The sequence below is a fragment of the Dietzia sp. B32 genome (assembly GCF_024732245.1).
Lineage (GTDB): Bacteria > Actinomycetota > Actinomycetes > Mycobacteriales > Mycobacteriaceae > Dietzia.
The window spans coordinates 2,281,432-2,338,047 of sequence record NZ_CP093845.1; the positions used below are offsets into that span (position 1 = coordinate 2,281,432).

The following is a 56,616-nucleotide window of genomic DNA, read 5'->3' on the forward strand; positions in this document are numbered from 1 at the left end:
CGGCGGTCTGCTGTCCGGGGTGGCGGGCGACGAGTCCGCGGCCGTGATCGGGCCGTCGACGATCTTCCTCTACAGCGGGGGAGTGGGACTGCTCAACGTGCTCCTGCTGTCGATCCTGGCCACGCTCGCGGTGTTCATCTACAACCTCGCGGCGGGTCTGACCGGCGGCGGCGTGCAGGTGACACTCGGCGATCCCCGGTACTGAGTGGGCCCGCGACACCCGGCGGAGGACGCCGATTTGGGCGGCGGCGATGACGTCGGGTAGATTGACCTCTCGGTACGAGGGCCTATAGCTCAGGTGGTTAGAGCGCCAAACTGATAATTTGGAGGTCGGAGGTTCAAGTCCTCCTAGGCCCACTCCGCCAGGCAGACGCCGGATTCGCTGACGCGGTCCGGCGTTTATGCTTGGAGGTACGGGGCCTTAGCTCAGTTGGTAGAGCGCTGCCTTTGCAAGGCAGATGTCAGGGGTTCGAATCCCCTAGGCTCCACTCACCCGCCGGCCGGCGCGTCAGCACGGCAGGCGCCCTCCCAGTGGACACCGGAGACCGTGCACCCCACCCCTCGCGCGTCGTGGCCCCCGTTCGTGCTGATGGCCCTCGTGGTGACCGTGGCCCTCGCCTCGAGCGCCACGCCCTCACCCCTCTACGTCGACTACCAGCAGGTCTGGGGAGTCGGCGGCACCACCATCACGGTCGTCTACGCCGTGTACGCCCTCGCAGTCCTGGTTCCCCTGTTGTTCCTCGGGAGGGTCTCCGACGCGGTCGGACGTCGCCCGGTCATCCTGGCCGGCCTCGTCCTGCTCGCGGCGAGCATGGGCATGCTGGCGGCCGCCGGATCGGTGGCCTGGCTGATCGCGGCCCGCGTCATCCAGGGTCTGGCGGTGGGTCTCGTCACGGGGTCGGCCACGGCGGCGCTGATCGAACTCCATCCGACGAGGGATTCCCGGGTCGGTGCGCTGACCAGCAGCTCCACGAGCAACTTCGGCATCGCGGGTGGTGTGCTCCTCGCCGGGGTGGTGGCCGCCTCGTCGTCGTCGCCCCTCGTCCACCCCTACCTCGTGATCGGCGCCGTCACGGTCGCTCTCCTGGCCGGTGTGGCGACCCTCGTCCCCGAGACGGCGGGCGGGTCGGGAACCCTGCGGTCGGCCCTCCGGGTGCGTCCCCCGACGGTGCCCCCGCAGGTGCGGTCCACGTTCGCCCTCGCGGCGGTGTGCGTCATCGTGTCGTGGTCCGTGGGCGGTGTGTTCCTCGGCCTCGGTGGGGCGATCGCGCGTGACCTCACCGGTCGCTCCGACTATCTGGTCACGGGCCTGGTGGTGGCCGCCCTACAGGGAGCGGCGGGGGCCGCGCAGCTGCTGTGGAACCTGCGTGCCGGCCCGTCCCTGTGGCGGCGCGGGGTGGTCCTGGGTGTGCTGACGCTGGTCGGCGGGCTCGTGGCCGCCTCGATGTCCCTGGAGGCACGCTCGGTGGCCGGTTTCATCACCGCCGCGGGGTGTGCCGGCCTCGGGATGGGCCTGTTGTTCCTCATGGGCAACACCCTGGTCGCGCAGAGTGCACCGCAGGCGGTGCGGGGACAGGTGTTCTCGGCCCTGTTCGTGGTGGCGTACATCTCGCTCGGTGTACCGGCGGTCATCGCGGCGGTGATCGCCGAGGGTATCGGCCTGATCCCCGCGTACCACGTGCTGGCGCTCGCGGTCGGGGTGATCGCGGTGGCAGCCCTGGTGGCGGTGGCGCGGCCGCGCGCGGGAGGGTCCGACCGCCGGACGGAACCCCGGACCTAGTCGCGGCTGCTCAGGGCCTGCGCGGCGGCCGCCAGTCCCAGCGCGGCCAGCCCGGTGCGGAGCCGGTCCGTGGCGACGAGCGCCTTGATGCGGGGCCCGGTGACCTTCTCCTGGGCGATGCCCTTGTGCAGCGGGAGCACCCCGGCGGTGATGGCCGGAACCGCGACACCCGTGGCGCACGCGAGGAGAGTGGCCCCGAGGCCGCTGCGTTCGCGAGAGCGTACAGAGCCGTAGGTCGCCCACGCCGCCGCCCCCAGTCCCGTCGCGTACAGGGTGAGGGCGACGGGGGCGATCCGGCGGGCGTGATCGGCCTGGCGCTCGGCGATCCCGTGGGTGGGGCCGTCGAACAGCTGGGGGTAGACCACCGAGGTCACCATCGACTGGAAGCCCAGGTGGACCGCGGACGTGGTCAGTAGTGCGAGTCGACCCGCGCGCAGAGTCGGGTCCGGAGCGGGGCCCGGGGCCGCGGGGCGTCGGCGGTTCATACCGGCCACGCTACCTCTCGCGGGACCGTCCCAGCAGGGCCCGACCCTCGCCGTCGTCGGTCACGGCGCGAGCGGTACGCAGCACGACCCGCCAGCCGCGGTCCGGCGCGTCCACCCGGCCGCGCCGCTCCAGTTCCCACCGGCTCGCCGTCACGCGCAGCACCGTGTACCGACCCGGGCGGGACGAGCGCACGACGAGCTGGGTGTATCCGGTGGCCACGGCGTGGTCGCCGTCGAGCAGGACCACGGGCAGGCTCGGCACATGCCCGCATCCGTGGGCGATGAGCCCCTGGTGCGCGTCCCCGTGGACCATCTCCACCAGGCCGGCGTGCCCCTCGAGCACCCCGGTGTCCACGTCGTAGACGCCGTCTTCAGTCCACAACTCGGCCACGCCCTCGGCGTCGCCGGAGTCGACGCGGGGGGAGTAGGCGGCGAGGAGGCGCAGGATCGCGAGCTCGTCCTCGGCGGTGGCGAGGCGGGCGTGGGTGTCGTTCAGGCGGGTCTCGAGGGAGGTGAGCCGGGTCTCGAGGGAGTCGAGGCGGGAGGCCTCGGAGGAGGAAGTCATGGCTCCCACTTTAATGCGCCTTCTCAGGGGGAGGAACACGTTATAGTTCCGACTATGGCGGACACTACATCGGACACGAGTCCCTCGGTCGTCACGGCGGACGTCGTGGTCGTGGGCATGGGCATCGCGGGCGCGTGCGCGGCGATCGAGGCGGCCGAGGCCGGATCGTCGGTCGTCGCGCTCGAGGGCGCGTCCGGGCCGGGCGGCTCGTCGGCCCAGTCGGGAGGCGAGGTCTACCTGGGCGGCGGCACCGCCACGCAGGAGGCCCTGGGCGTCCGTGACACCGTCGAGGACATGCGCGCGTTCCTCACCGCGGCGCTCGGCCCCAATGCGGACGAGGCCAAGATCGCCGCCTACTGCGCCGGGGCCGTCGAGCACCACGACTGGTTGGTGGCCCACGGCGCGGTGTTCAACCACAAGCTGTGGGACACGCCCACCTGGATGCCGGGCGACGACTCGGGCCTGATGTGGATGGGGGAGCGGGCCGAGCCCTACGCGTCCCTCGCCACCCCGGCCGCGCGCGGTCACCGGCCGCCCGCGCCGAACTTCGCCGGCAACGTCCTCATGGACTCCCTCGTGACCACCGCGCAGCGGGCCGGCGTGGACCTGCAGTGCGACGTCAAGGCGCGCTCGCTGATCGTGGAGGACGGACGCGTGGTGGGCGTGCGGGCCACCCTGTTCGGCGAGGAGCGTGAGTACCGCGCCACCGGCGGGGTGGTGCTGGCCACCGGCGGATTCGTGGACAACGACCGCATGCTCGAGCAGTGGGCCCCGCAGCAGCTGGGCAAGGACAAGGTCTCCGACGGGCGCGACGACGGCTCCGGGATCGAGATGGGGATGGAGATCGGGGCCGCGGTACGCCGCATGCACCAGACCGAGACCGCGATGCTCGTCATCCCGCGCCTGGTCGTGGGCGCGATGCTCGTCGACGGCGACGGCCAACGCTTCATCAACGAGGAGGTCTACCCGGGCCTGTACTGCCACGCGGCCGTGTACCACCGCCGGCCGCCGGTGTGGGTGATCATCGACGAGAAGGGCATCGAGGACGTCCCGGAGTCCGAGCTGTGGGGCATGCAGCCCATGCACGCCGCCGAGACCATCGAGGAGCTCGCCGCCGACTGTGGGCTGCCCGCCGACGCGCTGGCCGACCAGCTGCGCCGCTACAACGCCGGCGCCGAGCGGGGCGAGGACCCACAGTTCGGCAAGAACGCCCGGTGGGTCCGGCCACTCGAGCCGCCGTTCGGCGCCTACCCGACGGGTGCCGGGGGGCCGGACAACTTCAACGGCCTGCCCCTCAAGGCGCAGGGCTTCACCCTCGGCGGGCTGCACACGGATCTGGACTCGCGGGTGCTCGACCGGACGGGCGAGGCGATCCCAGGCCTGTTCGCCGCCGGACGGTGTACGCACGGTCTGCACGGCGACGGGTACATCTCCGGGACGTCCCTGGGCGACGGGTCGTTCTTCGGGCGGCGTGCGGGCCGCGGTGCGGCCGGCGTCGCCGACGCGGTGGCGGCCGGCGACATGACGGAGTCGGCGCCGGTATGACTGAGCCGGTGACCATCGTGCGGCGTGACCGGCCGACGGTGGACCTGGGTCCGTTGGACCCGGCGCGCGGTGGTGGCCGGCCCGTCGACAGGGACGACGACGACGAGGCGGGGCTGTACTCCCTGGTCGAGCAGGTGCGCCGCATCCGCGCGCTGACCACGGGCGGCGAGTTCGACACGGACCTGGGCCCGCTGACCGATCGGCTCCGCAGCGTGGCCGACGAGCTCGAGGCCGCGTCAGCGACACCGGAGCAGCGGCAGGAGGTCAACTGGCGGGAGCGCCGGTACGTGCCCAACTGTCCCGTCATCGGCCGGTCCAACGTCCTGGCCCCACCGGCGGAGTTCGAGCTGCTGGACGACGGCACCCTCCGGGCCGAGGTGACCCTCGGACTCGAGTACCAGGGCCCTCCGGGATGTGTGCACGGCGGCATCGTCGCGCTGCTGTTCGACGCGGCGCTGGGGCGGGTCAACCACCATGCGGGGACCACCGGGATGACGATGTACCTGGATCTGGACTACCGCAGTCCCACGCCGATCCTCGAGCCGATCGTGGTGACCGCCCGTCAGGTGCGGGTGGACGGCCGGAAGGTGTGGTCACAGGGCGCGGTCCACGCGGGCGACCGGTTATGCGCCACCGCCGAGGGGCTGTTCGTCATGCCCGAGGAGTGGGTGGCGGCGTACCGGCAGCACCGCGATGAGAGCGCAGGCGAGGGCGCAGGCGAGGGCTGACCCCGGGGGCGGAGTAGATTCTGGTGCCGTGACCACCGACTCCCGCCCTTCCGACCCCGCCGCCCCGGACGATCGGCCCCTCGGCACCGCGGACCCCGCGCGAGCGAGCGACGAGGGAACCCCGTTCCTGCGCCAGGACGCCGATACCTCCGGCGCCACGGAGCTGGCCCGCGAACTGCGCCGACTACGCGGCCTGGTGGCCGGGTCCGTCTACGAGGACGTGCACGATGCCGTGGCCACCGTGCGCGGGCTGGTCGAGCACCTCGAGACCGTGGGCACCAGGGTGCGACCGTCGGAGTACGCCACCTGGGGTGTACCGGAGCACCTGGCGGCCAACCCGGCGATCGGCAGCCGGAACCCGGTGTCCCCGCCGCTGGAACCGGTGGTGTTCCCCGATGCGACCGTCCGCGCCGACCTGACCCTGGGCATCGAGTACCAGGGCCCTCCCGGCTGCGTGCACGGCGGGATCGTCGCGTTGATCTTCGACGAGATGCTGGGGTTGGCCAACGCCGCGTCCCTGAGTGTCGGCATGACCGCGGACCTGCGCATCTCGTACAAGTCGCCGACGCCCCTGTTCGCCCCGCTGCGGTTCGAGGCGCGGCAGGAGCGGGTGGAGGGCCGCAAGATCTGGGCGTCCGCGACCCTCCACGCCAGCGAGACCCTCTGCGCGACGGCGGAAGCGCTGTTCATCGAGCCGAGGGGCATCCGCGACGCCGACCGCGGCCGGCCCATCGAGGGCTGAGCGCCCCCTCCCGCAGCCGCGCCGCCCCGCCCGCCCTCCCGCAGCCGCGCGCTCCAGAGTCATCCGGACGGTATATATCCGTTGCGGATGACTCTGGAGCGCGCGGCTGTCGGCGTAGGCGTCTAGTTCCCGCGTAGTGCCTTCATCCGCTTGTGCGCCCCGGCCACGATCCGGCCGCGGTTCACACCGGACGAGAACTCGACGCCCTGGCGGTTGCCCTCCCCGCCACAGACGTGGACGGGCCCGTCGCCGATCGACGCCAGGACCTCCTCGGCCACCTCGGCGGGTTCGCTGACGGTCATGCCGGGCAGGTCCATGTCCAGGCCGGCGCGGACCATGGCGGGCGTGCGGGTGACGCCGAGGATCACTTCGACGACGTCCACCCCGTGCTCGCGCATCTCGAGCCACAACCCCTCCACGAAGACCCGGCTGAACGCCTTGGCCGCGGAGTACACGCTCATGTCGGCGTGTCCGAGATACCCGGCCATCGAGCCCATCACCACGATGCCGCCGCGGCCCCGGGCCTTGAGGGCGGGTCCGAAGTGTCGGATGATCTGCATCGGCGAGGTGACGTTGAGGTCGATGATCTTCTGGACCTGTGTCATGTCGGATTCGACAAACTCGGAGCCGTACGTGTTGGCCCCGGCGTTGAGCACGAGCAGCCCCAGGTCGAGACCCTCACAGGCCGCGGCGATGCCTTCGGTGGCGCCGCGCTCGGTGAGGTCGACGGACACGACCCGGCACTCGACGCCCCTGGCGCGCACGGCCTCGGCGGTCTCCTCGAGGGGCCCGGCCTTGCGGGCGACGAGCACGGAGGACACGCCCTGATCGGCGAGGCGGAACGCGATCTCGGCGCCCACGCCCTCACTTCCGCCCACGACGAGGGCCCACGGGCCATAGGTAACGGGATCGAACGGCTTCGGATTGACAGGTGTCGACATACTCTAAGAGTATGACCAAACAGAGCGATCGTCCCGGATTCGGTGGAGTACCCCTCCCGGGGTTGGATCCGGACCAGTTCTCCCTCGACGCCGCGCGGAGCCGTTTCGGGGACTCCTTCGACCCGATCCCCGTCCCGGAGCTTCCGCCGGCGGATCCCGAGCTCGATCGTGCAGTGGCTGAACTGCGCAGATTGCGGGAGGCCACGGCGGCGTTGGCGCACTCGGAGGTCGAACTGGGGGACATCGCCGACCGCCTCGCCGAGGTCGCGGATCTGCTTGAACCCCGCGTGCCGACCCCCGCCCGTCGACTGGAGGTCATGTGGACCGGGGCGGGGACTCGTCGCTCGAACCCGGTCGGCGGGCAGGAGAACCCGATCGCCCCGCCGGTGCAGTTCCACGGTTGCGACGACGGCTCGGTGATGGCGGAGGTCACCCTCGGTCCCGTCTATCAGGGCCCGCCCGGGTGCGTCCACGGCGGGATCAGCGCCCTCATCATCGACCACATGATGGGCTTCGCCAATCACTGGGGCGGCCGCTTCGGGATGACGGCGCACTACGAGATCGACTATCGATCGCCCACCCCGCTGCTCCAGCCGCTCACCTTCCGGGCCTGGGTGCAGGAGGTCGACGGCCGTAAGACGTGGACGCACGCCACCATCCACGCCGGTGACCGGCTGTGTGTGGAGGCGCGGGGGCTGTTCCTCGAGGCGAGCGTCCCGGTGCCGGGACAGCCGGGTGCGCGATCGACGATCGCCGACGGCGCGTAGGGCGCACCCCCGGCCCCGCCGGGCCGGGGTTCAGCCCTGCACGTCGACCTGGACGACCTTCTGAAGATAGGGGGCGATGACCTCGGTGAGGCCGGATGCCAGTTGGTCGGGGTCGTTCGGGGGGAGGGAGATGAAGCTGATGCCGATCCTGGCGATGATCGACGCCGCGAGCCGCGCCTGGGCTTCCTCGATGCGCATCCAGCTGTCGGACAGGGCGGGGGTGAGCACCTCGGTGGCCCGCTCGATGAGCGGCCCGGCCTCGGTCGTGATGAGGCGCAGGAGGTCCGGCTTGATGTCGCCGGTGAGCAGGGCGCGGACCAGTGGGTCACGCCGACTGGACAGGAGGAATCCGTTGATCCCCTCGTTCAACGCGACCTCGATCTGCCCCGGGTGGCGGATGATCGAGTCGCGGATCTCCCCGGCGAACGTCTCCGACAGCTGGAGGGCGTAGGCCTGCGCCAGGCCCTGCCGGTTGCCGAAGGTGCTGTACAGGGTCTGTCGGCTGAGTCCGGCGGCCTTGGCCACGTCGGACATGGTCACGGACGACCAGTCGTGTGAGACCAGCAGTTCGTGCATGGCCTCGAACACGGTGGAGCGCAGTGACCGACGCTCCCCGCGGGGGTCGCCGGGGGAGCGTCGGTCACTGGTGGGGCGGTGACGGGGCATGGTGTCCATTGTTCCTGATCCCACGTGCCGGGCGGCGGGGGACCGATCGGTGTCCCCGTGCACGGGGGTCACTTCACCGGTAGGAAGTCCACCTTGTCCCGCACACCGCAGTCCGAGCACCGCCACGTGTCGGGGATCGCCGACCACGGGGTCCCGGCCGGGAAGCCCTCGCGCGGCAGCCCCGCCGCCTCCGAGTAGTGGTTCCCGCAGTTGGGGCACACGTACTCGCCCGTGGGGGACGTCTGGTCGGTCGCGATGTCGGTGTCGGCGACGACCTGCTCGACGACCGCCGTCGACCCGGCGCCGTACCGGGCGAGGATCTTCTCCCGCTTGGACGGCTGGATGTTGGCGCGGGTGATGTCGCCGTCGTAGTGGGCCAGGACGCGCTTGTCCATGACCTTGCGCCACAGTGGCGGCACGTAGGCGAGGACCATCATCGTGGCGTAGCCCGACGGCAGCTGCGGGGCCTGCTCGAAGCTGCGCAGTACCTGGTAGCGACGCATCGGGTTGGCGTGGTGGTCGGAGTGACGCTGCAGGTGGTAGAGGAAGATGTTGGTCACCAGGTGGTCGGAGTTCCACGAGTGCTCCGGGCGGCAACGCTGGTAGCGGCCGGCGGAGGTCTTCTGGCGGAGCAGTCCGTAGTGCTCGAGGTAGTTGACGACCTCCAGCAGCGAGAAACCGAAGACGGCCTGGATGATGAGCCAGGGCGCGATCTCCCAGCCGAAGACCGCGATGAGCCCGCCGAACAGCACGACCGTCATGAGCCACGCGTTGAGGTTGTCGTTGCGGATGCTCCACGGGCTCTTGCCCAGCCGTCCCAGCCGCTCGGACTCCAGATGCCAGGCCGACTTCAGTGACCCGAACACGCTGCGCGGCAGGAAGGCCCAGAACGGCTCGCCGAAGCGCGAGCTGGCCGGGTCCTCCGGCGTGGCGACCCGGGCGTGGTGGCCGCGGTTGTGCTCGATGAAGAAGTGTCCGTAACCGGTGGTGGCGAGAGCGACCTTGGACAGCCACTTCTCGCTGCCGGCGATCTTGTGCCCGAGCTCGTGGGCGGTGTTGATCCCGATCCCGCCGGTGATCGCGACGGTCCAGGCGACGCCGATCGAGGCGGCGATGCCCAGCCCCCCGTCGTAACCCAGCCACGACAGGTCATCGGCCGACCACAGGTAGGCGGCCGTGATGAGGGACGCGTACTGGAAGGGGATGTACAGGTAGGTGCACCACCGGTAGAACGGGTCGGCCTCGAGCCTGTCCATCACCTCGTCGGGCGGGTTCTCGCCGTCGGCCCCGATCGCCAGGTCCCCGAGGGGGATCGCGACGTAGACGAGGAAGGGCAGGAGGAACCAGGCGACGGTGGCCGCCACGCCCCAGCCGAGGGCGTTGAAGCCGGCGACGATCGGCATCGAGAGGAACAGACCCATCGCGGGGATGAGTCCGAGCAGCCACAGGTACCGCTTGGCGTCGGTCCACGCGAACGGCTCGACGTTCTCGTGGTCATGGCCGTGATGCGCGTGGCCGTGGTGCGTGTGGTCCCGGTGTGCGTGATCGTCGTGTGCGTGCGGTGCCCCCTCGGCGGGGCGGATGTACTCGGTGCTGGACATCGAAGTCGACCTCCGGATCAACAAGATGTGGCGAATGCCACTGTGTTGCACCTGACATTAGACAAATTACCCCGCTGTGTCTAGACATAGCGCCAGTCTTTGTCCAGAGGCCAGAGGGGGACGACGACAACGAGGCGCGCCGTCGCAGAGCCGGGCCGGAATACACGGGGCCCCGCCCGGGTTGTACCGAACGGTCGTCGGGGCCCCTCTCCGGCGCGGGAGGAGTACCGCTACGTGACGATGCAGCAGGCCGCCATGCGCACGCTCATGCGGGCCGAGAACAACAACATCGCGCTGGACCGCAGTGTCTTCACCCGCGAGAACTTCCACCGGATCGGGCGGTTCGCCCGCCCGCACACCCGCCGGATCGTCTTCTTCCTGGTGCTCTCCGTCTTCGGTGCCACCCTCGCCGTGGCGACGCCGCTGCTCGCAGGCCGTGTGGTCACCGCGATCGTCGAGGCTTCGCCCGTCAGGATCGTGATCGGCCTCGCGCTCGCCATCGCCGCGATCGGGATCATCGAGGCGCTCGTCGCGATCGTCACCCGGCTGTGGTCCGCGCGGATCGGTGAGGGGCTCATCCTCGATCTGCGTCGCGCGGTGTTCGACCACGTGCAGACGATGCCGGTGGCATTCTTCATGCGCACCCGCACCGGGGCACTGGTCAGTCGTCTCAACAATGATGTGATGGGTGCCCAGCGGGCGTTCTCGGACACGCTGTCCGGGGTCGTGTCGAACCTCGTGCAACTCGTGCTCACGTTGGCCGTGATGGCCGGTATCAACTGGCAGCTCACCGTCCTGTCGGTCCTGCTGTTGCCGATCTTCCTGTTCCCGGCCCGGTACGTGGGCAAGCGGCTCGCGCGGCTCCGCCGTGAGGCCTCGGACCTCAACGCGTCGATGAACGACCAGATGACCGAGCGGTTCAACGCCGGTGGCGCGACGCTGGTCAAGCTCTTCGGGCGGCCCGAGACGGAGTCGGCGGAGTTCGCCGCCCGCGCGGGTCGGGTCCGGGGTATCGGCGTGCGCACCGCGCTGCTGATGAGCGTCTTCATGAACTCGCTGACGCTGGTCTCCACGCTGGCGCTGGCGCTGGTCTACGGCCTCGGCGGCTGGTTCGCACTGGGCGGGGCACTGGACGCGGGGTCGGTCGTGGCCCTCGCCCTGCTCCTCACCCGCCTGTACGGTCCGCTGACCTCCTTGGCCAACGCGCCGATGGACATCGTCACGGCCATCGTCAGCTTCGAGCGGGTCTTCGAGGTCCTCGACCTGGAACCGCTCATCTCCGACGCGCCCGACGCCGTCGACATCCCCGAGGGTCCGGCGACCATCGAGTTCGACGACGTCCGGTTCTCCTACCCCTCGGCGGACAAGGTCTCCCTCGCCTCACTCGAGGAGGTCGCCGTTCTCGACACCCGCGGCGGACAGGAGGTCCTGCACGGGGTCTCCTTCTGCGCCGAACCGGGGCAGATGATCGCTCTCGTGGGATCGTCGGGCGCAGGAAAGTCGACCATCGCCTCCCTGCTCCCGCGCCTGTACGACGTCGACTCGGGTGCGGTACGGGTCTCGGGACTCGACGTGCGGGAGGTCACCTCGTCGTCGTTGCGTCGCACGGTGGGAATGGTCACCCAGGACGGCCACCTCTTCCACGACACGATCCGCTCCAATCTCAGCTTCGCTCGGCCGGAGGTCTCGGATGATCTCGTCTGGGACGCGCTGCGCCGGGCCCGGCTCGAGGAGCTGGTGCGGTCGCTGCCTGACGGGTTGGACACCGTCATCGGCGATCGCGGGTACCGGCTCTCGGGCGGGGAGCGTCAGCGACTGACCATCGCGCGGCTGCTCATCGCCGCGCCGTCGGTGGTGGTGCTCGACGAGGCCACCAGTGCTCTGGATTCCACCAACGAGTCCGCGGTCCAGGAGGCGCTGACCGAGGCGATGGCGGACCGCACGTCGCTGGTGATCGCCCACCGGTTGTCGACGGTCCGGGCCGCCGACACGATCCTCGTGCTCGAGGCCGGACGGGTGGTCGAGTCGGGGACGCACGCCGAACTCCTCGCCGCCGGCGGTCGCTACGCGGAGCTCTACGAGACCCAGTTCGCCGACCAGGAGTGACCCCGCCCGGGGAGAGGACACCCGCGCCACCGTGGGTGCGCCCGGTCAGACCTTTCCCGCGGCGATCGCGGCGTGGACGCGGGCGGTGTCCTGGTCGGTCCAGTCGTCCGGGTTCAGGACGGCGGCCCACATCTGGGCTGCGTCCGGGCCGAAGGTGTGCCCGTGACCGGCCGGGACGTCCGCGGAGAACACCATGTCCAGGGTCACCTGCCAGAACGTCACGAAGGGCATCCACCGCACGCCCGGATCGAGGTCCGGGCCGAGGGGTTCACGCAGCCAGTCCGGCCGCGCCACCATGTCCCTCATCCCGCCGAACCCGCTCTGGCCACCGTAGGAGCCGAGGCTCTCGCCGAAGGCGACCAGGGCCGGACGTTCGTCGGGGGGCAGGTCCGCCACCGCGCGTTCGACGGCCTCGAACAGGGCCCGGCCCGCGATCGCAGGCGAGTCGCGGTCGGCGAGGAAGGACAGGGGGCTGGGCAGGAACGAATACTGCATGGCCGCGATCGCCGAGTCGCCGCCGGCGGTGTACTCGAGGCCCGCCGCGACGCGGGCATTGACCCATCCCCTCCCGGTGGTGGTCGCGACGGCCACCACCGAACGGTCGAAGGCCCCGGTGCGGCGGAGTTCGTCGACGACCAGTTCGGCGTCCTCCTCGATGGTCCCGCCCACGTCATGCCCTGCGTAGACACGGATCGGGGTGGCGGCGGGCCGCCCGGTCACCTCGGCGATCTGCTCGGGGGTGGGACCGCCCGCGACGAACGTCCGCCCTTCCCTGCCGAGGCTCTCCCAGGTTCTCGTGGACGCGGGGGAGCCGGAGCGCGCCGGGGAGCCGGGTCGTACGACGCCCTCGGCCGTGCCGTGGTCGGCGGCGGAGGCCATCCTGTCGGCCATCCGGAGCAGGCCACGGTAAGCCACCCCGTTCAGCGACAACACGACGATCAGGACCACCAGCACCAGTGCGGCCAGCCGGGCGGCCGGGGCGGGGAGATACCGTGCGGCCGCGCGGGTCAGTGCGGCGGTTCCCCGCCGGATCCCACGGGCTACCGCCAGGAGCAGTCCCGCGATCACCAGCGCCGCTACGAGGATGAGCAGGTAGTTGGCGCGGTCGATGCGTTCGATACCCGCCAGGTCGCGGGTGATCTGCTGCCACCACGACCCCAGCACGAGGAACGTCGGCACCACGATCGCGGCCGTCCCGGCGAGTGTCGCCCATCCGACCCGCCTCACTCGCGCGGAGTGATCCGGCGAGAACCCGCAGGTGCGGACGACCCAGGCTGTCACACACCCGAGCCCGTACCCGGTCGCGAGGCTGATCCCAGTGGCCGCGGCCTGTAGGTACCAGACCCGTGGCAGGAGCGACGGCGTCATGGACCAGACGAAGAACAGCAGGGCCACCGCCAGGCCGACGGGGTGGAGTGAGCGTGCTGGACCCCGGATCCGGTCGGACGACGACGAAGCGACCACGGTGAGTCCCGGTGAGAGGGGCCGTGGCGACGTGCACGGCGCGTGCGCGAAGCACAGCCTCCGCGCACGCGCCTGAAGGTCAGCTCTCCAGGTGCAGGCCCAGCTCGCGGGCGGCGAGCGCGGCGTACTTGGAGGTCTGCTCGAAGGCGCCCTCCAGGGTCTGGGCGTCGGTGAGGTCGGCGATCTCGTTCCAGCGCTCGGCGACGACCTCCGGGGTGCGGGCCTCGTCGGGCAGGTACACGCCGCGCGACTCGACCATCTGGGACACCGCGAACACACCGGCCCCGGCGCCGAGGATGGTCTTGGTGGGGGCCTCGTCGCTGACCATAAACAGGACGCCCGGGGCGATGGTCTCCGGGCCCATGATGTCGAGCACCCGCTGCGGGAGCAGGTCCTCGGTCATGCGGGTGGCGGCGGTGGGTGCGATCGCGTTGACCTTGATGTTCTTCTTGGCGCCCTCGATCGCCAGAACGTTCATCAGGCCCACCAGGCCGGACTTGGCGGCACCGTAGTTGGCCTGGCCGAAGTTGCCGTAGATGCCGGAGGTGGAGGCGGTCATGAGGATGCGCCCGTAGCCCGCCTCGGCCATGTGCGGCCAGACGGCCTTGGTGCAGTTGACCGATCCCATGAGGTGAACCTCGAGGACCTTGCGGAAATCGTCCGTCTCCATCTTCGCGAACGACTTGTCCCGCAGGATGCCGGCGTTGTTGATGAGGATGTCGATGCGGCCCCACTTCTCGATCACCGTCGACACGAGGGACGCGACGGCGGACTCGTCGGTGATGTCGTTGCCGTCGACGATGGCCTCCCCGCCGGCGGCGGTGATCTCGTCGACGACCTGCTGGGCCAGGGAGGGGGTGCCACCGTCACCGTGGACGTCGCCCCCGAGGTCGTTGACGACCACCTTGGCGCCGCGCTCTGCCAACGCGAGGGCGTAGGCGCGGCCGAGGCCGCCTCCGGCGCCGGTGATGATCGCGACGCGGTCGGTGAAGTCGATGGTCTTGGTCATAAGGGGACTCCTGTGTTCGAGGGTGTGGAACGGTCGGGGGGTCTTCGGAGGCGTCAGCCCAGTTCGCCGCGGACGAAGGACTCGTACGCCGGCAGGTCGAGGAAGCCGTGGCCGGAGAGGCCGATCACGATCGACGGGCCGGTGCCGGCCTCGCCGGTGTGCTCGCGGGCCTTGGCCATGGCTCCGGCGAGGGCGTGGGTCGACTCGGGGGCGGGAACGATGCCCTCCGCCTTGGCGAACTCGACGCCCGCCGTGAACGCGACGTTCTGCTCGACCGCCATGGAATCGAGCAGGCCCAGGTGCTTGACGTGGCTGACCAGCGGCGCCATCCCGTGGTAGCGAAGGCCGCCCGAATGGATGGGGTCCGGGACGAAGTCCTGACCGAGGGTGTACATCTTCATCAGCGGTGTCAGACCGGCGACGTCTCCGTGGTCATAACGGAACTCGCCCTCGGTCATCGACGGGCACGCCGTCGGCTCGACGGCGACGACCTGCGTCCGCGCGCCGGCGAGGTTCTCGCGGATGAACGGGAACGCCAGCCCGGCGAGGTTGGAGCCGCCGCCCGCACAGCCGTACACGTAGTCGGGGGCGCCCTCGCCGAACATCCCCAACTGCTTGATGGCCTCCTCGCCGATCACGGTCTGGTGCAGACACACGTGGTTGAGTACGGACCCCAGCGAGTACCGCGCCTCGGGGTCGCCGGCGGCGACCTCGACGGCCTCGGAGACCGCCATGCCGAGCGAACCGGGGGTCTCGGGGTCCTTGGCCAGGAACGAACGTCCCGCCTCGGTGAGGTCCGACGGGCTCGGATGGACCGACGCACCGAACGTCTCCATCAGCATCCGGCGGTACGGCTTGGACTCGAACGAGGCCTTGACCTGCCACACCTCGACCTCGATGCCGAACGCCTGCCCGGCGAATGCCAGGGACGCGCCCCACTGACCGGCACCGGTCTCGGTGGTGAGCTTGGCGATGCCCTCGGCGGCGTTGTAATACGCCTGCGCGACCGCGGTGTTGGGCTTGTGCGAACCGACCGGGCTGGTGCCCTCGTACTTGTAGTAGATCCGCGCCGACGTGCCGAGGGCCTTCTCCAGGCGGCGGGCCCGGATGAGCGGCGACGGACGCCAGAGGCGGTAGATCTCCTGCACCGCCTCGGGGATCGGGACGTAGCGCTCCGGCGTGACCTCCTGCTCGATGAGTGCCATCGGGAACAGGGGTGCGAGGTCCTCGGGGCCGAGCGGTTCCCGGGTACCCGGGTGCAGGTGCGGCGCCATGGGCTCGGGCAGATCGGCCTGGATGTTGTACCAGTGCGTCGGCATCTCACTCTCCGGGAGGAGAGCCTTGACCAGCGAGCCGGAGGGAGCGTCAGACGTCATGTGTGTCCTCGGAGGGAGTCGAAGGGGGTGAGCCGGGTCTCATCCTAGGAGGTCGCGCCGCATGGGCAGATGGGGGATCCGCCCATCGAGATAGTCGGGGCCGCATCGGCCGAACCCGAACTGCTCGTACCACCGCTCCAGGTAGGCCTGGGCCCCGATCTCGACCGGATGGTCACCGCACAGTTCGAGCCCCCGCCGGATCAACCGCGTCGCGATGCCCCGACCCCGCCACGCGGGCGCGGTGCACACACGACCGAGGTGCATCACCCCGTCGGGCTCGTCCGCTCCGAACACGCGCAGCGTCGCGGCGAGCTCACCACCGGGCGTGCGGGCCAGCAGATGGGTCGTACCGGGATCGGCGTCGACGTCGTCGATCTCGGCGTACGGGCAGTCCTGCTCCGCGACGAAGACGTCCACGCGCAGCTTGTACAGCGCGTGGACGTCCAGGGGACCCATCTCGGCGAGGGATGACGCGACGACCTCCAGTGCGGCGTCGTCGGGGGACGGGTCGCCGGGGATCACTTGTCGGTCGCGGTCCCGTCGGTGGTGGCGCCGCCGGCCGGCTGGTCATCCGACGGCTGCGGTGCGGAACCGGCCGCCGGTCCCGGTGCCGCACTGCCCGCGGCCGGGGAGGTGTCGGCGGGCTGGTCTGCGGGGCCCTCGGGATCAGCGGAGTCGATCGTGAGGTCCTCGCCGGTCTCCGAACCCGCCCCGCCCGTCACGCCGGGTCCGCTGGTGGGCGTGGGCGCCGCGCCCGTGGTCTGGTCGCGGCCGGCGGCATCCGCCTCCGCGGGGGTGGGGGTGCGCGGCGGGGCGGGGGTCGGGGTCGGCGCCGGCGGCGACGTGGGCGAACCCTGGTCACGCAGGAAGTACGCGGTGGCGCCGGCGACCGCCGCGCCGCCGGCGAGGCCGACGATCCACAGCGGGGCGAAGCGGCGCAGCGGGTTGCGCTTCTGCGGCGGTGTGGCCAGCGCCGAGGTCTGCTCGCGCAGAGCCGTCGCGTGCTGCCTGGCGTCCGCGGCGAGGTTGCCGAGGACCTCGGCCTGCTCGGCGCGACGCTCGCGGAGCACCTGGATGCCGCGGCTGGCGCCGAAGAGGGCCAGGCCGACCGGCCCACGAGTGGCGGCGACGGCGGCCTCGCCCAGGAAGCGGGGGTCCTTGAGGTCGAAAGCCTTGCGGGCTGCGGTGCCGGCCTTCTTCAGATCCTTTTCCGCCTGCTTGACGGCCTTACGCTCGGCGGCGCGATCGCTTCGTTTGCTCATGGGTAGATGGTGGCACAGCACCCCGACACCGACCACCACCTCGCCGACATCGGTCCACGCGGCGTGGCAGGATGGGTGGCGTGAGCATCGCAACGCAGAAGGCAACCATCCACACCAACCGTGGTGACATCGTCATCGAGCTGTACGGCAACCACGCCCCCGAGACGGTCTCGAACTTCGTCGGCCTCGCCGACGGCTCCAAGGACTACTCCCAGGCCAACGCCAAGGGCGAGAAGACCGGACCGTTCTACGACGGTTCGATCTTCCACCGCGTCATCTCCGGGTTCATGATCCAGGGCGGTGACCCCACCGGCACCGGACGCGGCGGCCCCGGCTACCAGTTCAAGGACGAGTTCCACCCGGAGCTGCAGTTCTCCGAGCCCTACCTGCTGGCCATGGCCAACGCCGGCCCCGGCACCAACGGTTCGCAGTTCTTCATCACCGTCGGCGCCACGCCGCACCTGAACAACCGCCACACCATCTTCGGCAAGGTCGCCGACGAGGAGTCGCGCAAGGTCGTCGACGCCATCGCGACCACCAAGACCGGTGCGATGGACCGGCCGACCGACGACGTCGTCATCGAGTCGATCGAGATCTCCTGACAGAGCGGTCCCGGTCGACCGGCGGCGCGGGTTCCGGATCCCCGGACCCGCGCCGCAGGTCTATCCGCAGCCCCAGCGACGCAGCATGAATTGCCGGGAGTCATGAGCACCCAGACCCATCGCGGCGGCGCGGTCGCGCGCTTCTTCCGCCTCCAGCCGGTGACGGCGTGGATCATCGCCGCGAACCTGGCCGTCTACTCCGCGACCGCGGTCCAGGCACGTAGCCTGCTGGCCAACAACGCCTCCCCGCTGTTCGAGGCGACGGCGCTCTTCCCGCCGTTGGTGGCGGCCCGGGACGAGTGGTGGCGACTGCTGACCTCGGCGTTCGAGCATTTCGGTCCGATGCACCTGCTGCTCAACATGTACATGTTGTGGATCCTCGGTCTCGGGATCGAGCGCAGCATCGGGCACGCACGTTTCCTCGCGCTGTACCTCGGCTCGGCGCTCGGCGGGTCCGTGGCGGTGATGTTCTACAGCCAGGACGCCCTCACGGCGGGCGCCTCGGGAGCGATCTTCGGCCTGATGGGCGCGTACGCCATCGTGGCGATGTCGATGCGACTCGACGTCAAGGGGATCGGGGTGTTGCTCGTCCTCAACGTCGGCGTCAGCTTCCTCGTGCCCGGCGTCTCGCTCGCGGCTCACCTGGGCGGGCTGGCCGCCGGCGCCGTGGCCGCGATCGCACTCGTGGTGCTGCCGCGCCGGATGCCGCGGCGCATGGGACGTGCGGGTCGGGAGGTCGTGTCGTGGGTCGGCTTCCTCGTGGTGGTGGGATCGGTCGCCGCCGCCGGCTGGTACGCCGCCGACACCATGACGTTCGGCTTCCTCGTCACCCGCTGATCCCCACGGTCGGCCGTCTCCCCGGGCAGCCGTCTCCCGGGTGGCCGTGCCCCCGGGCGGCCGTGCCTCACACCCCGCCGTCGACCGACCCGAAACCCAGACGGTGCAGGGTGTCGACCACGTCACGCGGATCGGTCCCCAGATCGAGTCGCGTGAACACGTCCAGCTCTTCGCGACCCCGCGAATCCGTGTACTCCAGCCGCATGAGGTGCTGACGCGCGCCCCACCGCGCGACCCCCAGCGCACGCGCCTCCACCACCTCGGCCCGCGGGACGAACAGAACGCGGCCGAGCTTCTTGATCGCCAGCTGCCCGTCCACCACCTCGAGCCGGGGACGTCGCACGAGCTGGGACACCCCCGCCGGGATGAGGAAGAGCGCCGCCAGGCCGGTGAGCAGCAGCGCGAGCGGGTCCTGCCGTTGCACCCCGATCGCCACCAGCGCCATCCCGAGGACGATCTGCACGCTCGGCCACACCGCCCCCGGCGACCATGACACCGCCCGTGGACCGGCTCCCGACACGGCGTCTCCACTCATGCCGCCCATCCTCCCCTATCCACAGGCGCTATCCACACTGTGGATGAATAACACGCGTGGAGTTCGACTGCCGTTCGAGTCGACGCGGGCCCGACCTGCGACGTCGTCCTCGTCGTCGTCCCACAGGGTTTATCCCCAGTGTGGAGGGAGTTGTCCACAGCGTGTGAGGGGTGTGGAAGGCGGAGGTCGACACTCCTCACGTCGTCATCGCGCCCCCGTGACCTGCACAGATGGGGTCATTGGGGAGAAAATGCAGGTCACCCCCCGCATCATGCGGGGGGTGACCTGTGGATAAACCTGTGGAACGAGCGATCCGGGCCTGTGGAAGACCGCCCGGAGGGGTATCTAGCGCCAGTTCATGGTCATGAGAAGTCCCACGACGGCGAGACCGAAGCCGATCGCGAAGTTCTGCCACGTCTCCAGCGAGGCCATGAACGGGATCCGCTCTCCGGCGATGTAGTACGTCACCAGCCAGAGCAGACCGACGATCATCAGCCCCAGCATCAGTACGAGGTACCAGCGGGCCGTCGGGGTCCCCTTGACCTTGACGGGGGTGCGGCTGACGGCCGCCTCGGTGTACTCGGTCTTGGACCGGACCTTCGACTTGGGCATGGAGTCCTCGAACTGGTGGGGGATGTTCGGGGCCACTCTACCAAGCCCGCCCTCGACACCCACTCGTGTGACCGCAGTACGCTGCGTCTATGCGCATTCTCGTCGTCGACAACTACGACAGCTTCGTCTACAACCTGGTCCAGTACCTGGGTCAGTTGGGGGCGACGTGCGACGTGTGGAGGAACGACGACGACAGGCTCGCCGGCCCGGACCGCAGCTACGACCCGGCCGGACTGCAACGGGTCGTCAGTGGGTACGACGGCGTCCTGCTGAGCCCGGGGCCCGGAACGCCGGACCGGGCGGGAGCGACGATCCCGCTGATCGGGGTCTGTGGACGCGCGGGCGTCCCGGTGCTCGGCGTGTGCCTCGGCCACCAGGCGATCGGGGAGGCGTTCGGCGCGACCGTCGACCGGGCCGCCGAACTCATGCACGGCAAGACCAGCCAGGTCACGCACGACGACTCGGGCGTCCTCGCCGGAATCCCCAGCCCGTTCACGGCCACGCGGTACCACTCGCTGACCGTGCTGCCGGAGACGATCCCGGACGACCTGGTTCCCACCGCGTGGACCGCGTCCGGCCTGGTCATGGCGATGCGGCACCGCGACATGCCCATCCACGGGGTGCAGTTCCACCCCGAGTCGGTGATGAGCGACGGTGGTCACCGGATGCTCGCCAACTGGCTGGGGATGTGTGGCGAACGGCCGTCGGAGACGCTGGTCACCCGGTTGGAGACCGAGCTCGACCGGGCGCGCGGCGCCGCCCTGGCCTGACCGGCCGGACCCGGCCCGACCGGGTTACTGCGCACGCGGCGATCGTGTCGGCGGAAGACGTACCGGGGTCAGCCCGGGCCGGGGACCAGTCCGAAGCGGATCACCCGGACGACCACCTGGTCGTTGACGCCGGCCTCGCCCACGGGCGGCTGGTGTGACCAGATCTGGCCGACCCGGCTGAGGTCGGGATCGTTCTGCGGGAGCTCCACCAGTTGTCCGCGGTCGCCACGCCAGCCGGCCCGCGCGAGTTTGCCGAGGGCCTCCTCCACGGTGTCTCCGACGAGGTTGGGCATCTCGAACCGGTTTCCGGCCGAGACCTGCAGCGTGATGGTGGCGCCCTTGAGCTGGGTCTGACCCGGAGCGGTGGACTGGCCCACCACCTGACCCTCCGGTGCGGTGCCGTCGACCCGTTGGGTGTCCACGCGGAAGCCCGCTGCCTCGAGGGTGGCGCGGGCCGGATCGGCCGACTGGCCCACCACGCCGGGTACCGCGACCTGCTCGGGGCCCGACCCCACCGTCAGCCGGACCGGCCGGTCGGAGGGCACCTGCGCACCCGGACCGGGGTCGGTGTCGACGACCTTGTCCTGGTCCTCGGGCGTCGACGGCCGGGCCTCGTTCTCCGGAACCACCTGGAATCCGGCCTCCTCGAGGGCCAGCCGGGCATCGGCGGGGGACATGCCCATGACATTGGGGACGGAGAGGATGGGCTTGCCCGTCGAGACCACCAGGCTGATCTCCGAACCCACGGCGAGGCGTTTACCCGCGATGGGGTCCGACGAGATCACGTGCCCCTCGGGGATCTGCGGGTGTGGCGCCGCGGTCTGCACGGGCTCGAGTCCGAGGGAGGTCAGCTCGTCGACCACCTCGCCCACCGGCCGCTGGGCGACCTCGGGGATGGTGACCTCCTGCCGCTGGGAGATGCCGCCGCCCCTGTCGGATGTGGCGATCATCGTCACCGCGGCGATGCCTCCCAGCACCAGGAGCGCAGCCAGCGCGATGGCCACCGCGCGGGGCCTGCGGCGCCCGGCCTCACGGTCCCGATCATCGCGACGGGGGGCGGGCCGGGATGCGGAGCGGGACGCGGTGGCGGCGTGCGCCCCCGTGGCGGCCGGGTCCCCGGTCAGCTCCGACAGAGCGTGGGCCTCGGTGGGCGCCTCGGTCGGCGACCAGGCGGATCGGCCGGTTCCGTATCCCGCGCCGGTGAATCCGTGGGGGGCGTCGGGCCTCTGGTCGTCGTCGAGCTCGTCGTCGGTCAGCACCAGGGGGGCCGCCGGGCGACCACCGGTGAGCACCGTGAGCAGGTCGGTGCGCATCTCCCCGGCGGAGGTGTAACGGTTCTCCGGGTTCTTGGCCATCGCCTGCATGACCACCGCGTCGACGTAGCGGCTGACCTCCGGGTTCACCACCGACGGCGGTGCAGGGGATTCGCGGACGTGCTGGTAGGCCACCGCGACCGGTGACTCACCGGTGAACGGCGGCGCCCCGGCGACCATCTCGTAGAGCACGCACCCCGCGGAGTACAGGTCCGAGCGTGCGTCGACGGACTCGCCGCGCGCCTGCTCGGGGCTGAGGTACTGGGCCGTCCCGAGGACCGATGAGGTGTTGGTGAGCGTGGAACTGGAGTCACTGATGGCCCGGGCGATACCGAAATCCATGACCTTGACCGCGCCGTCGCGCGAGATCATGATGTTCGCCGGCTTGACGTCGCGGTGGACGATGCCCTTCTTGTGGGAGAAGTCCAGCGCACCGCACACGTCGGCCATCACGCCGAGCGCGCGCTCGGCCTCCATCGGGCCGTCCATCCTCACGATGTCGCGGAGGGTGTCGCCCTCGACCAACTCCATCACGATGTAGGGCAGCGAACCGTCGGCGGTGTGCTCCTCGCCCTGGTCGTAGATCGCCACGATCGACGGGTGGTTGAGCGACGCGGAGTTCTGCGCCTCCCGGCGGAAACGCTGGTAGAAGGTCTCGTCCCGGGCCAGTTCCGGGCGCATGATCTTCACCGCCACGTCCCGCCCCAGGACGGTGTCGCGTCCACGGCGGACCTCGGACATGCCGCCGTAGCCGAGGGGATCGCCGATCTCGTACCGGCCGGCGAGGATCGAGGGCGTCGTCATCCGCGGTCACCCGCTTCGCGGGCGGGAACGGGCACGGTGTCGCCGGCCACGCCCCGCGCCTGGGGCTGAGCTTGCCCCTGGCCCTGCCCTTGCGCCTGCCCTTGCCCCTGGCCTTGGCCCTGGCTCTGGCCCGGCTGCCCCTCGGGCGGCAGGAACGAGCTGAACTCGGAGGTGAGCGAGTCCAACATGTCCTGCAGGTCGGTGGCCGGCGGCGCCTCGCTCGGCGACGGCTCGGGCCGGGGGCTCGGCGTCGGGGTGGGGGGCGGCTCCGGTGCGGGTGCGGGGGCCTGCGTCGTGACGGTCGTCGCCGGGGCGGCGGTCGTCGGGGTCGTGGGGGTGGTCCGGCCGAAGAGACCGCCCGAGCCGAAGACCCCGGCGTTGGACAGGGCGATGACGGCTGCCACCGTCAGCACCGCGACGAGGACGAACAGCACCAGGAACCAGCCCACGCAGCCGGAACCACGACGCCCGAGCTGCGGGGGCCTGGAGGTGACCGGTGGGGTGGACGGACGCCGTGGCGCGGCCTGCGTCGGCCGGGGCCGGGGCGGATGCGCTGCCGGTGCCGGCTGCTGTCCCCGGGTCCGGGGCTGCGCGGCGGTGCCGGGGTGCGCACGCGTGTAGGCCCGTGTCGGGTCGGGGATACTCCCCGTCCGGTACACGCCACCCGGGTCGCCTTCGGGCAGGACGGTGGTCGCCGCGGTTGCACCGGCGACGCCCGCCGCGGCGCCGGCGGCGGCGATGAACGCGGCCGGGGGGCGCGGGTCGCGGCCGGCCCGGAGGTCGGCGACGGCCTCGGCGAACGCCTCACCGTCCGGGTAGCGCCGGCCGGGGTCCTTGGCCATTGCCGCGGCGAGGACCCGACGGACCGGCTCGGGGACCGAGTCGGGCAGGGGCGGCGGGGCGTCGCGCACGTGCATCATCGCCACGGACACCGGTGAGTCGGCGACGAACGGCCGTCGGCCGGCCAGGCACTCGTAACCCACCACGCCGAGCGAGTACACGTCCCCCGCCGGGGAGGTCTCGTGGCCCATGGCCTGTTCGGGGGCGATGTACTGCGCGGTGCCCACGACCATCCCCGTCTGCGTGACGGCGGAGGCCCCCATGGACTTGGCGATGCCGAAGTCGGTGAGCTTCACCTGACCGGCGGGCGTGATGAGGATGTTGCCGGGCTTGACGTCGCGATGGACGAGTCCGATGGCGTGGGCGGCGTTGAGGGCCCGGCCGGTCTGCTCGAGCATGTCGAGGGTGTGCCGCATGGGCAGCGTGCCCTCACGGGCGAGGACGTCCGAGAGCGGCTCGCCCACCACGAGTTCCATGACCAGGTAGGACAGGGGGCTGCCGGAGGCGGGGTCGTCGATCTGTCCGTAGTCGTAGACGGTCGCGATCCCGGGGTGGGAGATCCTCGCGGTGACCTTCGCCTCGGAGCGGAAACGCTCGACGAACTCGGGGTCGGAGGAATACTCCGCCTTGAGCACCTTGACGGCGACGTGCCGGTCGAGGACACCGTCGTCGGCCTCCCACACCTGCCCCATGCCGCCGGTGGCGATGAGACGCAGGAGGCGGTAGCGATCGGACAGGATCGCGCCGGAGTTCAGACTCACGGCGCGCCTCCCAACAGTGCGCCCAGGACCTCGCGGCCGATGGGCGCGGCGTAGGTGGCGCCGACGGTGTCGCGGGAGACGCCGGGCCCGGACTCGATCGCCACGGCCACCGCGACGTCACGGCCGGGGACGAACGCGATGTACCAGGTGTAGGGGATGGACTCGGAGGAGTCGACGCCGTGCTCGGCGGTGCCTGTCTTGGAGGCCACGGTGACGCCCGGCAGACCGCCTCCGGCGCCTCGTTCGGCGCCGACCATCATCTCGGTGAGGGTGCCGGCCTGCTCGTCGGTGAGGGCGCGGGCGGCGTCGCGGGGGGTGAAACCCTGGACGACGGAGAGGTCGGGTGCCGACAGGGTCTTGATGAGTTGCGGTTCCATACGGACCCCGCCGTTGGAGACGGTCGCGGCCACCATGGCGTTCTGCAGGGTGGTCATTCGGACGTCGCTCTGCCCGATGGAGCTCATGGCCAGCTGGGCGTCGTCCTCCATCTGCCCCAGGCCCGACGGCGCGACCGGGATGCCGAAGTCGTCCGGGGCGGTGCCGTCGATGCCGAACTTCTCCGCCATCTCGGTGAACGCCTCGGCGCCGATCTCCTGGCTCAGCTCCACGAAGGGCACGTTGCAGGACTTCTCGAGGGCGGTGCGCAGGGTGACCGTGCTGCCGCCGCAGGTCTGACCCGCGTAGTTCTCCAGGTAGGTGGCCGTGCCCGGCAGGAGCGTACGGTCCGCACCGGAGACGGGGGTCTCGGGGCCCATGCCCTGTTCGAGGGCGGCGGCCGTGGTGATGATCTTCATCGTGGAGCCGGGCGGCAGGGACTGCTGGGTGGCGTGGTTGAGCAGCGGCCGGTCCGGGCTCTGCTCGATACGCGCCATCTCCTGCGCGCGCACGTCCGGGTCGGTGCTGGACAGGGCCCCCGGGTCGAAGGACGGGCTGGACGCCAGTGCCAGCACCTCCCCGGTCGAGGGGCGGACGGCGGCGACGGATCCGACGAACGGGCCCTGGCCGGCGCCCCGCTGCAGAGCCTCGAAGGCGACCTGCTGCCCCACCGGGTCCAGGGTGAGTTCGACCGAACCGCCCTGCGGGGTGCGGCCGGAGATCAGACCGGTGATCCGTTGGGACAACAGCCTGGGGTCGGAGCCGTTGAGGAAGGCGTCCTGGGTCTGCTCGACGCCGGCGGTGGCGAACTGCAGCGAGTAGTAGCCGACGGTCGGGCCGAAGACGGCCGGGTCGGTGGGGTAGGTCCGCTCGAACTCGAAGCGCCCGTCCGACGGCAGGGACAGGGCCAGTACGCGTCCGCCGGCCGTGATCTGTCCGCGCTGGCGGGAGTACTCGTCGAGGAGCATGCGGGTGTTGCGGGAGTCGGCGCGCAACTCGTCGGCGCGGAAGACCTGCACCCAGGTGAGCTGGAGGAGCAGGGCCACCACCATGACCATGGCGGCGACCGCGACCCTGCGGATGGCGGTGTTCACGCAGGGATCACCCGCTCTTCCGGCCCGGCGACAGGCGCGGGGTCCGCATCATGCCGGTGGCGGCGTCGGCCAGGGCGGGCGCCTGACGGGGGGTGGGGACCGGGCGGCGCGCATCGTGGGACAGCCGCAGCAGGATGGCCAGCAGCGCGTAGTTGGACAACAGGCTGGACCCGCCGTAGGCCATGAACGGCAGCGTCAACCCGGTGAGGGGGATGAGGGTGGACACGCCTCCGACCACCACGAACACCTGGATCGCCACGGTGAACGCCAGTCCCACCGCGACGAGCTTGCCGAAGCTGTCGCGGATGGTCAGCCCCACCCGGATGCCGCGCAGGATGAGGATCGCGTAGACCATCAGCACCGCGGCCAGGCCGATGAGGCCCAGCTCCTCGCCGATGGTGGAGGTGATGAAGTCGGTGTTGGCGAACGGCACCTGGTCGGGCCGGCCGTTGCCGAGCCCGGTGCCGCCCATGCCGCCGGAGGCGAGGCCGAACAGGGCCTGCGAGCTCTGGTAGCCGCCGGTGTCGAAGAAGGCGAAGGGGTCCTGCCAGATCTGGAACCGCACGCGCACGTGCCCGAACAGCGCGTACGCCAACACCCCGCCGATCGCGACCAGGACCACTCCGATGAGCAGCCAGCTGACCCGCTCGGTGGCCACGTACAGCATGGTCAGGACGGTGGCGAACAGCAGGAGGCACATGCCCAGGTCCGTGTTGAACACCAGTACGCCCAGCGAGAGGAACCAGGCCACGATGATGGGCCCGAGGTCGCGGGCACGCGGCAGGTCCACGCCCAGCACGCGCTTACCGGCGGTCGTGAACAATTCGCGCTTCTCCACCAGGATCGAGGCGAAGAAGATGATGAGCAGGATCTTGGCGAACTCGCCGGGCTGGATGGTGAACCCGGGCAGGATGATCCAGTTCTTGGCGCCGTTGATCTCGGAGAACCGGGAGGGCAGCACCGCCGGGATCGCGAGCAGGACGAGGCCGGCGAACCCCATCGTGTAGCCGTACCGGGCCAGGACGCGGTGGTCGCGCAGGAAGTACAGCACGACCGCCATCACGCTCAGCCCGAGGAACGTCCACAACAGCTGCCGGGTGACGTCCATCCCGGGTGGGTCGTTGCCGCTCGCGGCGGCGTTGGCCGCGTACGTCAGGTCGAGGCGGTAGATGAGGACCAGTCCCAGCCCGTTGAGCAGCGCGACGCCCGGCAGCAACACCGGGTCGGCGTAGGGGGCGAGCCAACGGATGAGCAGGTGCGCGCCGCCGGTGAGGCCGAGGAACGCCAGGGTGATCCACAGCGGCGCCAGCGACAGTTCCTGCTCCTGGGCGAGTTGGACCAGCAGCAGCGAGAAGCCGACGATCACCGCGGCGGCGATGAGCAGGACGAGTTCCTTGCCCCGGCGCGGACTGTCGGGCACCGCCTGTGCCCGGGGGTCGGATGCGGGTGAGGCCGACGACGGTGATGCTGACGCGGGTGCGGGCATGGGTCAGCTCACCGCCCGGCAGGTCTCCCCGGGCACCTGCGCGGGGGACGAGGGGGTGGGGGGAGTCGACGCATCGTCGGTGGGGGCGGCCCCACCGGACGGGGCGGGGGTCTCCGCCGGGGACGTGGGGCCGTCCGGTGACCCCGGGGCGGCGGGGGACGGCGACCCGTTGGGGGACGGGGAACCCGTGGGGGAGGGCGACGACGAGGACTGCCCGCCCCGGCGCTCCTGCTCCTCACGCGGCTCGCAGGGCGGCAGGAGGTTGTCCCGCGTGAGGCGGGAGACCTGGGCGCCGGCCTCGGCGAGACTGCCCGACGGCATCCCCGCCCGGACGGTCTCCCGGGCGGGCTCGCGGAGGTCCCCCAGGGTGAACACGTCGCACCCGGTGGGGATGGCGTCGGGGGAGTGCATGGTGAGGTCGCCCTCGCGGGTGAGGCACCCCACCTGGCTGACCGAGGCCAGCGAGATGCCGAAGACCTCCCCGGAGATGCCCCTCTTCACCACGACCTGGCTGTCCGATTCGGTGACGAAGTAGTTGCTGCGGACGAGCAGCGCGGACACGCCGATGATCCCGGCCACGACGACGAGTACCCCGACCACGCTCAGGGCGAACCGCCATCGGCTGCCACGGGGCGGGGCGGGGTCGCCCTCGTCGTCGTCGGATCCGTTCCCACGTCCGGCGCCCCCGGCGTCGGCGCCCGACGCACCGGCGGCGCCCCCGCGGGCGGCGACCTGCGCGCGGGAGAACGCGGCGGCCTTACCGGCCGCGGTGCCGGAGTACGGGTCGGCGGCGGGATCGATCTGGCCCGGTTCGTCGCCCGACGCCGCACCCACGACCACGGGGATGGCCGGCGCGTCGCGCGGCGAGTCCAGGACGTCGGCGAGGACCACGGTGATGTTGTCCGGCCCGCCCGACCGCAACGCCAGCTGCACCAACCGGTCCGCGGCCTCGTCGACGGTGCCGGTGCCGAGCGTCTCGGCGATGGTCTCGGTGCTCACCGGGTCGGACAGGCCGTCGGAGCACAGCAGGTAGCGGTCGCCGACCCGCGCCTCGCGGATGACGGCGGTCGGCTCCACCGGTTCCCCGGTCAGCGCCTTGAGGATGAGCGAACGGCGCGGATGGGTGTGCGCCTCGTCGGCGGACAGCTCCCCGCGGTCGACGAGGGACTGGACGAAGGTGTCGTCCTTGGTGATCTGGGTCAGCGTCCCGTCGCGCAGCAGGTAGGCCCGGGAGTCGCCCACGTGGATCAGGCCCATGCGACGGCCGTCGAACAGCAGCGCGGTGGCCGTGCAGCCCATGCCGTCGGTCTCCGGGTGCGCCTCGACGTGCGCGGAGATCGCGTCGTTGCCGACGGTCAGCGCGCGGGTGAGGGCCCCGGTGAGGTCCTGGCCCGGCTCGTCCTCGTCGAGTCTGGCGAGCGCCGCGACGACGAACTGGCTGGCGATCTCGCCCGCCGCGTGCCCGCCCATCCCGTCGGCGAGGGCGAGCAGGCGGGGACCGGCGTAGGCCGAGTCCTCGTTGTTCTCCCGCACCATGCCCAGGTGGGAGCGCGCGGTGTAGACGAGCGCCGGGGTCACGTGCGGAGCTCGATCACGGTCTTGCCGATCCGGATCGGCGTGCCGGCGTCCACCTTGACGGGGGTCGTCACCCGCGATCTGTCCAGATAGGTGCCGTTCGTCGAGCCGAGGTCCTCGAGGAACCAGTCCGGGCCGTGCGGGGACAGCCGCGCGTGCTGGTTGGACGCGTAGTCGTCGTCGATCACCAGGGTGCACGAGTCGGCGCGGCCCAGCAGTACCGGCTGTTCGGACAGGGTGATCCGGGTACCGGCGAGCGCGCCCTGGGTGACCACGAGATGGCGGATCGTCCTCGACCCCCGTCCGAAGACACCGCCCCGTCGCTCCCCGCGACCGGACGAGCGCATCCCCACGTTGCCGAAGACATCGGTCTTGAGCGCCCGCAGGGTGAGGTAGATGAACAGCCACAACAGGGCCAGCAACAGACCACGCGAGAGCTGCAGAACGAGTCCCTGCACTGGTGTCGCCCTCCCCTCGCCGGTCAGTTCTCCTCAGACAACGCGCGACCGCCCCCGGGGGTTCCGGGGGGCCGTCCGTGTCGAGGCTAGTCGAATCGGACGGTGATCTCCGAGTGTCCGACCCTGATGACGTCCCCGTCGGCGAGTTGCCAGTCCTGGATCGGCCCGTCGTTCACGGTGGTGCCGTTGGTCGAGCCGAGGTCGGTGAGAACCGCCTCGCGGCCGTCGAAGTGGATGTCCGCGTGCTGTCGCGACACCCCGGTGTCGGGAAGCCGGAACGCCGCGTCCTGCCCACGTCCCAGCAGGTTGGAGCCCCGCTGGAGCCGGAACGTGCGCCCCGAGCCGTCCTCGAGGTGCAGCGTCACCGTCAGGGAGGACCGGCCCTGGGTGATCTGGGTCGGAGCGTCGGACGGACCGCCCCACCCGGCGCCCCGGGAACCGGAACCGGTCGTGACGGGGTAGTTGGAAACGGGTGCCTGCATGTCGCTGTTCTCCTTGCTCGCATTCGTCCCGCCCGCACGCGGCCCGTCCTCACCCGGCGACGACGGTGCCGGGTGGTCCGGGGCCGGTGCCGGCGCGGCGGCCGAGATGTGGAACGGGACGGCGTCGGGGTCCACGACCCCGTCGATACGCATCTGTCCGGTGTGGAGGTCGTCACGCTCCACGAAGGTCACGGTGACCGGACCGTAGGTCTCCCAGCCCTGCTCGGTGATGTGATCCGACAGGTGGCGGGAGAAGGTCTTGACCGCCAGCGCCTCGTCCTCGGTGAACGATTCGTAGTCCGACCGCGCGAGGGTGATGGTGTAACTGTTGGACACCAACAGGTGTCCGTCGACCACCTTGAGGGAGGCCTCCGCCTGCTTGCGCAGCTGCGCCTCCACCTCGGCCGCCACGACCCGACCGCCGAAGAGGCGGGCGAACGCGTCGCCGACGGCGCCCTGGAGGGTGCGCTCGAACTTCCCGACGATCCCCATACCTCGCCTCCTTCCTCACGGTGGGCCGCGGCCATCGGCCGACTCGGCTCTTCTCATTCCGCCCACGGGGCGGCATCCGGTCGATCATAGAGGCGGTGGCGGCGGGAAGCACGTGTTGGCGATCCGACACCGGCGGCCCGGGGCGGACTCGGTCACCGGTGCCCGCCCGGGGTGGCCTATGGTGACAGATTGAGTGTTCGTCGTGCGACCCGGTCACGGGTTCGAGCGATGTCGGAGTACCCCGGAACCGGGCATGGCCTACGTGCCTCCCGGGCACGCGCAGATCCAACGGTGTGAGAAGGGCCAACACAACAGCATGGGCAGGGCCACCGATTCCCTCCGGAAGCAGTCCGTTCCGCACCGGTCCCCGAAAACGTCCGGGAGTACCAAGAAGGCGATTCTGGACAGCGCCGAGGCCCTGCTCGCCGACGACGATGTCAGCAATGTCACCATGCGCTCGATCGCCGAGGCCGCCGGGATCGACCCTGCGAGCGTCACCTACCACTTCGGGGGGAAGACGGAGCTGATCGCCGCAGTGATGCGGCGGAGGTACACGGCCCTCCGGGAGCTCCAGCTGGGTGCCCTGACCAGGCTGTTGGCGGAGTCCACCGAGATCCCGACCGTTCGTCAGCTCCTCGACACCGTCTATCGACCGTGGTTCGAGATGGTGGGTTCCGATGATCAGGGTTGGCGCAGCTACTCGCGACTGGTCGCCGGAACCTTGAACGACGGGATCCTCGCCGACCTCATCGAGGACCATGCCGGCCAGTGGCGGGAGGCCCTCGTCGCGGCGCTGTGCCGGGCCTGTCCCGGAGCGGACGAGAAGACTGTCATGCAGGCCCTCGCGCTGACCTTCGGGGCGGCGTTGCCCTTCGTCGCCCCGCCGGCGGCCTCGACGGCCGGTGGTCCGGACGCGCCGACCGTGTCGGATCGCGACTACGAGCGATTCCTCCACTTCGTCTCCTCCGGGTTCGAGAGCATGGCCTCCTGGCCGATCGGGTAGCCCCGGGGCGTCCCGCCCGCTGCCCCGTCCCGCCCGCTGCGCCGTCCCACGCTGCCCCGTCCCACGCTGCGCCGAGGATCCCCTCGGCGCCGCGGCGTCTCGTCCTAATGGGCAAACCCTTCAAAACGACCGGCCGAACGATGCCGATCTGAGATAAGAAATCTGTAACAACTTCAAGCGACTTTAAGATATGTTCATCAAGACCTGGGGGGATCAACTCGAACGAGGGGGCGCGCTATGAGCACCAACATCAACGGCAACGCACGGAGTATTCCGCTGCACAACGCCACACGAGCACCGAGAGTCAGCCTGGTCATACCGACTCTGAACGAGGCGGAGAACCTCGGCTGTCTCCTACCGACGATCGGGGACATCGTCGATGAGCTGGTCATCGTCGACGGGAGGTCGACCGACGGCACCATCGAGACCGCACTCTCGCTGCGTCCGGACGCACTGATCGTCAAGGAGCCGCGTGCCGGCAAGGGGTACGCGCTGCAGGCGGGCTTCAGTGCCTGTAGCGGCGACATCATCGTGATGATGGATGCGGACGGATCGATGGCACCAGCCGAGATCGACACGTTCGTCTCGGCGCTCCTCGCCGGCGCGGACGTCGTCAAGGGTTCCAGATTCCTCCAGGGCGGGGGCAGCGGAGACCTCACGGGGGTCCGCATGCTGGGGAACGCGGTCCTGACACGTACCGTCCGCTGGACGTTCGGCGGTCGGTTCTCGGATCTGTGCTACGGATACATGGCGTTCTGGCGCGACGTCCTGCCGTTCTTCGACGAGGAGGTCGGCGGGTTCGAGATCGAGACCTTCCTCAACGTCCGTTCACTGGCCGCCGGGCTCCGGGTGGTGGAGGTCGCGTCGTACGAGGAACACCGCATCAACGGCGAGAGCAATCTGAGCGCCATCAAGGACGGGTACCGGGTGTTGAGCACCATCGTCCGCGAACGCCGTCGCGTGCGCCGCTACCGCGCGAGCCTCGGGCTGCACCGCCCCGACCTGCACAGCGGGGCACCGATGCCCCATCCGGTGATCGCCCTCCGTGATCACCGGACGCACAGCGTGGTGACGGCCACGACGTTCCCGGCAGCGTCCGGATCGTCGGTCGCAGGGGTGGCCGTCGCCGCCGTGGTCGGCGAGGGGAACACCTGCCCGGCGCACGAGCAATGACCGCGGCGCGCACCACGGTGGTCGTGTGCGCGAACTCGTCGGACAGGTACCCGCAGCTGGTCGCAGCGGTCGGGTCCGTGCTCGAGCAGTCCCGCCCACCCGCCGAGGTCATCATGGTGATCGACCACAACCCCGACCTGCTGGGACGAGTGACGCGACGGTTCCCGGACCTGGTCGCGGTGGAGAACTCCGGGCCGCAGGGTCTGTCCGGGGCGCGCAACACGGGAACAGCTAGGGCCCGCGGCGATATCGTGGCCTTCCTCGATGACGACGCCGAGGCCGACCCCGGCTGGCTCGAGGCGATGACCGCGCATTTCGCCAGGCCCGAGGTGCTCGGGGTCAGCGGGTTCGCGGAACCGCAGTGGGCGGTCGGCCGGCCCGGATGGTGGCCGGACGAGTTCGACTGGGTGGTGGGCTGCAGCTATCGGGGCCTGCCGCTCCGGCCGGAACCGGTGCGGAACCTGATGGGTTGCGCGATGGCGCTCCGCCGGGACGTCGTCCGGGCGGCGGGGGGATTCGACACCGCGCTGGGCCGGACCCGCTCCGGTGCGGCCGGTTGCGAGGAGACCGAACTGTGTATCCGTGCCGCCGGGATCTTCCCCGGCGGTGTCTTCCTCCACGAGCCGGCTGCGCGGGTGCGCCACCACGTCCCGGCATCCCGGGGCACCCTCGGATACTTCCGCTCACGGTGCTTCGCCGAAGGTGTCTCCAAGCGTCTCGTCACACGTCGTACCGGCGCGGGCAATGGGCTCGCCTCGGAATACACCTACACGACGAGGACCCTGCCCGCCGGGGTGGTGCGCAATCTCGCGCGAGCCCTCCGCGGCGATCCGGCGGGGGTGTTGCGTGCGGCAGCGATCGGCTACGGGCTCGGGGCGACGATGGCGGGCTTCCTCACGGCCCCCGGCCGCCGGACGCGGACGCCCGGTGCGTCTGCCGTGCTCCCGACGGTGGATCCGGTGCTCCCCCTGGTCATCGACGTCTGTGAACCGCCCCGGCCGCTGCGCACCGGGTCGGACCATGGCCCGTACCAGCGGGCGTGGTGCCTTCTCCTCGACGACGGGATCCCGGTCAGCGAACACGAGATCCCCCTGGACGGAACCGAGGAGACCACCGCAGACCTGCTCGGACGCCTCGAGAGGACCGGGGCAGGAGGTGCGGGACGCCGCACCCGGTCGGCCGGGCGTGGGCGTACCCGAGACGACACGACGGTGGTGATCGCCACCCGCGGACGACCCGCACTGCTGGCGGAATGCCTGGAGTCGATCGCGGGCGGGACGACGGTGCCCAGCCGGGTGGTCGTGGTCGACAACGCACGACCCGACGACGAGACCGAACAGTTGGTCACCCGGTACCGGATGCCGGGGAGCGAGGTCGCGTACGTACGCGAGGACCGGCCCGGCCTGGCGCTCGCGCACAACGCTGCTCTCCCGCACGTCGCGACCGGACTCGTCGCGTTCACGGACGACGACGTGTGGGTCCACGACCGCTGGCTCGAGAACATCACGAGCGCATTCGACGCCGATCCCGACACCGTGTGTGTGACGGGGATGATCGCGCCCCGCGAACTGGACACCCTCGCCCAGCAGTGGGTGGAGGCCCAGGGGGTCTACAGCAAGGGCTTCCGGAGTCGCGTGTTCGACAACGCGGAGCACCGGGGCGACAACCCGATGTTCCCCTACGCCGCGGGCACCTTCGGCTCGGGGGCGAACATGGCGTTCCGTACGGACTTCCTGCGCACGATAGGTGGGTTCGACGGGGCGCTCGGCACGGGCACCGTCACGAAGGGCGGCGACGACCTCGCGGTCTTCTACGACGTCATCCGCCACGGGGGCCGTCTGACCTACGTGCCCTCGGCCATCGTGCTGCATCCGCATCACCGCGACTACGCGGCACTCCGACGTCAGGTGTACGGGTACGGCGCGGGGCTGGGCGCTCATCTGACGCGGTGCGTCCTCGACGAGCCCCGCGCGGTGGTGACGATGCTGCGCAACCACCGGGCCGCGACGGCCAGGCTCGCGACCATCCTGCACCCGCCCCGGTCGCGGGGACTGCCCGCCTACCCGCGCGACCTGTCGCGGGCACAGCGCAGCGGGCTCGCCTCGGGGCCGGCCCGGTACCTGCTCAGCCGCTACGGCTCGCGTGGTCCCTCCGAGCGACGGGTGAGCGCATGACCCAGAACCTGCCCGTGTTGCTCTACCACTCCGTCACCGACTCGCCCGTCCCCGGGTTCGAGAAGTTCACCGTTCATCCCGATCAGTTCGAATCGCACCTGGACCATCTGCTCGACGACGACCGCCTCGTCATGTCCCTCGGCCGGTTGGCAGCGCACATCAGTACCGGCACCCCGTTGCCGGAAGGCGCGATGGCCATCACGTTCGACGACGGTCTGGCGGACTTCGCACACCACGCGTGGCCCCTACTGCACGCCCGGGGCATGCCCGCCACGTTGTACACGGTCGCCGGATACATCGGAGACCGGAGCCGATGGCTGCCCGCCGACGCCGGGCGCATGCGGATGCTCAGCGCGGACGAACTGACAGCCCTGGCCGACGACGGCGTCGAGATCGGAGCTCACAGCATGACCCATCCACAGCTCGATCTGGTTCCACTCGTCCGCGCCCGTCAGGAGATCGTCGAGAGCAAGGATGTCCTCGAACAGCTGCTCGGGCGACCGGTCACCTCGTTCGCGTACCCGCACGGCCATCACACCCGGGCGGTCAAGGACCTCGTGTCGGGTGCCGGGTACACCTCGGCCGCCGCGGTACGGAACATGCTCAGCCACGACCGGGACGACGTGTTCGCGATAGCGCGGCTGACCGTGACCGACGCGGTGACCGAGTCCGATATCGGCCGGCTCCTACAGGGCCGGGGGGCGCGGCGCGCGCCTCGACATCAGTTGCTGCGCACCAGGGCGGGCCGTCAGGTGCGACGGCTCCGGGAGTGGTCGGGGAGGACCCGGTGAGCATCGTCGAGGTCACCTCCCCGGCCCCCCGGGAGCGCTGGCGCGAACTCGTCGCGAGCTCGGACAGTGCGCTGCCCGAACACGCTCCGGGGTGGACCGACGCACTGTGCGCCACGGGTCGCTACGCGGACGTGAGCCGTCACTATTCGTTCGAGGACGGCGGCGAGGCGCTGCTGCCGTTGGTGGCGCGCCGGGGGCCGACCGGCATCGGTGGATGGGCGGGCTCGTACCCGGCTGCCTGGGGGATAGGCGGCCCCCTCGACACCGGCCTCTCGACGGATGCCGCGCGGTCGATACTCCGGGACCTGCGCGGATTGGGGTGTCAGCGCATCGGGATCAGACCCAACCCACTCGACGGGCCGGTGTGGGTGGCCGCGGCTCGGGCCGAGGAGGTCTCGACCATCCCGCGGCGTGCCCACGTGCTGGACCTGTCCGCAGGGGTGGAGGCCGTGTGGGCGGGTATGAACCAGTCGGGCAGGCGAAACGTCCGTCTGGCGCGCCGCGCCGGCGTCCGACTCGAGGTGGGTTCCGGGGGGACCCTGCTCGACGAGTACTACGAGTTGTTCCTCTCGTCGATAGACCGCTGGGCCGAGAAGCAACGTGAACCCCGCGCTCTCGCCAGGGCACGGGCGCGTCGCCGTGACCCGTTGAGCAAGCTGCGCACGATGGGAGACCGGCTCGGGGAGGACTTCCGCGTGATCCTGGCCCACCTGGACGGTGCCCCGGTGGCGGGGGCGATCGTCCTGTACGGCCCCACCGGACACGGGACGCGGGCGGCGATGGACGGCGACAGGATCGGGAAGTCCCACGCCAGCGAACTCGTCTACTGGACCGCCATCGAGTTGGCCTGTGAATCGGGGTGTTCGACGTTCCACATGGGGGAATCCGGACGGTCCAAGGCCCTCGCGCAGGCCAAGGAGAAATTCGGTGCCCGAGCCTATGACTACGCCGAACTCCGCATAGAACGACTTCCGTGGACCCGGATGGACACCGTCGTCCGCACCGGGGTCAAGCGCCTGATCGGCTTCGCTGATGAGTAACCGGGCGCATTCGTATCCGACTTCTCGCCTGCGGACACGGAGGTGGGTGACGTCCGCGACGGCGGTGCCCGTACTGGTCGCACTCGCGGCCGCGTCGGCGTGTTCGGTCGACGTGCACCTGGGGGAGAACCGTGTCGTCCCGCAGACGGCCCGGCCGATCCCTCCACCGGACGAGGGTGTACGTCCACAGGGCGTCGCCATGAACGACGCCCCGCTCATCCTCGACGAGGAGTTCGACGGAACCGGGCTCGACACCGGCGTCTGGAACACCTGCCACTGGTGGGACAACGGTGGGTGCACCATCGCCACCAACAACGAGCTGGAGTGGTATCTGCCCGGCCAGGTCCGGGTCGCTGACGGAACCCTCCGGCTCACCGCCGAGCAACGCCGGGTCGTCGGCGCCGAGGGGCGGACCTTCCCGTACGTGTCCGGCATGGTCAGTACGGGTCCCCCGAGGTACGGCGCCGAACCGAAGGTCGCGTTCACCTACGGGACCGTGGAGGTCCGGTTCCGCGCGCCGATCGGGGCCGGCCTGTGGCCTGCGATCTGGATGCTCCCCGCCAATCAGGAGTCGAAGCCGGAGATCGACATCTTCGAGGCGGTCGGACAGCGGCCCGGGCAGGCGACCATCTACTTCCACCCGGACCCGGAGCTGAATCTCCCGGCGTCCCACACTCTCGTCCAGCTCCCGCCGGGAGTGGACATCGCCGACACCCACACCGTTCGACTCCACTGGTCCCCGAATCGCCTGGAGTTCTTCTTCGACGGGGAGAAGGCCTGGGAGGTCACCGGCGAACAGGTGCCGGACGAACCGATGTACCTGGTGATCAATCTCGCCGTCGGCGGTGACTTCGGAGGGCAACCGGACCAGTCGGCGACTCCGGCGACATTCGAGATCGACTACGCGCGTATCTGGTCGGGAGGTGCGCCATGACCGGTCTGGTCACGACTGTCCGGAGTCGGTTTCCCGCTTCCGACGCCCTGCACCTCAGTGCCAACGCGCTGATAATGAGCACCGCGGTGACCTCGGTCGCCGGTCTGGCCTTCTGGGCCCTGGCCGCCCGGTGGTTGCCGGCCGAGACGGTCGGCATCGGGACCGCGCTCGTCTCCGTCCTCACCCTGCTCGCGAACCTGGCCACGTTGGGACTACGCAACGGCCTGGTCCGCTTCCTCCCGGTGGCCGGTGGGTCGACTCGACGTCTGATCACGGGTAGCTGTCTGGCCTGCGCGCTGGCCGCCGTGGCCCTGTCAGGGGTGTTCCTGGTCGGGCAACCGTGGTGGGCCGGACATCTGGGATTCCTGCGCGACAGTGCGCTGACGATCGGTGCGTTCGCCATGTCCACGGTGGTGTGGGTGCTGTTCGTACTCCAGGACCACGTGTTGATCGGGCTCCGGAAGAGTGTCTGGGTGCCGGTGAAGAACCTGGCCTACTCCATCGGCAAGATCGCCGCCCTCCCGGTGGTGACGGTCCTGTCGACGTGGGCGGTACTGGGGGCGACAGTGCTCCCGGCGGTCCTCGCCGTGGCCGCGGTGGCCGTGCTGGTGGTCCGGCTGACCCGGCCGGCCGTGGTCGGTCAGGGTCGCGACACCGCGGTATCGGTTCCGCAACTGGCCAGATTCGCCGCGGCCGATCAGATCGCCTGGATGGTCTGGGTCGCGACGCCGCAGGTGCTCACGCTGATCGTGCTGCACCTACGCGGGCCGGAGGCCAGCGCGTACTACTACATGGCCAATATGATCGGCTACTCCCTCTACCTGATCACCAGCAACATCGGCAGTGCGCTGATCGCGGAATCCGTGTACGACCCGATGCAGGCGGCGACGCACGCGCGCACGGCTCTCAGGCACAGCATCCGGCTGGTCCTCCCGTTGGCCGTGGTGGGGGTTCTCGTCGGACCGTTCGCGCTGCGGCTCCTCGGGGAGGACTACGCCGAGAACGCCGGCACCGCGATGCAGTTGATCATCCTGTCCGCTCTACCCCAGACGATCGTCGGGATCAGCGTGAACACCGCCCGGGTGCGCCGGGACATGTCGACTGTCGTCACCACGTACGTATTCCTCGCGGTGGCGATCTGGGGCGGCAGCTGGGTCACGCTGCAATGGTGGGGCGTGACCGGGGTGGGAGCGACGATCCTCGTGGCGCAGTCGCTGGCCGCCCTCGGACTCGTCCTGTCCGGTCGTACCGGACTCGCCACCGGCCCGCCGACCCTGGACTCCGCGTGGGCGGCGGTCGCACGATTGTCACTGGCGGTGCGTCACCTCGGGGCCCGCCGGGACGAACGTCGGCGGGTGCATCCGGCACTCGCCGCCTGCGGCGTGTCGGGCTCTCCGGAGACGCGCACTCTCAAGAGCGACTCGGACACCCTCGTCGCGGCCGTCTCGGGGCGAACCGGGGAGTTCGTCGTCAAGATCGCCACGTCGGAGGCCGCGGACCGGAACCTCGCCCGGCACGTGGGTACCGTCTCCGCACTGCGGGACCGGTGCGATCCCGGATTCGCGGACCTGCTCCCACGGGTGCTCGACCTCGGGGTGGTGGGGGAGCGCACCGTCGTGCGCGAGACCCTCCTGCCAGGTCGGACCTCCGACGCCGACGCCGAGCAGGCCGCCGCGGCGGCGATCACCCGCCTCCACATGGCCACGGCGCGACCGATGGTCGTCACGCCGTCGCTGGTGGAGCAGTGGGTCGACCTCCCGATCTCCGCGGTACTCGGTCTGAACCCCGGTGAACGACACGCTGAGGAGGTCGACCACCTGGCCGGGTTCCTGCGCGAGCGTCTCCTCGGCCGGTCCGTCATCGTGAGCTGCACCCACGGCGACTTCTGGCCGGGCAACGTGCTGGTGTCCGACGAGCATCGACGGCCGGTGATCACGGGGATCGTCGACTGGGAGAACATGATGGACCCCGGACTCCCGGACGCCGATCCGGTGCACTGGTACCTGTCCACGAGGCCGGTCGACCTCGGCTCAGCCGTGTGCGCGGCACTCGACGACCCGGGGTCACTCGTGCGGCACTTCGACTCCGCCGGTATCTGCCTTCCCAACCCACAACTCGACCCGGAATCCGTCGTGGTGTTCGCATGGCTGTGGCACGTGGCCAACACCGTGACGCGCTCGACGAGGAACGGGCCCGGCCGGTTCTGGACCGCCCGGAACGTCCATCCGGTGCTCCGACGTTTCAGGTCGGATGTGCCCTGCGTGACGGGAGGAACAAGTGCTCGACACGCGTGAGGATATGCACCTGCGACACCGGCAACCGGCGAAGCACCGGCGGAAGCGGTCGCGGCCCGGAACCCCCCTCGGGTCCGTGCGGCCCCAGTCGGTGGCACTACTGGCCGTCGTCGCCTCGATCCTGTTGTGGTGCGTCGGGTTCTCGGGGTCGGACCCCCGTGAGATGGGGGAGCTCGGGCTGCTGTCGGACTTCAACACCGCGATCGTGGCCGCGATCATCCTGCTGCTCGGCAGCACGTTGGTGTGCATCTACCAGCACCGTCCCGGTTGGGTGATCGGTACGCATCTCGTCACCTATCTCGCACTGGTCCACGGGACTCCTGCAGTGCTCTACGACACCGCCAGGTATTCGTGGACGTACAAGCACGTGGGCGTCGTCGAGTACATCCTGCGTACCGGCGCGGTCGACCCGGGTATCGACTCCAACCCGATCTACCACAACTGGCCCGGGCTGTTCGCCGCGAGTGCGCTGGTCGCCGACCTCGGCGGAGAGGGGGCTGCCGACGCGGTCGCGCTGTGGGCTCCGCTCGGCTTCAACCTGATCCTGCTGGTGGTCCTCCGGTACCTGTTCCGTGGCTTCACCGGCCGTCCCGCCGTCGTCTGGCTGGCGCTGGTGCTCTACTTCACGATGACCTGGGTCGGTCAGGACTACTACTCTCCGCAGGCCGCCGTCTACATCCTGTACCTCGGGATGATCGGTCTGCTCATCCGCAATCCACGCGGCAGCGCGATGCGGACTCTCGTGTTCTCCGTCCTGGTGGCGGCGATGGCGGTGACCCACCAGATCACTCTGGTCATCCTCCTCATGGCGGTCGCCGTTCTGGTGGCGACGCGGCAGACCCGCGGGTGGTACCTGCCGGTCATCGCTGTGGCCATCGTCTCTGCCTGGGCCCTGACTTTCGCCGGTGACTACACCATCTACAACTTCCGGGATCTGATCTCCGGGTTCGGACAGCCCCTCTCCAACGCCGACGCCACGTTCAGCAAGTCCGACGGTGCGGTCGGTGCGCAGCGGTGGGTGGTCTGGGGCGACAGGTTCACCGTCGCCGCCGGGGCCGCGTTCGCCCTGCTGGGGGTGTGGCGAACTCGTCGCGAGGGAACACTGCACTGGGCCCCGGTGGTCCTCATGCTCGTGCCCGTCGCCGTCCTCGTGCAGATGTCCTTCGGCGGTGAGTCCCTGCTCAGGGTCTTCCTGTTCTCCGCCCCGTTCATCGCGTTCCTCGCCGCGGAGGCCTGCGCGCCGCGTGTCGGTTCGGGCGCCTTCGATCAGCGTCGGTTCACCACGGCGGTGCTCGCACTGGTGTTGATCGTGCCCGGGTTCCTGCTCGGCTACTACGGCAAGGAACGGTACAACTACTTCACCGACCAGGAGATCGCCGCGGCCCAGTGGATCGCCACCAACGCGCCCGCCGGCTCCCTGCTGGTCGAGGGCGATGTGAACTACCCGCGGCAGTCCCACGGCTACGAGAAGTTCACCTACGTCCCCATCGCCTTCGAGCCATCGGTGGATCGCCTCCTGGAGCGGCCCGAGGACACCCTTCACCAGTGGCTGTCCAACCCGAGATACACCGACGGGTACGTCGTGATCACGCGGTCACAGAAGATCGGTGCCGAGATGTACGGGTCGCTCCCGGCCGGCGCGCTCACGGACCTCGAGCGCGATCTGGCGGCGTCCTACCTGTTCCGTGTGGTTCACCACTCGGGCGATGCCACGGTCTTCACACTGTCCGAGTTCGGTAGGAGGGTGGAGGCCCGATGAACGGCAACAGGACCGCACGGATCCTCATCGCGGGAGTGATCCTGCTCGTACTGGTGATCGTCCCGATCGTCGTGGAGACCGCTCGGCTCCCGTACCTGGTCGGGTTCTGTCTGTTGGCGCCCGGGTGGGGGTGGGCGCGTCGGATGGGGTCGGGCGACGGGGGCGACAGGCTCGCGCTCACCGTGGTGATCAGCATGAGCGCGTCGATTCTCGTGGCGACCACGATGGTCGCGACCGACACGTGGTCCGCGCCGCTCGGCGTCGCCGCGCTCGCCGCGGTCACGGTCCTGGGATTCGTGCCGCACCACAGGCCGGGGCGGGCCGGGGGCGGCTCGCGGACGGCCGCCGACCGTCCGGGCGTGGTCCGGACGGCCGACGTGGCCGGGCAGGCCGATTAGTACGAGCCGAACGCCACGTGTTAACGTATCCGGGCGTTACTCGGGCGAGTGGCGGAATGGCAGACGCGCTGGCTTCAGGTGCCAGTGTCCTTCGGGACGTGGGGGTTCAAGTCCCCCTTCGCCCACAGAGCGGGTACACCCCGGGTCGTCAGCAGGAGACGACCCGGGGTGTTCTGCATTTCGGAGGCCGCGCCGGAAAAATATGGCATGTGTCACACGGCTCGCGAAAATGCCCAAACTGGCTTCAGTCCGGCGCACAGTGTCCCGTAGGGTAACCCGGAAGTTCGTCCGGGAGACGTGGCACCACCCTGCCCGCCCCGGAAGACGACGCCATGACGGCGGACGAAGCAGGGGTCACCATCCCACCCCGAGCCGCTTCGTGAGCTCTGATCTCGGATCGGTGACTGGAGCGCACCCCGGAAAAGCACGTGCCGGGCCTGTGGAGAAAACGTAGAACACGCCAAAACTCGAAACGTCAGAGCCGGGGCACACGCGTCGGCTCGCTCACAACGCAGTAAAAGGATGACCTATGGCTTCGAGCCTCGAAGAGATCCCTGATATGAAGCCGGACCCCGATGTCCGCGATGCCGGCGATGCGCCGTCCGTGATCGGTGTGGTCGCCGAGTCCAACCCGGCGGAGAACCGCGTGGCGGCGACGCCCGAGACGGTCGCGAAGCTGATCGGCCTGGGATACCGGGTCGTGGTGGAACACGGTGCCGGTACCCGCGCGGAGTTCGCCGATGCCGCCTATGCGGACGCCGGCGCCGAGCTCGTCGACGGTGACGCCGCGTGGACCGCTGATGTGGTGATGAAGGTCGCCGTGCCCACCGAGGCCGAGGTGGCGCGGGTTCGTTCTGGCGCGACCCTGGTCGGGTTGTTGGCACCGGCGCAGAACGAGCACCTGCTCGGTGTGCTCGCCGAGCGCGGCGTGACCGCACTGGCGATGGATGCGGTCCCCCGCATCTCGCGGGCGCAGTCGATGGACGTGCTGTCCTCGATGGCCAACATCGCCGGCTACCGCGCCGTGATCGAGGCCGCCCACCACTTCGGTCGGTTCTTCACCGGCCAGGTCACCGCGGCGGGCAAGGTCCCGCCGGCCAAGGTCCTGGTCGCCGGCGCGGGCGTGGCCGGTCTGGCCGCGATCGGGGCCGCCTCCAGCCTCGGCGCCATCGTGCGCGCCACCGACCCGCGGCCCGAGGTGGCCGACCAGGTCAAGTCGATCGGCGGCGAGTACCTGCCGGTCGAGGTGCCGGAGGAGGAGAAGGTCGTCTCCACCGACGGCTACGCCAAGGCCACCAGCCAGGCCTATGACCGCGCAGCCGCCGACCTGTACTCGTCGCAGGCCGCGGACGTGGACATCATCATCACCACGGCGCTGATCCCGGGCCGTGCGGCGCCGCGGCTCATCACCGCCGCCGATGTGGCCACCATGAAGCGCGGCTCGGTCATCGTGGACATGGCCGCCGCACAGGGCGGCAACGTCGAGGGCAGTGTGGCCGACGAGGTCGTGGTGACCCCCAACGGCGTGACGATCATCGGCTACACCGACCTGGCCGGGCGTCTGCCCGCGCAGGCCTCACAGCTGTACGGCACGAACCTGGTCAACCTGACCAAGCTGGTCACCCCGGACAAGGACGGCGCCTGGGCGCTGGACATGGACGACGTGGTCCAGCGGGGCGTCACCGTCACCCGGGACGGCGAGATCATGTGGCCGCCCCCGCCGGTGCAGGTCAGCGCCGCCCCCGCGGCGGCGGCCCCTGTCGCGGTGGCCGAACCCAAGCCCGAGAAGAAGCCGATGTCGGCGGGGGCCAAGCTGGGCCTGATCGCGCTGGGTATGGCGTTGCTGCTGGTGCTGGTGGCGATCGCCCCGGGCGAGATGCCGCAGCACATCACCGTGTTCGTGTTGGCCATCGTGATCGGCTACTACGTGATCGGCAACGTGCACCACGCGCTGCACACGCCGCTGATGTCGGTGACCAACGCGATCTCGGGCGTAATCGTCGTGGGAGCGCTGCTGCAGATCGGCATCGACAACACCCTGGGCCTGGCCCTGGCCGCCATCGCGATCCTGGTCGCCTCCATCAACGTCTTCGGCGGTTTCGCCGTGACCCGTCGCATGCTCGCCATGTTCTCGAAGGGAGCCTGAGACCATGTCACTCGTGACTGCCGCGAACGCGGCGTACCTGGTTGCAGCGCTACTGTTCATCCTCTCGCTGGCCGGTCTGTCGAAGCACGAGACCGCCCGTCGCGGTCTGACCTTCGGCATCTCCGGCATGGCGATCGCATTGGTGGCCACGGTGGTGCTGGTGCTCGATCACCAGCCCGCCACGGTCGGCATCGTCCTGATGGTCGTGGCCGTGCTCGTCGGTGCCGCGGTCGGCCTGATCCGCGCCCGTAGCGTGCAGATGACCGAGATGCCCGAGCTGATCGCCCTGCTGCACTCATTCGTCGGCCTGGCCGCGGTGCTGGTGGGCTGGAACGGCTACATCGAGCCCGAGCTGCACGGCGAGCTCACCGGTTCACTGCTCGGCATCCACCACGCCGAGGTGTTCATCGGCGTGTTCATCGGCGCGGTCACCTTCACCGGATCGATCGTCGCGTACCTGAAACTGTCGGCCAAGATGAAGTCCGCGCCGCTGGTGCTGCCGGGCAAGAACCTCATCAACGCCGGCATCCTCGTCGCGTTCGTGGTCCTGACCGTGTGGTTCGTCATCTCCCCGGCGCTGTGGATGCTCATCGTCGTCACCATCCTGGCCCTGGCGCTGGGCTGGCACCTGGTGGCCTCCATCGGCGGCGGCGACATGCCCGTCGTGGTGTCGATGCTCAACTCCTACTCGGGCTGGGCCGCCGCGGCGACCGGTTTCCTCCTGGGCAACGACCTGCTCATCGTCACCGGCGCGCTGGTGGGCTCCTCGGGTGCGTACCTGTCGTACATCATGTGCAAGGCCATGAACCGCTCGTTCTTCTCCGTCATCATGGGTGGCTTCGGTATCGAGGCCTCCTCCGGTGAGGACAAGGACCACGGTGAGCACACGGAGATCGACGTCGCCGGCGCAGCCGAGCTGCTCGCGGGTGCGTCCTCGGTCATCATCGCGCCCGGCTACGGCATGGCCGTGGCGCAGGCGCAGTACCCGGTCGCCGACCTCACCCGCACCCTGCGCGAGCGCGGCGTCGACGTGCGCTTCGCCGTCCACCCGGTCGCCGGCCGCCTGCCCGGTCACATGAACGTGCTGCTGGCCGAGGCCAAGGTGCCGTACGACATCGTGCTCGAGCTCGACGAGATCAACGACGACTTCGCGGATACCGACGTCGTGCTGGTCATCGGCGCCAACGACACCGTGAACCCGGACGCCGCCGAGGACCCGGGCAGCCCGATCGCGGGAATGCCGGTGCTCCACGTCTGGGAGGCCGAGAACGTCATCGTGTTCAAGCGGTCGATGGCCGCCGGCTACGCCGGTGTCCAGAACCCGCTGTTCTTCCGCGAGAACACCCAGATGCTGTTCGGCGACGCCAAGGACCGTGTCGGCGACATCCTGGCCGCGGTGAAGGACCAGCAGGGCGCGGGCGTCTGACGCCCACACACGCGGGGCCGGCGTACGATCCGGCCGGCCGGGCAGGGGCGGTTCCCTTCGGGGGACCGCCCCTGCCCGCGTCTTCCCGCCCCGGGCGGCGCGACGCCCCGGCCGGGGCGGGTAGAAGTGGGGACATGACCTACCCGGATACCCGCCTGTTCATCGACGACCAGTGGACCGACTCCGCCGACGGCCGCACCATCGACGTGCTCAACCCGGCCGACGGCAGCGTGATAGGCACGGTCGCCCACGCCACCACCGCCGACCTCGACCGAGCGCTCGCCGCCACCGAACGGGGCTTCGAGGTGTGGCGGGACACGACCCCGGCCGGGCGCAGCAGGATCATGCGCGCCGCTGCTCAGCTGCTGCGCGATCGGGCGGGGGCCATTGCCCGGATCATGACGCTCGAGCAGGGCAAACCGCTTCGTGAGGCGAAGGGCGAGATCCTCGCGGCGGCCGACATCATCGACTGGTTCGCAGACGAGGGGCTCCGCGCGTACGGACGGCTCGTTCCCCACCGCACCGACATCACCATCCGACAGATGGTGGTCAAGGATCCGGTCGGGCCGGTGGCGGCGTTCACGCCCTGGAACTTCCCCGTCAACCAGGTGGTCCGCAAGATCGCGGCCGGATTGGCGTCCGGCTGTTCCCTCATCGTCAAGGCGACCGAGGAGACCCCGGCCAGCCCCGCGGAGCTCATCCGCGCCTTCGCCGACGCGGGGATGCCGGCGGGTGTGCTCGGTCTGGTCTACGGGGACCCCGCCGAGATCTCCGGCCATCTCATCCCGCACCCGGTGATCCGGAAGATCACGTTCACCGGGTCGACGGCCGTCGGCAAACAGCTCGCCGCGATGGCGGGGCAGCACATGAAGCGCAGCTCGATGGAACTCGGCGGTCACGCCCCGGTCATCGTGTGTGATGACGCGGACCTGCAACTGGTCGTCGAGAGCATGGGCCCGATGACGTTCCGCAACGCCGGGCAGGTGTGCATCTCCCCGACGCGCTTCCTCGTGCAGAACGGTGTCCGCGACGAGTTCGCCCGCGCGCTCGCCGACCACGCCGACCAGATCCGGGTCGGCAGCGGACTCGAGGACGACACCACGATGGGCCCGCTGGCCAACGACCGTCGACTCGCGGCGATGAGCGAGTTCCATGACGACGCGGTCGGGCGCGGCGCCGAGGTCCTCACCGGCGGCCACCGCATCGGCGAGGCGGGCAACTACTGGGCGCCCACCGTGTTCTCCGGAGTGCCGACCGAGGCGCGGTTGTTCAACGACGAGCCGTTCGGCCCCGTCGCGGGCGTCCGCGGGTTCGATCAGCTCGACGAGGCGATCGCCGAGGCCAACCGCCTTCCCTACGGACTGGCCGGTTACGCCTTCACCGGATCACTCGCGAACGCCGATCTCCTCACCCGGAGGGTCGAGGTGGGGATGCTGTGGGTCAACATGCCGTCCATGCCCTCGGCCGAGTTGCCGTTCGGCGGGGTGAAGGATTCCGGTTACGGCTCGGAGGGTGGACCCGAGGCCATGGAGTGCTACCTCAACACCCGGTCGATCGCGATCCGGAACGTCTGACCCGCGGCCGGGCACGACGAACCCCGGGGTCCGCCACCTGTTCTGATCGAACGGGCAGCAGACCCCGGGGCCACGGGAGTCGCGTGAGGTGTCAGCTCTTCGTCGTGTTCACCACCTCCTCCGGGGTCGTCTCCGCGGCCTCGGCGGTTCCGAGGCCGTCCTGGAAGTACGCCATCTCGCGGTGGTAGGCCTTGTCGAGGCCCTCGAGCTCGTCGTCCTCGGTGACGCGGAGCCCCATCGTCTTGTGGAGCACCACCGCGATCAGCAGGGTCACCAGGAACGAGTAGGCGATCACGGCCACCGTGGCGAGGGTCTGCGCGCCGAGCTGCCCGAACCCGCCGCCGTACAGCAACCCGGCCTCACCGACCGGGGAGGCCGGATCGGCGATGACGCCGATGAGCAGCGTGCCGATGACGCCGGCGACGAGGTGCAGGCCCGCCACGTCGAGTGAGTCGTCGTATCCCAGACGGAACTTCAGGCCCACCGCGTAGTGGCACACCACACCGCAGATCAGGCCGACCGCGATGGCACCGAGGGGGCTCACCGACGAGGCGGCCGGGGTGATGCCGACCATGCCTGCGACCAGCCCGGACGCCACACCCAGGGTGGTGGGGTGCTTGGCCCGGACCTGCTCGGTGATCATCCACGCCAGGGCCCCGCACAGGGCGGCGACGACGGTGTTCAGGGCGGCGACACCGGCGGTGTTGCCCGCGGCGACCGCCGAGCCGGCGTTGAACCCGATCCAGCCGGCGAAGAGCATCCCCGCGCCGAGGAACGTCAGCGGGACGCTGTGCGGCCGGTTCACCGTGGGGAACCCGGCGCGACGGCCGAGGACGAGCACCAGGGCGAGCGTGGCGATGCCGGCATTGATGTGGATGGCGGTGCCGCCGGCGAGGTCGATCGCCCCGAGGCCGTTGGCGATCCACCCGCCCACGACCGAGCCGTCCTCGGAGTCGAACGCGAACACCCAGTGGGCGACGGGGAAGAACACGAGTAGCGGCCACACGGTGGCGAAGACCAGCCAGGTGGAGAACTTCATGCGGTCGGCGACGCCGCCGGCCACCAGGGCGACCGTGATGCCGGCGAACAGCAGCAGGAACCCGGCGAACAGAGCGGGCGGAAGCCCCGGCGTCTCCGGCTCGGCCATGACCCCCCGGAGCCCCAGGAACTCCACGGGGTCGCCGAGGAGTCCTGCCCCGCCGATCGAATCGCCGAAGGTGAGGGAGTACCCGACGACGACCCACAGCACGGCCATGATCGCGACCGCGCCGATCGTCATCATCATCATGTTGAGCGTGCTGCGGATGCTGACCATGCCGCCGTAGAACAGGGCGAGTCCGGGCACCATCAGCGCCACGGCGACCATGGCCGCGAGCACCCAGGCGGTGTCTGCCGCCGCGATGGCTACGTCCATCTGTCTCTCTTTTCTGTGCAGGCCACCGGGGGCGGCTGTCGGGATAAGCGAACGTTTCACAGTGTGATCCCGCGTTGCTCACCAGCGCGTATCGCGGCTGTTGCCATCTGGTTACCGGATCAGGCCCAGCGGCACCGCACTACGTCGAACGCGCGTGTCACCGCAGGTGAGGGGTGCAAATGCCGCCCGTTCGAGCCTTAACCGACGGTAACCATCACCGTGTTTCCGCTCAGTACGTCGACCCGGACCGGATGGCCGAGCTGTGGCCGGGCCTCAACGTGGAGGACGTCGCCGCTGCTGCATGGGAGCCCCGGGGCGGGCGCGGAGAGGCGTACATGACGGGGATGGCGTTCGCGGCCGCCGCGCGTGCCCGCGGGGTGCGGGTCCGTCAGAGCACCCGCGTGGTCTCGCTGCTCCGCGGCTGTGGGGACCGGGTCGTGGGCGCCGAACTGGCCGACGGCACGGAGGTCCATGCCGAGCACGTGATCCTCGCGACCGGCGTGTGGGCCCCGCAGCTCGCCGCCACGGTCGGGTTGGACATCCCGGTCCGCGCGCAGCGCGCCCAGCTGGTGATGGTCGATCAGGGCGAACCGCTCGGGCAGGTCCCCACGCTGTCCGACCTGGTGGGCCTGCAGTACCTGTGCCGTGAGCCCAACGGGGAGATCCTGGCCGGCAACTCGGACCACACCTCGCCGCAGTTCATCGACCCCGACGCCTACTCCAACCGGGCCGACACCCGGACCGTGGAGAAGGTCGTCGAGCGGCTCATGCACCGCCTGCCGGACATGCCCGATCCGTCGATCACCGGTAGCTACGTGGGCGCGTACGACACCACGCCGGACTACAACCCGATCATCGGCCCGTCGCCGATCGAGGGGTTGTTCCTCGCGGTGGGGTTCTCCGGCCACGGGTTCAAGATGGCGCCCGCGGTCGGTCGACTGGTCGCGGAACTGCTCACGGAGGGGACGACGACGATGAGCGGCGTCGACCCGGACGATTGTCGGTACGCCCGGTTCGCGGAAGGGCGTCCCACGACGAGCCTCAACCCGTACGTGGGCGCCGGCGAGATGCGCTGAGTCGCAGGGCCGGGCACGGACCCGCCCGGCGGGCGGGGTGAGCGGCGGGTTTCACGTGGAACTCGGTCGTTCACTCCTTCTTGAGCGCGTCCGTACACCGCAGCCGCAACTTCTCGAGCTCGCGGCCGTGTTCCTCGGCCCGCTCGACCAGCCTCTCCAGCGTGGGCCGGGGGAGCCGCGGGTCGCCGATGTCGAGCAGCGCCTTGAAGCCGAGCGTCTTACCGGTCACCGCGAGGGTCAGGGCCTCGAGCTCGACGAGGTCACTCAGGGGAGAACGCTCGGCGACGCGGCGGTTCGGCTTGAGCTGCCCGAACTTCTCGGCGGCCTTGGCGGGCAGGTCCTTGAGCAGCGAGGGCGACGTCCCCGCCAGCGTCATCAGCTCCTCGAGGCTCTGGAGGTCGTCCACGGTCTCGTCGCCGATCCGGGCCACGATCTTCCTGGTCTCCGGGTCCTGGTGGTCCTCGGCCACGCGGCGGAACAGGTCGATCCCTGCCGCTGCACCGGCGTGGTGGTCCTGCATGTACGTGTGCAACATCTCGGTGGCCATGTACTGACGGTACGAGAGCGGGCCGCGGTAGCAACCGGACGAGCGCCTCAGCGCGCGAGGAGCCCCTTGGCGATGTGGGTCACCTGGATCTCGTTGCTGCCGGCGTAGATCATGAGCGACTTGGCGTCCCGGGCGAGCTGCTCGACCCGGTACTCGGCCATGTACCCGTTGCCGCCGAAGAGCTGCACCGCGTCCATCGCCACGTCGGTGGCGGCCTCGGAGGAGTACAACTTCATCGCCGACGCCTCCGCGAGCGACAGGGGCTTGCCGGCCCGCGCGCGCTCGATGGAGTTGAAGACCATGTTGCGCACGTTCATGCGCGCCACCTCCATCTTCGCCAGCTTGAGCTGGATGAGCTGGAAGCGCCCGATCTCCTGGCCCCACAGGGTGCGCTCGCGGGAGTAGTCCACGCACAGCCGGTGGCACTCCTCGATGATGCCGAGCGCCATGGTCGCCACCCCGATGCGTTCGGCGGTGAAGCTCGACCGGGCCGACTCGCGACCGTCGCCGCCGCGGCCCTCCTCGGACTCGCCGAGCAACCGGTCCCGGCCGAGGCGGACGTTGTCGAAGAACAGCTCGCCGGTCGGGGAGCTGTGCAGGCCCATCTTCTTGAACGGCGGACCCTGCGTCAGGCCCTCCATCCCCTTGTCCAGGACAAAGGTGAGCACCTTGCGGTCGCGCGGGCTGACGTCCCGGTCGCCCTCGTCGAGCTTGGCGTAGACGATCATCACGTCCGCGTAGGGCCCGTTCGTGATGAACGTCTTCTGGCCGTTGAGGATGTAGTCCTCGCCGTCACGTCGCACGTAGGTGCGCATGCCGCCGAAGGCGTCGGAACCGGAGTCCGGCTCGGTGATGGCCCACGACGCGACCTTCTCCATGGTCACGATGCCGGGCAGCCAGCGTTCCTTCTGCGCGAGCGTCCCGCGGGACATGATCGTGGTGGCACCCAGCCCGAGGCTCACGCCGAGCGCGGAGACCAGACCCATGCACGCGCCGGCCAGTTCGCTGGTCACCACGGCCATCATGGAGTCCCGGCTCTCGAGGGCGCCGCCGGAATAGCCATCCTCGTCGTCGTCCCCCCTCCCGCCGTCGCCGCGCGGCGCGTCACCGGATGCCGCCCCGCCGCCCGCGGCACCGACCGCCGCGCCGACGGTCTCCCTCGCCCGCTCCTCGGCCAGCATCTTCTCGACCCCGTCGCGGGCCATGGCATCGATGCCGAACTCGGCGAACAGCTTCCGGATGATCGGGTACGGCGGGATCTCACCGCTCTCCAGGGCGTCGAGTTGGGGGCGGATCTCCTTGGCGATGAAGGCGCGCACGGCGTCGCGGATCATCAGGTCGGTCTCGGACCACTCGTACATCGGCGTCTCGTCTCCTCGGTGCCCGGGCGTGTGCCGCGCGTCACTGCAACACGTGTCAGCTCAGTGTGTCGCGGACGGGGCGGTGGGCGCGGCCGATTGCGGCGAATGGCCGGCCCGGAGACGACGGGGTCGGGCACACTCGGGGACATGAGTGCTCTCCGGGACAGTGCGCCGAACCGAGACCGCCGGCACGGGGCGGGCCGCGAGCAGCTCGGCCGGATCGGCCTGTGGACCGGCTCGCTGGAGGGACTGACGCCGGCGGCGATCCCCGACGTGCTCGGTGAACTCGACGACCAGGGCTGGGGCTCGCTGTGGTTCGGCGAGGCCGTCGGCCGGGAGGCCTTCACCGCCGCGCAGCTGTACCTGGGCGCCACGCGCCGGATGGCGATCGGCACCGGCATCGCCAACATCTACGGCCGCGACGCCTCGGCGGCGGGGGCGGCCGCCCGCACGATCGAGGCGATGCACCCGGGTCGGTTCGTCCTGGGCCTCGGCGTCTCGCACGCGCCGCTGGTCGAGCGCCACCGCGGCCACCACTACGGCCGGCCGCTGTCGGCGATGCGCGAGTACCTCGACGCGCTCGACCGGACTCAGCCCATGGCGGCGGGCGAGGACACCATGCCGCCGGTCGTGCTCGCCGCGCTCGGCCCCAAGATGCTCGAGTTGTCGCGCGACCGCACCGCCGGCGCCCACCCGTACCTGACCCTGCCCGAGCACACCGCGCGGGCGCGCGAGATCCTCGGCGGGACCGCCGACGACGGGCCGGCCCTGGTCGTGGAGCACGCCGCGGTGGTGGCCGAGGGGGTCGACGACGACGAGGTGTGGCGGTCGCGGGCCCACGATCACCTCAACGTCTATACGGGCCTGCCGAACTATCGGAACTCGTGGACCCGGCAGGGGTTCGACGAGTCGGACTACGTGCGCGGGGGCAGCGACCGGCTCAAGCACGCGATGGTCACCCGCGGGGTCGAGGCGACGCGGGCGCGTGTGCAGGAGCACCTCGACGCCGGTGCCTCGACCGTGCTGGTGCAGGTGCTCGGCGAGAACGTGCTGACGCCGCCGGTGGAGGACTGGCGCATCGCGGCCGAGGGGCTACTCGGCTGAGGTCTGCCAGCAGGCTTAGTGGCCCGGAGCGCGCCCTCTTCGGCTTGCGCTGCCGGAATGCACACGGATCGCCGGGGTGCGCTGCGGAAGTGGTCCATTCCGGGCGCGTAGGTCTAGCGCGGCAGCGGACCCCGGGGTGACGTGGGCTGCCGGCTCGCGTTATCCGGTTCGCCTGGTCCGCCTCAGTAGGGCACTGTCTCGACGATGATCGGACCCGCCGACGCGCCTCCGGTCGTGGTGAGTCGGTACTCGACCCGGCCCGCACCGGTGGAGATGATCGCCTGTTGCGGACTGGAGATCGGATCGGGGATACCGGTGGAGATCCGGGGCCAGGGGATCCCCGCGGTCTTCTCCCCGGTCGCGCCCGAGTCCAGATTCTTCCACGAGAGCGTGGCGGTGAGGTTGCACGGACCCACGCCGAGTACGCCGAAACCCCAGCTGACACTGGCTGAGGCCGGGTAGCCGTCGCCGTTGAGGGTGGCGGACACGATGCCCATGCACGCGCCGGTGGGGGATCCGCCCGCGGCGATGAGCCGGTCGGGAGCGGGGAACAGGAGAGGGATCGCCTGGGAGGAGTCCTGGGCATTCGCGGTGGCCGGGGCCATGACGGCAGTGGTCAGCGCGACGGTCGTGGCGGCGAGGACGGCCCCCACGGAAACGGTTACTCGGCGGGTGTCCCGCCGGGTCGTGCCGGTGGTGTTCACCCGTCCCATGCTTGCACTAAGAGAAGGGTCATACAAGGTCTGGGGCGAGGTCAGGACATCACCCCGATTGCCGCCGCGGCGGTGAGGCCGACGGTCACACACGCAAACGACGCAACACTCAGGAGCCGGAACCACACCGTGCCCGACGCGCCGGGGGAGAAGGCCATCGGCAGGAACAGCAGCGGGTTGAGCACCGTGCCGATCACGATGAGTACCTGGATCCACGCGGGGAGGTCGGGCAGGACCGCCCCGACGGCGATCACCAACACGCCCATGATCACGTAATCCAGGTGTAATTGCAGGAGACGCCGGGGCTCCCGGACCCCCGCCCTCTCGAACAGTCGGGGGAGAACGAGCTGGGCGGCCACCACCCATCCGGTCCAGGCGCCCACGGCGAGGAGGACGAGCCCGAACTTCACGAGGAACGACATGGCGGCGACGCTAACCGCGCCACCGGGGCCGGCGGGGCGGAATGAGAACCATGTCGACACCTGTCTGTAATGTCCGACAGGAGGCTCCGGACGAGAGGCTCCGTCGGGAGGACACGGGACTATGGCACCAGCTGGGGGCGGCGACACCGACAACGTGAGGTCCGACCAGAACGGCCTGGTCATGGTGTTGGCCTTCGGCGGGATCGTGGTGTCGCTCAGTCAGACGCTGGTGATCCCCCTGCTGGGGATGTTGCCCGCGATCCTCGACACCTCGGCGGCCAACGCGGCGTGGGTGGTGACCGTGACGCTGCTCGCCGGGGCGGTGGCGGGACCCCTCATGGGCCGACTGGGCGACCTGTACCCCAAGAAGTACATCCTGATCGCCTGCACCGCGGTCATGGTCGCCGGATCGATACTCTGCGCGCTGTCCTCGTCCCTGTGGCCCATGCTCTTCGGTCGCGCCCTGCAGGGAGTGGGGATCGGGGTGGTCCCGATCGGGATCGCCACCATGCGAGAGGTGCTCCCCCCGGCGCGTCTGGGGCCGGCGATCAGCATGATGAGTTCCTCCCTGGGTGTGGGCGGGGCGCTGGGACTGCCCGCCGCGGCGGCGTTGGCCCAGTACGGGGACTGGCAGTGGATGTTCTGGGGGTCGGCGGTCCTGGGGCTGGGGATCATCGTCCTCATGGGCGTGCGACTCCGCGTGATGCCTGCGGGCAAGCCGGACGGTTCCCTCGACCTGATCGGTGCGTTCGGGTTGGCGGTGGGTCTCATCGCCCTTCTCCTGGCGGTGTCCAAGGGGGCCGACTGGGGTTGGACCTCACCGGTCACGCTGGGATCGTTCATCGTGGCGGCGCTGGCGTTCCCGCTGTGGGGCCGCTGGGTGTTGCGCCATCCCTCGCCGATCGTCGACCTGCGGGTGGCTGCTCGACGACCGGTCCTTCTGACCAACATCGCCTCGATCATGATGGGCATGGGCCTCTACGCGCAGCTGCTCGTCATGCCGCAGGTCCTGCAGCTGCCGGTGGAGACCGGGCACGGGCTGGGGCAGTCGATGGTCGCCATGGGGCTGTGGACCGCGCCCGGCGGGTTGGCCATGATGGCCGTCGCGCCGCTGAGCGGTCGGCTCATCTCCACCCGTGGGCCGAAGTTCACCCTCATCCTCGGAGCTCTGGTGGTGGCCAGCGGCTATGTGTTCGGGCTGTTCCTGCTGGATTCCACGTGGGGCGTGATGCTGGCGGGCATCGTCACCAGCGGCGGCGTCGGCCTGGCCTACGGTGCGATGCCGGCGCTCATCATGGCCTCGGTACCGACGTCGGAGATGGGCTCGGCCAACAGTGTCAATGCGCTGATGCGCTCGATCGGGACGACGGCGTCCGCGGCGTTGATCGGTGTGGTTCTCACGCAGACGTCCATGGACTTCGAGGGGCTGTTCGTCCCCACCGAGGCCGGGTTCAGGATCGGTCTCGTGATCGGCTGCGGGGTGGCGCTGCTGGCCGCGGCGGTCGCGGCCACGATCCCGCCGCCGTGGGTGGAGAAGGCCGCCGCGTCCCTGCCGGCCCGGGAGAACTGACCCGCCGCCGGCCCGCCGGCTGTCGGGCCGCGCGGATGGTCTTCCTGCGGGATCAGTAGTCGCCGGCCAGGATCCCGTCGGCCTGGTCCCGGTTGATCTTCGTGCTCACCCCGCACGCCGTGCACGTCGCGGCGTACGACGACCCCAGGGGGATGAGGGGGATGAAGAAGACCGAGAACGCCCGCGACCTACGGTCGACCCGCTGTGCGGCGACGTTGCCGCAGTTCGGGCACGTGGCCCGGGCGAGCCCGAGGTTCCGGGAGGAGTTCTTGAAGCCGAAGATGAGGAACATCGGCCCAGCCTGACACCGCGCCGCGCCGCGCGCACCCGGTGTGGGGGAGCTCAGGCCCCGGGGCCCGAACCGTCCGCGGTCGACCGGGCGCGCGCGACGATCGCGTCCGCCAGCTCCCCCGGCCGCTCGTCGGGGATCCAGTGGCTGACCCCACTGAGCTCGACGAACCGGTAGTCGGCGTCCACGTGGTCGCGGGTCCGTTCGGCGCCGCCACGGCCGAGGGCCGGGTCGCGGTCACTCCACACGAACGTGGTCGGGACACGGACCGGCGCGGTCGAGCCGGAGGGTGAGGCGAAGGGCAGGGCCCGGTACCAGCCGAGCCCACCGGGGATCGCCCCGGCGGCGACCATCTCCGTGCGGTAGCGCTCGATCATCTCGGGCGTCATGCCCATCCCGGCCAGGGCCTTCTCGGGTCTAGGGCCGGCCGAGGTGAGCAGCAACTCCGGCAGGAACGGGAGTTGGAAGAGCCCGATGTACCAGGATCGCAGTAGCTGGTCGGAGGCGATCATCGCCTTGAGGAACGCGGCGGGGTGGGGCACCGACACGGCGGTTAGGCTGCGGATGCGGTCGGGGTGAGCTCCGGCGACCCCCCACGCCACGGCGGCACCCCAGTCGTGACCCACCACGTGCGCGGTCGGCACACCGGCGGCGTCGAGCAGGGCGAGGACGTCCCCGACCAGCTCCGACAGCCGGTACGCGCGCCGACCACGGGGGCGGGCGGATTCGCAGTATCCGCGTTGGTCCAGCGCCAGGGTGCGGTACCCGGCGGCGTGCAGAAGCGGTGCGACGAGGTCCCAGCTGGAGGTGCGCTGCGGGAAGCCGTGGAGCAGCACTATCACCTCGCCCTCGGCGGGCCCGGAGTCCACGGCGCGCAACTCCATGCCACTGCGGGGGAACCACAGGTCCGGGCGGTGGGCGTGCGGATCAACCGCGGACATATCCCCTCCTGACCGCCCGGTCGAGAATCCCGAGCGTCGCTCTGAGCGCCGATGCGTCCAGCACCGGCAGTACTCCCGAGTCACGCCACTTCGGGTGCGCGTCGGACCAGTCGTAGTAGCTGACGACCTCGGTCCTTGCATCGTCGCCGTCCACCGGGGTGAGGCGGTAGCCGTAGGTGTGCCCGATCGGGGGTCTGATGGCTCCGTCGATGGTCCAGGCGATCTCCGAGTCCGGCTCGAACCGGGTGATGATCACCGTGACGTCGTACTCGCCCAGGTCGTAGTCTCCGAGGGATTCGCGGTCCATGTGGACGACGAACCGGTCCCCCTCGGCGGTGACCACCGGCCCCTCGGCCGACTGGAGCATTCCCGAGGAGTCGATGGCCACGTGCCC

At 70.3% G+C, this 56,616-nt stretch carries 51 protein-coding genes, 3 tRNA genes and 1 pseudogene (2 of these 55 cut by a window edge); 28 read left to right on the top strand and 27 right to left on the bottom strand.

Annotated features, from left to right (window positions below):
- From L8M95_RS10875 to L8M95_RS10890, 4 genes are all read left to right on the top strand, one after another.
- Positions 1-205, top strand: partial view of a DUF3566 domain-containing protein gene (locus tag L8M95_RS10875; RefSeq protein WP_260486160.1) — the 3' portion only. It extends 389 nt beyond the left edge of the window; 205 of the gene's 594 nt are visible here — the last part of the coding sequence; the start codon falls outside the window, past its left edge; the stop codon is at positions 203-205.
- A 78-nt stretch (positions 206-283) separates the two neighbouring features.
- Positions 284-357, top strand: a tRNA-Ile gene (locus tag L8M95_RS10880).
- 58 nt (positions 358-415) lie between these two features.
- A tRNA-Ala gene (locus tag L8M95_RS10885) sits at positions 416-488 on the top strand.
- Between the two features lie 59 nt (positions 489-547).
- Positions 548-1,780 carry an MFS transporter gene (locus tag L8M95_RS10890; protein WP_260486161.1) on the top strand — a complete coding sequence of 411 codons (1,233 nt, stop codon included), beginning with the start codon at positions 548-550 and terminating at the stop codon, positions 1,778-1,780.
- Here L8M95_RS10890 and L8M95_RS10895 read toward each other — a convergent pair.
- Together L8M95_RS10895 and L8M95_RS10900 are read right to left on the bottom strand one after the other, a co-directional pair.
- A complete protein-coding gene (locus L8M95_RS10895; protein ID WP_260486162.1) occupies positions 1,777-2,265 on the bottom strand; it encodes a hypothetical protein in 489 nt (162 codons plus the stop codon). The genes L8M95_RS10890 and L8M95_RS10895 overlap by 4 nt on opposite strands.
- A gap of 10 nt (positions 2,266-2,275) precedes the next feature.
- Positions 2,276-2,830: a nuclear transport factor 2 family protein gene (locus L8M95_RS10900; protein ID WP_260486163.1), complete on the bottom strand. Its 555-nt coding sequence runs from the start codon at positions 2,828-2,830 to the stop codon at positions 2,276-2,278.
- Positions 2,831-2,884: 54 nt separating this feature from the next.
- On the opposite strand from L8M95_RS10900, the gene L8M95_RS10905 reads away from it, so the two are divergent.
- The 3 genes from L8M95_RS10905 to L8M95_RS10915 are packed head-to-tail and all read left to right on the top strand — an operon-like array spanning position 2,885 to position 5,845.
- Complete coding sequence (locus L8M95_RS10905; protein ID WP_260486164.1) at positions 2,885-4,375, top strand: FAD-dependent oxidoreductase; 1,491 nt, start codon at positions 2,885-2,887, stop codon at positions 4,373-4,375.
- Positions 4,372-5,103: a PaaI family thioesterase gene (locus tag L8M95_RS10910; protein ID WP_260486165.1), complete on the top strand. Its 732-nt coding sequence runs from the start codon at positions 4,372-4,374 to the stop codon at positions 5,101-5,103. Before L8M95_RS10905 ends, L8M95_RS10910 begins: the two co-directional genes overlap by 4 nt.
- Positions 5,104-5,131: 28 nt before the next feature.
- On the top strand, positions 5,132-5,845 hold the full coding sequence (locus L8M95_RS10915) for a PaaI family thioesterase (protein ID WP_260486166.1): 714 nt from the start codon (positions 5,132-5,134) through the stop codon (positions 5,843-5,845).
- A gap of 122 nt (positions 5,846-5,967) precedes the next feature.
- Here L8M95_RS10915 and L8M95_RS10920 read toward each other — a convergent pair whose 3' ends face one another.
- The gene (locus L8M95_RS10920; protein ID WP_260486167.1) at positions 5,968-6,786 is read right to left on the bottom strand and encodes an SDR family oxidoreductase; all 819 of its coding nucleotides are present in this window, start codon (positions 6,784-6,786) and stop codon (positions 5,968-5,970) included.
- Positions 6,787-6,797: 11 nt separating this feature from the next.
- On the opposite strand from L8M95_RS10920, the gene L8M95_RS10925 reads away from it, so the two are divergent.
- Positions 6,798-7,553 (top strand): PaaI family thioesterase, encoded by a 756-nt coding sequence (locus L8M95_RS10925; RefSeq protein ID WP_260486168.1) that lies wholly within the window; start codon positions 6,798-6,800, stop codon positions 7,551-7,553.
- A 30-nt stretch (positions 7,554-7,583) separates the two neighbouring features.
- On the opposite strand, the gene L8M95_RS10930 is transcribed toward L8M95_RS10925, so the two are convergent.
- A complete protein-coding gene (locus L8M95_RS10930; protein WP_260486169.1) occupies positions 7,584-8,219 on the bottom strand; it encodes a TetR/AcrR family transcriptional regulator in 636 nt (211 codons plus the stop codon).
- Positions 8,220-8,287: 68 nt separating this feature from the next.
- Positions 8,288-9,820 (bottom strand): fatty acid desaturase, encoded by a 1,533-nt coding sequence (locus L8M95_RS17520; RefSeq protein WP_312027410.1) that lies wholly within the window; start codon positions 9,818-9,820, stop codon positions 8,288-8,290.
- 240 nt (positions 9,821-10,060) lie between these two features.
- Here L8M95_RS17520 and L8M95_RS10945 point away from each other — a divergent pair, with 240 nt between their 5' ends.
- Complete coding sequence (locus L8M95_RS10945) at positions 10,061-11,926, top strand: ABC transporter ATP-binding protein (RefSeq protein WP_260489232.1); 1,866 nt, start codon at positions 10,061-10,063, stop codon at positions 11,924-11,926.
- A gap of 45 nt (positions 11,927-11,971) precedes the next feature.
- Here L8M95_RS10945 and L8M95_RS10950 read toward each other — a convergent pair whose 3' ends face one another.
- From L8M95_RS10950 to L8M95_RS10970, 5 genes are all read right to left on the bottom strand, one after another.
- The gene (locus L8M95_RS10950) at positions 11,972-13,390 is read right to left on the bottom strand and encodes an alpha/beta-hydrolase family protein (protein WP_260486170.1); all 1,419 of its coding nucleotides are present in this window, start codon (positions 13,388-13,390) and stop codon (positions 11,972-11,974) included.
- A 79-nt stretch (positions 13,391-13,469) separates the two neighbouring features.
- Complete coding sequence (locus L8M95_RS10955; protein ID WP_260486171.1) at positions 13,470-14,399, bottom strand: SDR family oxidoreductase; 930 nt, start codon at positions 14,397-14,399, stop codon at positions 13,470-13,472.
- A gap of 53 nt (positions 14,400-14,452) precedes the next feature.
- Positions 14,453-15,775, bottom strand: a complete 1,323-nt coding sequence (locus L8M95_RS10960; protein WP_260486172.1) for a TrpB-like pyridoxal phosphate-dependent enzyme — start codon at positions 15,773-15,775, stop codon at positions 14,453-14,455.
- Positions 15,776-15,814: 39 nt separating this feature from the next.
- Complete coding sequence (locus L8M95_RS10965) at positions 15,815-16,297, bottom strand: GNAT family N-acetyltransferase (RefSeq protein WP_260486173.1); 483 nt, start codon at positions 16,295-16,297, stop codon at positions 15,815-15,817.
- Complete coding sequence (locus L8M95_RS10970) at positions 16,294-17,037, bottom strand: hypothetical protein (protein ID WP_260486174.1); 744 nt, start codon at positions 17,035-17,037, stop codon at positions 16,294-16,296. The genes L8M95_RS10965 and L8M95_RS10970 overlap by 4 nt, the downstream gene beginning before the upstream one ends.
- 71 nt (positions 17,038-17,108) lie before the next feature.
- Between L8M95_RS10970 and L8M95_RS10975 the strand changes: the two genes are divergently transcribed.
- Entirely contained in the window at positions 17,109-17,639 is a 531-nt protein-coding gene (locus tag L8M95_RS10975) for a peptidylprolyl isomerase (protein ID WP_260486175.1), read from the top strand.
- Positions 17,640-17,741: 102 nt separating this feature from the next.
- A complete protein-coding gene (locus L8M95_RS10980; protein ID WP_260486176.1) occupies positions 17,742-18,476 on the top strand; it encodes a rhomboid family intramembrane serine protease in 735 nt (244 codons plus the stop codon).
- A 67-nt stretch (positions 18,477-18,543) separates the two neighbouring features.
- On the opposite strand, the gene L8M95_RS10985 is transcribed toward L8M95_RS10980, so the two are convergent.
- Positions 18,544-19,011, bottom strand: a complete 468-nt coding sequence (locus tag L8M95_RS10985) for a PH domain-containing protein (protein ID WP_260486177.1) — start codon at positions 19,009-19,011, stop codon at positions 18,544-18,546.
- Between the two features lie 345 nt (positions 19,012-19,356).
- Positions 19,357-19,623, bottom strand: a complete 267-nt coding sequence (gene crgA, locus L8M95_RS10990) for a cell division protein CrgA (protein ID WP_260489233.1) — start codon at positions 19,621-19,623, stop codon at positions 19,357-19,359.
- An 89-nt stretch (positions 19,624-19,712) separates the two neighbouring features.
- Here crgA and L8M95_RS10995 point away from each other — a divergent pair, with 89 nt between their 5' ends.
- Positions 19,713-20,393, top strand: coding sequence for an aminodeoxychorismate/anthranilate synthase component II (locus L8M95_RS10995; RefSeq protein WP_260486178.1), 681 nt, complete (start codon positions 19,713-19,715; stop codon positions 20,391-20,393).
- Positions 20,394-20,461: 68 nt separating this feature from the next.
- Here the strand turns inward: L8M95_RS10995 and pknB are convergent, their stop codons facing one another.
- The 7 genes from pknB to L8M95_RS11030 all read right to left on the bottom strand — a co-directional run bounded on the left by pknB (position 20,462) and on the right by L8M95_RS11030 (position 30,073).
- A complete protein-coding gene (pknB, locus tag L8M95_RS11000; RefSeq protein ID WP_260486179.1) occupies positions 20,462-22,510 on the bottom strand; it encodes a Stk1 family PASTA domain-containing Ser/Thr kinase in 2,049 nt (682 codons plus the stop codon).
- On the bottom strand, positions 22,507-24,111 hold the full coding sequence (locus tag L8M95_RS11005) for a serine/threonine-protein kinase (RefSeq protein WP_260486180.1): 1,605 nt from the start codon (positions 24,109-24,111) through the stop codon (positions 22,507-22,509). Before L8M95_RS11005 ends, pknB begins: the two co-directional genes overlap by 4 nt.
- Positions 24,108-25,580 carry a penicillin-binding transpeptidase domain-containing protein gene (locus L8M95_RS11010; RefSeq protein WP_260486181.1) on the bottom strand — a complete coding sequence of 491 codons (1,473 nt, stop codon included), beginning with the start codon at positions 25,578-25,580 and terminating at the stop codon, positions 24,108-24,110. Before L8M95_RS11010 ends, L8M95_RS11005 begins: the two co-directional genes overlap by 4 nt.
- Before the next feature lie 7 nt (positions 25,581-25,587).
- Positions 25,588-27,066 carry an FtsW/RodA/SpoVE family cell cycle protein gene (locus L8M95_RS11015; protein WP_260486182.1) on the bottom strand — a complete coding sequence of 493 codons (1,479 nt, stop codon included), beginning with the start codon at positions 27,064-27,066 and terminating at the stop codon, positions 25,588-25,590.
- A 3-nt stretch (positions 27,067-27,069) separates the two neighbouring features.
- Positions 27,070-28,644, bottom strand: coding sequence for a PP2C family serine/threonine-protein phosphatase (locus L8M95_RS11020; protein ID WP_260486183.1), 1,575 nt, complete (start codon positions 28,642-28,644; stop codon positions 27,070-27,072).
- A complete protein-coding gene (locus tag L8M95_RS11025; RefSeq protein WP_260486184.1) occupies positions 28,641-29,099 on the bottom strand; it encodes an FHA domain-containing protein in 459 nt (152 codons plus the stop codon). Before L8M95_RS11025 ends, L8M95_RS11020 begins: the two co-directional genes overlap by 4 nt.
- Before the next feature lie 86 nt (positions 29,100-29,185).
- Positions 29,186-30,073 carry a DUF3662 and FHA domain-containing protein gene (locus L8M95_RS11030; protein ID WP_260486185.1) on the bottom strand — a complete coding sequence of 296 codons (888 nt, stop codon included), beginning with the start codon at positions 30,071-30,073 and terminating at the stop codon, positions 29,186-29,188.
- 253 nt (positions 30,074-30,326) lie between these two features.
- Between L8M95_RS11030 and L8M95_RS11035 the strand changes: the two genes are divergently transcribed.
- From L8M95_RS11035 to L8M95_RS11095, 13 genes are all read left to right on the top strand, one after another.
- Positions 30,327-31,076, top strand: coding sequence for a TetR/AcrR family transcriptional regulator (locus tag L8M95_RS11035; RefSeq protein WP_260486186.1), 750 nt, complete (start codon positions 30,327-30,329; stop codon positions 31,074-31,076).
- Between the two features lie 237 nt (positions 31,077-31,313).
- Positions 31,314-32,249, top strand: coding sequence for a glycosyltransferase family 2 protein (locus L8M95_RS11040; RefSeq protein WP_260486187.1), 936 nt, complete (start codon positions 31,314-31,316; stop codon positions 32,247-32,249).
- On the top strand, positions 32,246-34,423 hold the full coding sequence (locus L8M95_RS11045; protein WP_260486188.1) for a glycosyltransferase family 2 protein: 2,178 nt from the start codon (positions 32,246-32,248) through the stop codon (positions 34,421-34,423). The genes L8M95_RS11040 and L8M95_RS11045 overlap by 4 nt, the downstream gene beginning before the upstream one ends.
- On the top strand, positions 34,420-35,214 hold the full coding sequence (locus L8M95_RS11050) for a polysaccharide deacetylase family protein (protein ID WP_260486189.1): 795 nt from the start codon (positions 34,420-34,422) through the stop codon (positions 35,212-35,214). The genes L8M95_RS11045 and L8M95_RS11050 overlap by 4 nt, the downstream gene beginning before the upstream one ends.
- Positions 35,211-36,254 carry a GNAT family N-acetyltransferase gene (locus L8M95_RS11055; protein ID WP_260486190.1) on the top strand — a complete coding sequence of 348 codons (1,044 nt, stop codon included), beginning with the start codon at positions 35,211-35,213 and terminating at the stop codon, positions 36,252-36,254. Before L8M95_RS11050 ends, L8M95_RS11055 begins: the two co-directional genes overlap by 4 nt.
- A gap of 46 nt (positions 36,255-36,300) precedes the next feature.
- Positions 36,301-37,188, top strand: a complete 888-nt coding sequence (locus L8M95_RS11060; protein WP_260486191.1) for a glycoside hydrolase family 16 protein — start codon at positions 36,301-36,303, stop codon at positions 37,186-37,188.
- 74 nt (positions 37,189-37,262) lie between these two features.
- Entirely contained in the window at positions 37,263-39,482 is a 2,220-nt protein-coding gene (locus tag L8M95_RS11065; protein WP_260486192.1) for a phosphotransferase, read from the top strand.
- A 76-nt stretch (positions 39,483-39,558) separates the two neighbouring features.
- A complete protein-coding gene (locus L8M95_RS11070) occupies positions 39,559-41,241 on the top strand; it encodes a hypothetical protein (RefSeq protein WP_260486193.1) in 1,683 nt (560 codons plus the stop codon).
- Positions 41,238-41,639, top strand: coding sequence for a hypothetical protein (locus L8M95_RS11075; RefSeq protein ID WP_260486194.1), 402 nt, complete (start codon positions 41,238-41,240; stop codon positions 41,637-41,639). Before L8M95_RS11070 ends, L8M95_RS11075 begins: the two co-directional genes overlap by 4 nt.
- A gap of 42 nt (positions 41,640-41,681) precedes the next feature.
- A tRNA-Leu gene (locus L8M95_RS11080) sits at positions 41,682-41,764 on the top strand.
- A gap of 434 nt (positions 41,765-42,198) precedes the next feature.
- Entirely contained in the window at positions 42,199-43,785 is a 1,587-nt protein-coding gene (locus L8M95_RS11085) for a Re/Si-specific NAD(P)(+) transhydrogenase subunit alpha (protein ID WP_260489234.1), read from the top strand.
- Positions 43,786-43,789: 4 nt separating this feature from the next.
- Positions 43,790-45,211 carry a Re/Si-specific NAD(P)(+) transhydrogenase subunit beta gene (gene pntB / locus L8M95_RS11090; RefSeq protein ID WP_260486195.1) on the top strand — a complete coding sequence of 474 codons (1,422 nt, stop codon included), beginning with the start codon at positions 43,790-43,792 and terminating at the stop codon, positions 45,209-45,211.
- Between the two features lie 134 nt (positions 45,212-45,345).
- The gene (locus L8M95_RS11095) at positions 45,346-46,785 is read left to right on the top strand and encodes an NAD-dependent succinate-semialdehyde dehydrogenase (RefSeq protein WP_260486196.1); all 1,440 of its coding nucleotides are present in this window, start codon (positions 45,346-45,348) and stop codon (positions 46,783-46,785) included.
- A gap of 91 nt (positions 46,786-46,876) precedes the next feature.
- Here L8M95_RS11095 and L8M95_RS11100 read toward each other — a convergent pair whose 3' ends face one another.
- Positions 46,877-48,199 carry an ammonium transporter gene (locus L8M95_RS11100; protein WP_260486197.1) on the bottom strand — a complete coding sequence of 441 codons (1,323 nt, stop codon included), beginning with the start codon at positions 48,197-48,199 and terminating at the stop codon, positions 46,877-46,879.
- Between the two features lie 221 nt (positions 48,200-48,420).
- Here L8M95_RS11100 and L8M95_RS11105 point away from each other — a divergent pair.
- A pseudogene (locus L8M95_RS11105) lies at positions 48,421-49,275 on the top strand (NAD(P)/FAD-dependent oxidoreductase); the annotation flags it as partial.
- 70 nt (positions 49,276-49,345) lie between these two features.
- Here the strand turns inward: L8M95_RS11105 and L8M95_RS11110 are convergent.
- Both L8M95_RS11110 and L8M95_RS11115 read right to left on the bottom strand, forming a co-directional pair.
- Positions 49,346-49,822 (bottom strand): hypothetical protein, encoded by a 477-nt coding sequence (locus tag L8M95_RS11110; protein ID WP_260486198.1) that lies wholly within the window; start codon positions 49,820-49,822, stop codon positions 49,346-49,348.
- A 47-nt stretch (positions 49,823-49,869) separates the two neighbouring features.
- Entirely contained in the window at positions 49,870-51,183 is a 1,314-nt protein-coding gene (locus tag L8M95_RS11115) for an acyl-CoA dehydrogenase family protein (protein WP_260486199.1), read from the bottom strand.
- A gap of 147 nt (positions 51,184-51,330) precedes the next feature.
- Between L8M95_RS11115 and L8M95_RS11120 the strand changes: the two genes are divergently transcribed.
- The gene (locus tag L8M95_RS11120; protein ID WP_260486200.1) at positions 51,331-52,287 is read left to right on the top strand and encodes a TIGR03620 family F420-dependent LLM class oxidoreductase; all 957 of its coding nucleotides are present in this window, start codon (positions 51,331-51,333) and stop codon (positions 52,285-52,287) included.
- Positions 52,288-52,469: 182 nt separating this feature from the next.
- Here L8M95_RS11120 and L8M95_RS11125 read toward each other — a convergent pair whose 3' ends face one another.
- Positions 52,470-53,000: a hypothetical protein gene (locus L8M95_RS11125; protein ID WP_260486201.1), complete on the bottom strand. Its 531-nt coding sequence runs from the start codon at positions 52,998-53,000 to the stop codon at positions 52,470-52,472.
- 41 nt (positions 53,001-53,041) lie between these two features.
- A complete protein-coding gene (locus tag L8M95_RS11130) occupies positions 53,042-53,422 on the bottom strand; it encodes a hypothetical protein (RefSeq protein WP_260486202.1) in 381 nt (126 codons plus the stop codon).
- Positions 53,423-53,543: 121 nt separating this feature from the next.
- On the opposite strand from L8M95_RS11130, the gene L8M95_RS11135 reads away from it, so the two are divergent.
- A complete protein-coding gene (locus L8M95_RS11135) occupies positions 53,544-54,992 on the top strand; it encodes an MFS transporter (RefSeq protein WP_260486203.1) in 1,449 nt (482 codons plus the stop codon).
- Between the two features lie 52 nt (positions 54,993-55,044).
- On the opposite strand, the gene L8M95_RS11140 is transcribed toward L8M95_RS11135, so the two are convergent.
- The 3 genes in view from L8M95_RS11140 to L8M95_RS11150 are tightly spaced (at most 50 nt apart) and all read right to left on the bottom strand, a layout consistent with a single transcriptional unit that may run on beyond the window.
- Positions 55,045-55,284: a zinc ribbon domain-containing protein gene (locus tag L8M95_RS11140; RefSeq protein ID WP_260486204.1), complete on the bottom strand. Its 240-nt coding sequence runs from the start codon at positions 55,282-55,284 to the stop codon at positions 55,045-55,047.
- Between the two features lie 50 nt (positions 55,285-55,334).
- A complete protein-coding gene (locus L8M95_RS11145; protein ID WP_260486205.1) occupies positions 55,335-56,222 on the bottom strand; it encodes an alpha/beta fold hydrolase in 888 nt (295 codons plus the stop codon).
- Positions 56,209-56,616, bottom strand: partial view of an SRPBCC family protein gene (locus L8M95_RS11150; RefSeq protein ID WP_260486206.1) — the 3' portion only. 141 nt of this gene lie beyond the right edge of the window; 408 of the gene's 549 nt are visible here — the last part of the coding sequence; its start codon lies off the right edge, out of view; the stop codon is at positions 56,209-56,211. The genes L8M95_RS11145 and L8M95_RS11150 overlap by 14 nt, the downstream gene beginning before the upstream one ends.

What these genes read in the sequence shown, in the direction of transcription:
- L8M95_RS10895 (WP_260486162.1), bottom strand. Translation starts at nt 2,265, where the DNA reads ATGAACCGCCGACGCCCCGCGGCCCCGGGCCCCGCTCCGGACCCGACT.
- L8M95_RS10900 (WP_260486163.1), bottom strand. Translation starts at nt 2,830, where the DNA reads ATGACTTCCTCCTCCGAGGCCTCCCGCCTCGACTCCCTCGAGACCCGG.
- L8M95_RS10905 (WP_260486164.1), top strand. Translation starts at nt 2,885, where the DNA reads ATGGCGGACACTACATCGGACACGAGTCCCTCGGTCGTCACGGCGGAC.
- L8M95_RS10910 (WP_260486165.1), top strand. Translation starts at nt 4,372, where the DNA reads ATGACTGAGCCGGTGACCATCGTGCGGCGTGACCGGCCGACGGTGGAC.
- L8M95_RS10920 (WP_260486167.1), bottom strand. Translation starts at nt 6,786, where the DNA reads ATGTCGACACCTGTCAATCCGAAGCCGTTCGATCCCGTTACCTATGGC.
- L8M95_RS10925 (WP_260486168.1), top strand. Translation starts at nt 6,798, where the DNA reads ATGACCAAACAGAGCGATCGTCCCGGATTCGGTGGAGTACCCCTCCCG.
- L8M95_RS10930 (WP_260486169.1), bottom strand. Translation starts at nt 8,219, where the DNA reads ATGCCCCGTCACCGCCCCACCAGTGACCGACGCTCCCCCGGCGACCCC.
- L8M95_RS17520 (WP_312027410.1), bottom strand. Translation starts at nt 9,820, where the DNA reads ATGTCCAGCACCGAGTACATCCGCCCCGCCGAGGGGGCACCGCACGCA.
- L8M95_RS10945 (WP_260489232.1), top strand. Translation starts at nt 10,061, where the DNA reads ATGCAGCAGGCCGCCATGCGCACGCTCATGCGGGCCGAGAACAACAAC.
- L8M95_RS10955 (WP_260486171.1), bottom strand. Translation starts at nt 14,399, where the DNA reads ATGACCAAGACCATCGACTTCACCGACCGCGTCGCGATCATCACCGGC.
- L8M95_RS10960 (WP_260486172.1), bottom strand. Translation starts at nt 15,775, where the DNA reads ATGACGTCTGACGCTCCCTCCGGCTCGCTGGTCAAGGCTCTCCTCCCG.
- L8M95_RS10970 (WP_260486174.1), bottom strand. Translation starts at nt 17,037, where the DNA reads ATGAGCAAACGAAGCGATCGCGCCGCCGAGCGTAAGGCCGTCAAGCAG.
- L8M95_RS10975 (WP_260486175.1), top strand. Translation starts at nt 17,109, where the DNA reads ATGGGTGGCGTGAGCATCGCAACGCAGAAGGCAACCATCCACACCAAC.
- L8M95_RS10980 (WP_260486176.1), top strand. Translation starts at nt 17,742, where the DNA reads ATGAGCACCCAGACCCATCGCGGCGGCGCGGTCGCGCGCTTCTTCCGC.
- L8M95_RS10985 (WP_260486177.1), bottom strand. Translation starts at nt 19,011, where the DNA reads ATGAGTGGAGACGCCGTGTCGGGAGCCGGTCCACGGGCGGTGTCATGG.
- crgA (WP_260489233.1), bottom strand. Translation starts at nt 19,623, where the DNA reads ATGCCCAAGTCGAAGGTCCGGTCCAAGACCGAGTACACCGAGGCGGCC.
- L8M95_RS10995 (WP_260486178.1), top strand. Translation starts at nt 19,713, where the DNA reads ATGCGCATTCTCGTCGTCGACAACTACGACAGCTTCGTCTACAACCTG.
- pknB (WP_260486179.1), bottom strand. Translation starts at nt 22,510, where the DNA reads ATGACGACGCCCTCGATCCTCGCCGGCCGGTACGAGATCGGCGATCCC.
- L8M95_RS11015 (WP_260486182.1), bottom strand. Translation starts at nt 27,066, where the DNA reads ATGCCCGCACCCGCGTCAGCATCACCGTCGTCGGCCTCACCCGCATCC.
- L8M95_RS11030 (WP_260486185.1), bottom strand. Translation starts at nt 30,073, where the DNA reads ATGGGGATCGTCGGGAAGTTCGAGCGCACCCTCCAGGGCGCCGTCGGC.
- L8M95_RS11035 (WP_260486186.1), top strand. Translation starts at nt 30,327, where the DNA reads ATGGCCTACGTGCCTCCCGGGCACGCGCAGATCCAACGGTGTGAGAAG.
- L8M95_RS11040 (WP_260486187.1), top strand. Translation starts at nt 31,314, where the DNA reads ATGAGCACCAACATCAACGGCAACGCACGGAGTATTCCGCTGCACAAC.
- L8M95_RS11045 (WP_260486188.1), top strand. Translation starts at nt 32,246, where the DNA reads ATGACCGCGGCGCGCACCACGGTGGTCGTGTGCGCGAACTCGTCGGAC.
- L8M95_RS11050 (WP_260486189.1), top strand. Translation starts at nt 34,420, where the DNA reads ATGACCCAGAACCTGCCCGTGTTGCTCTACCACTCCGTCACCGACTCG.
- L8M95_RS11065 (WP_260486192.1), top strand. Translation starts at nt 37,263, where the DNA reads ATGAGCACCGCGGTGACCTCGGTCGCCGGTCTGGCCTTCTGGGCCCTG.
- L8M95_RS11075 (WP_260486194.1), top strand. Translation starts at nt 41,238, where the DNA reads ATGAACGGCAACAGGACCGCACGGATCCTCATCGCGGGAGTGATCCTG.
- L8M95_RS11085 (WP_260489234.1), top strand. Translation starts at nt 42,199, where the DNA reads ATGAAGCCGGACCCCGATGTCCGCGATGCCGGCGATGCGCCGTCCGTG.
- pntB (WP_260486195.1), top strand. Translation starts at nt 43,790, where the DNA reads ATGTCACTCGTGACTGCCGCGAACGCGGCGTACCTGGTTGCAGCGCTA.
- L8M95_RS11095 (WP_260486196.1), top strand. Translation starts at nt 45,346, where the DNA reads ATGACCTACCCGGATACCCGCCTGTTCATCGACGACCAGTGGACCGAC.
- L8M95_RS11100 (WP_260486197.1), bottom strand. Translation starts at nt 48,199, where the DNA reads ATGGACGTAGCCATCGCGGCGGCAGACACCGCCTGGGTGCTCGCGGCC.
- L8M95_RS11110 (WP_260486198.1), bottom strand. Translation starts at nt 49,822, where the DNA reads ATGGCCACCGAGATGTTGCACACGTACATGCAGGACCACCACGCCGGT.
- L8M95_RS11115 (WP_260486199.1), bottom strand. Translation starts at nt 51,183, where the DNA reads ATGTACGAGTGGTCCGAGACCGACCTGATGATCCGCGACGCCGTGCGC.
- L8M95_RS11120 (WP_260486200.1), top strand. Translation starts at nt 51,331, where the DNA reads ATGAGTGCTCTCCGGGACAGTGCGCCGAACCGAGACCGCCGGCACGGG.
- L8M95_RS11125 (WP_260486201.1), bottom strand. Translation starts at nt 53,000, where the DNA reads ATGGGACGGGTGAACACCACCGGCACGACCCGGCGGGACACCCGCCGA.
- L8M95_RS11130 (WP_260486202.1), bottom strand. Translation starts at nt 53,422, where the DNA reads ATGTCGTTCCTCGTGAAGTTCGGGCTCGTCCTCCTCGCCGTGGGCGCC.
- L8M95_RS11135 (WP_260486203.1), top strand. Translation starts at nt 53,544, where the DNA reads ATGGCACCAGCTGGGGGCGGCGACACCGACAACGTGAGGTCCGACCAG.
- L8M95_RS11140 (WP_260486204.1), bottom strand. Translation starts at nt 55,284, where the DNA reads ATGTTCCTCATCTTCGGCTTCAAGAACTCCTCCCGGAACCTCGGGCTC.
- L8M95_RS11145 (WP_260486205.1), bottom strand. Translation starts at nt 56,222, where the DNA reads ATGTCCGCGGTTGATCCGCACGCCCACCGCCCGGACCTGTGGTTCCCC.